We start from the raw sequence: 57,671 nt of genomic DNA, 5'->3' as shown, positions 1-57,671 counted from the left end.
GAAGTCCTATGATAATTTAATCCGGGCGACAGAGACCGCGTCCCACACGACGCTTGCACGGATGGTTTACGGCCTTGGAATCTCCGGGATTGGTCTGGCCAATGCGAAGATGCTGTGCCGGAAGTTTAAGTTCGATTTTGACCGCATGCGTCATGCCACAGCGGAAGAACTGATCGAGGTCGATGGAATCGGGGGAGTCTTAGCCGATGCATGGATCCGCTACTTTGACGATGAGAAGAATCAGGAGATTGTGGACCATCTGCTCTCAGAACTCACATTTGAGCAGGAGGAGGAATCCACGGAGGAGGCCATCTTTGAGGGCATGACCTTCGTGATCACCGGAAGCGTGGAACATTTCGCCAACCGAAAGGAACTGCAGGAGGCCATCGAAGTGCGGGGAGGTAAGGCCACAGGCTCTGTAACTTCGAAGACAACGTATCTGATTAACAATGACGTGGCGTCCAATTCTTCCAAGAATAAGAAGGCCAAGGATTTAGGCGTGCCGATCATATCCGAGGAAGAGTTTATCAAGATGCTGGGGGAGTAAAATATGCCGATTAAAGTACAAAAAGATCTGCCTGCGAAGGCGATACTGGAAAAAGAGAATATCTTCATCATGGCGGAGGACCGGGCGATGAGCCAGGACATCCGCCCTCTGGAGATTCTTATTTTAAATCTGATGCCGGTAAAGGAGGACACGGAGACGCAGCTTCTGCGGGCGCTCTCTAATACGCCTCTTCAGGTGGACTGCACGTTTCTGATGCTGGCCACCCATACGTCGAAGAATACGTCGGCCAGCCATTTGAACAAGTTTTATGTTTACTTTGACGAGATTAAGAATAAGAAGTATGACGGTATGATTATCACCGGCGCGCCTGTGGAGAACCTGGAGTATGAGGAGGTCAATTACTGGGAAGAGCTTCAGGCGATTATGGAATGGGGCAAGAGTCACGTGACAAGCACCTTACATATCTGCTGGGGAGCCCAGGCCGGACTCTACTACCATTATGGGATACCGAAATACAAACGGGAAAAGAAGCTTTCCGGCATTTACCGCCATAAGGTTCTGGACCGCAAGGTGCCGCTGGTGCGCAGCATGGACGACTTTATCATGGCCCCGCATTCCCGCTATACAGAGGTGCGCAGAAAGGACATTGAGAAGGTGTCTGATCTGGTGATTCTTGCAGTGTCGGAGGAGGCGGGCGTCTATCTGGTGATGAAGCGCGACGGAAGCCAGGTGTTTGTCCAGGGCCATCCGGAGTACGACCGCATGACTTTGAACAATGAGTATCACAGGGATTTGACAAAGGGAATCAATCCGGAGCTCCCATGCAATTACTATGAGGACAACGATCCCTTCGCAGTACCGGTGCTCTCCTGGAGGAATGCGGCGAATACGCTGTATGGTAACTGGCTGAATTTCTACGTTTACCAGACAACGCCTTACGAGTGGGACGAAGAAGCCTGAAAATGCTTGATTTTACAGGGATTCCAGCGTTTTAGGAAAAATCATGAAGGTATCATAAATCATCATAAAATACCGTAATTTATTAAAAAAATGGCGTAAAAATGGCGTAAATCAAGAGGCAAAATGGCGTAAATAAAAATAGGAAATTTGTTACTATTAATAAAGAAAAATGCGTACGAAAGGTGTTATAAGTCAAACCCGGCTTATAATGCCTTTTTTAATTTCATTCTCATGAACGAGGGGATTTTCAATTCAATATATGAATGGAGGCAGTCATGGGAAAATCAGGAATTATTACAAAGAAAGATACAGGTAAGGACAACGAGGCCTATCACGACATTATTACACTGCTGAAAATCTACCGCTCTGTCAACTGGCGTATGCAGGTCAAAATCGGGCAGGTAAAGAGAAGATTCCAGGCTGAATACGGTTCCGACGTGGACGAATTTCTAAACCAGATATATGAAGCCGGTATGGATCTGAACGAAGACGCGGCTAATATCCGGGGGCGGGTGGAAGTAATCAGCAGCTCTAATAAGTTCCTGCGTCTGATTGACGAGTCGGTGGAACTGATGAGGCGCTATCATCCCCAGGGGGAGAAATTCTACTGGGTTATTTACTATACGTATTTATCGGCCTATAAGCCGGAGAATGTTTCAGAGATTTTAGACAACTTAGAGCCGCATTTCCCTAAGATACCGAGAATTAACCGGGCGACCTATTTTAGATGGCGTAACGAGGCGCTGAAGGCCTTACGCGGCATTTTATGGGGTTACGAGGATGAGAGCAGGGAGCTTCTTCAGCATTTTCAGGAGGCCTGGACAGAAGATGAAAAATAATTTATTTATTTTTAAAATACGGTTCACACAGAGCCGGCGAATTTATTAAAGTAGAGTTGTAACCGGACGTATTGTATACGTTTAAGAAAAACAATAGGAATAGCAGAGAGGAGAACTTATATGGTTATATCTGTGGATACAGGCAATAAGCAAATCAAGACGGAGCATTTTGTATTTCAGTCCGGGTTAAATGTAATGGAGGTTATGCCTCCCAAAATAGATACGAAAGTCCTGGAGTATAAGGGGAAATTTTATACTCCGTCCAACAGGCGGATTGCGTATATGAAGGATAAGACGTTTGACGAGCGGTATTATATTCTGACACTCATGGGGGTGGCAAGGGAACTGGAGGACCGTCTGAACAGGGGAATTTACCGCCCGGTGCCGAACCGGCCGGTTGGCGTGGAGCTTCTTGTGGGGCTTCCGCCGGCTGATTTTTCGGGGTTATATGAGAAATTTGAAAACTATTTCAGGAGAGACGAAGAGCCGGTCTCTTTCCGGTATGGTGGCAGAGAGTATCTGATCTGTTACCGTGATGTTGTTTCTTATATTCAGGCATATGCGGCGGCCGTCATGTATTCTAAGGATATGAAGCTGCGGCAGATGGCAAAGGTACTGATTGTTGACATTGGCGGATTTACACTGGATTATTTGCTGCTCCGTTATGGGGAGCCGGATACAGAGATATTTGACTCTTTAGAAAAAGGAGTTATACCGCTGTACAATGAAATACGGAACCGGGTGAGAAAACAGCTTGATATTCTTTTGGAGGACTCAGATATAGACCTGGTAATCCGGGAAAAAAACTCCCCGCTGTCAGCGGAGATAAAAGATTTAATTAGAAGCGTGGTTTACGAATATGTGGTCAATACCCTGGGGATTTTCCGGGAAATCGGAATTGATTTTAATTCCATCACAACCATTTTTGTGGGCGGCGGTTCCATGCTTTTAGCTGATGTAATAAAAGAAGTGTGGATTCGGTATCGTGGTGAGTATCATATCATTGATGATCCGCTGGCGAATGCAAAGGGCTATAAGAAACTGTATCTGGCAGACCATGCGTGTTAGTCTGGGAGGACAGAAATGGGAAAAAAAGATGAGTACAGATTTACAATCCGGTTTGATCCGGACGATGACCGGCACCGGCTGGCTGCCCAAATACTGAACTCCCAGGGGAGGAAGATTGCCAGGTATGTTGCGAGGGCGGTGCTGGCGTATAGTGAGGAAATTCCAGCTTCGGATTCAGATCATGAGGAACGGCCAGGAGGTATCACAAAAGAGGAAATGGTAAAAAGGGATATAAAGAAGGAAAACGGTTCTAAAACAGATAATGAATTAGAAAAGGAATATGAGATGGATGAGGAAGAGATTGCACTTCTGAAAAATACCAATCATATGTTCCGCAGAAAGTAGGGTGGTTGGTTATCAGAACGAAGCGGAGATGTATGGTAGTTATGAATATAGGGCTGGCCGTATTGGCAGCCCTGTGGGTCAGCAATTATTACCGGCTGGCGGCAGTGAGTGGAAGTTCCATGGAACCGGCACTGTCCCAGGGGGATATTGTAGTTGTGAGAATGGGAATCTTACCACAGCGCGGTGATGTTGTGGTTATTGATTCCAAAGTGCTTCATAAGCGGATCATTAAGAGGGTTATCGCGGTGGAGGGGGATACAGTTTTCGTATCTGATGGGGAGATATGGGTAAATGGAGAAGTTTTAGTGGAGGAATATATAAAAGAACCGTATGAGCATGAGAAAGGGGACTGGGTTGTGCCGCCTGAGAGCGTATATGTTTTGGGGGATAACCGGAATCATTCAAGAGATTCAAGAGTGCTTGGTTTTATTCCAATGCAGGAAGTGACAGGAACCGTAATGTACCCGGAAAACAAATTCGGAGGTAAATGATGAATAAGAGAAATATAGATGTTATTTATGATGAAGCAATGCACTGTGGAATATTGAATTTGATTTGTCTGCCGGTAATGGCTGGATTATGGTTTTGGCAGAAAAAGAAGTGTCCTGTGGTTATCCTGCTTATGATTCAGACGGCGCTACAGCTTAAAACAATCTCGAAGATATTTGTAAATTACCGGCCAGATAGGAGGTGCCCCCTTTGTGAGGCGATCATACCGGAAGACAGTAATTTTTGCCCGTCTTGCGGTTATATTGTTCACAAGGATTTATGGGGAGCAGAGGATATGGTTGAATTTAATGAAGCGGAGAAATGGGACGTGAAGGACCATGAAATTGATGCGGTGTTCAGGCGGATTGAGGAGGAAGTCATAGATGGTATTGCCTGAAAGAGATTGAGCGAAAGAAACTTTATTGGTGAGATAAATCCGGGCATTTGATTTCAGAATCATTTGTCCGGATTTTTGACAAAAAAACATGAAAAACGCATGAGAAAAGTCAGAATTTGTAATCCGGCTTTTGATATAATAAAAGTGTTAGAAATCCACATCCAGCATAGTCTGGGTCATGGCGGTAATGACAGTAATTTGCTTATTATTGCACTGTGACAAAAGCCGGTGCAGTTTTTCAGTGCCTTCCGTGCCAGGATACAGAAGCGGGTCTAAAGGAAGCCGTAAGGCCTGAATCAGAGCAATAAAAACTTTTAGGCTGGGAATATCGTTTTTATTTTCGATATCCATTAAATAACGGGTGCTTATATCGGCCCTTTCTGCCAGTTGTGCCTGTGTCAACCCTTCTTCAATTCTTGCCTGTTTAATAATGGAACCAAGTTGTAAAAGAAAACTCTCCATAGTTCACCTCCAGTAACGTGTAATAGTTCACTTTGATTAATACTATATTTATTGGGGGAAAATGAAAACGAGCCATAACCCTCAATTAAAGGTGAAATAATAGTTCACTAAACACGCCAAAACCAGGAATAGTGCTAATAAAAAAAAGCAGCCTATTCTGATGCTTTGGCGTGTTTTTGTGGCTGCAGAAATTGGGGCAGCATGGGGAATGAAAAAGGAATATCAAAAAATAGTCAAAAAAGTGTAGCAACGCTAAAAAAAGGAGTAAAAAATCATACAATATCTATACGGTGCCATATGAACTATTAACCGTATTAGTATATGAAATATTTGTTCATAATTATTCAGATAGCCGTTGGATTATATATCCAGCGGTATTTTTTTGGCGAATTTTGTCATATTATGCGGCGAATGGTCCATTACCGCATTGCCGGTCGCCGCCAGAAACCTCCATTTTCAGATAAAAAATCAAAATGGAGGAAATTAAATGGAAGGCAAAAATAAAGAGTTTTCTACGCAGGATTCGTTTGGGGCATATCTCAAAACAGCAGTGAGGAATACGAAAATTAAATATATTAAAAAGCATGTCAGAATCCAGGAACGGGAAATCCCGATTGAGGATTCCGCCTATATGGAAGCAGAGTTCCGAATGGGAGACTATTATCAGTATTTAGAGGAACAGGTTGGCAGACTATGCGAAGACTTGGGGGATGTGGAGCAGCTTCTCAATTTGATTGAGAATGAACGGTTACTGGCTGCGCTGATGAAACTGGGTGATGAAAGGAAGCGGCTGATTTTCTGGCGTATTATTAACGGAATGAGTTTTGAGGAGATTGCAGGGCGGCTCCATATTCCGGTAAAAAAGGTGGTTGATACATATTACAATACGTTGAAAAAGCTGAGAAAGGAGATGCAGCATGGTTGAATTTGAAGGCTTACTGGAGCTTGCTAAGATGGGCGACAAAGAAGCATTAATGAAACTGATAGAAATGTATCGTCCGCTGCTGATTAATTATTCTATGATTTGCGGCAGATTTGATGAAGATCTCTATTATGAGCAGGTACATACTATGATCCGTTGCGTACATAAGTATACAAAATGACCATATATAGTTATTTGACGGAGTTGACATGCACTATATATTGTGATAATCTGGAGGTGATATTGATTTAACGTTCTTTTGAAGAATGTCTGATGGTTTGTTCCGGCCTGAGCCGGAAGATAAAGAATTGGCGATTGCCTTAATAAGAGGTCCTGTGCAGGGACTATATGAAAGACACTTAAATGTTTCATGACGTTTAGGTGTCTTTTTTTGTTTTGGGAAAGGAGGATCATGATAATAGATAGAGAGAATCAGTTGGAAGGAAAAAGCAGTCGGAAGAGAAGCAAATCACCAGAAGAATGATATCAATATCAAAAATGTTCCAGGAAAGACAAGTTGAGCAACGAGAGGTACAGTCAAAGGCAAGGAGGTATCGTATGAGTCAAATGGTATCAAATCTCTGTGAGAAACGCAGCATACTGATTTCCGGGATGTTGGAATTTCCGCTCCAGGTAGGGAAACCCGCCTTCTATTTCTATAATGGCAGACGAGTAAAAACGGCGAGAGTGAAGCGGATTGTGGAAATCGCATTGGATCATGCCTGTTTTGAGACGGCAAATCTGTGTTATAGAATTGATTATTTTCCTGTTGCAATGACGATGGCGAAAAAGGCAAGCTGATAAGGTGGAAAGCAAAATAAAGTAGAAGATGAGAGGGCCTTAAAGTGTTTCGGCCCTCTTTTTCTCTGTGCAATAACATTGAGACTATTATGAGACACTATTGCACCAGGAACATTATTGACACACAATTTTAAAAGAATTATAATGATAAGGTCAGATTTTGTGCATGAGGACATGATGGGAGGCCATAAGATCTGAAACAACTGAATCGGTGGGGACAGGCAATCATTTTTTCGGAATGGTTGCTTTTTTATTGTCCGAATATTGGAATTGGAGGTGAAAGAAAGTTGCATTCTGGAAAAGTACAAATGCAGTGGAAGAATATGAAGGAAATGGCTGAGGTGGAAGCAGCGGGCATGATGGCAGAGCTGCAGCGGATTCAGCGCAGCCGTATGTTAATCTTTATCCCGCAGATTGCGTTTTTTGCATTTATGGTCGTGACCTGTACGGCCTGCCTGATTATGCCGGTATCGGCAGACGATATTTTTGATATTGCCAAAAGTGCCATGCAGAACGTTTACAAGGACGTTGCCGGGATTGCTACGGTGGCAGCGGTGGTGTGTTCGGCTGTGTGCCTGTTTTTAATGAACTTCTCAAAATCAGGAAAGACGGTAGACGAGTCGCGGGCGTGGCTGAAACGGATTGTGGTCTGCTGGGCTGTATTAATGACGCTTGGGGCTATCGTAACCTACATGGAAAAAATCATACCAAAGAGTGAGTTTAGCGGTTAACAAAGTCTAAAAAAAATTGCCGGTGCTTCCCCGGCGGAAAGGAGGGGTATTTGACTGGAAAATCTATAGGGCTAAGAACATACCATAAAGCATGGGCTGGCTGATACAAATGCTTCTTGAAGCGGTCAGGGAGCAGTGTTCGCAGTTTATCATTGACATGATGGAGATTGTCAATCAGGTCTTTACCGAACTGCTGTCCTGCAATCTGGATTTATTTGAGGAATTGTTCAGCGTGGTAAAGGATTTATACAGGGAGGCAATCGTTCCTTTGGCGATTGCTATTTTACTGCTCATTTTTATTTGGCAGCTTTTAAAGGGCATGTTTGGAAAATACTTAAATTCGGAAGATCCGATGGAACTTGTAATACGGAGCTGTATCTGTCTTTTCATGGTGACCGGGGCAAAAAGCATTGTAAATTATGTTCTTGATGTGGCGGGAACTCCGTATGACTGGGTGACGGGAACTCAAATTACGGTTGTTTCTTTTGCTGATTTTACTTCCGTGGCTGAAGCTGTTACATCAGGACTGGGAATTGACTCATTGAATATACAGTTATTGCTGGTAATTATTCAGTTTATGGTTGCCTGGAATTATTTAAAGCTATTGTTTATTATGGCGGAGCGCTATGTCCTTCTTGGGGTGTTTTCGTATACGGCTCCTCTTGCCTTTGCAACCGGCGGCTCAAAAGCGACAAACAATATTCTGGCCTCCTGGTCGAAGATGTTTGGCGGGCAGGTGGTACTTATTATATTAGATGCGTGGTGCCTGAAAGTCTATTTAAGCGGATATGGAAATATGATGGCAAGCGGATACGGATTTACGAAATTTTTTGCAGCGACTCTGTGTCTGGTTGGATTTGGAAAAATTGTGTTTAAGCTCGATTCATATATGGCGTCACTGGGCGTCAATCTGGGCCGGACAAGCCCTGGCATGGGCGGACTTGGTCTTATGATGATGCTGGGACGTGTCTTTTCTCAGTTTGGAGGTTCTGCAGGAGGGCATGGCTCACCGTCCGGCGGCAGGAAAGGTCCGGCAACGGGTGCGGGTAGTATGGCTTCCGGTGTGGGAAGCCCAATTCCGATGGGCGGCCCAGGTGCAAGCGGCATGGGAGGAAAGCCATCAAATGGTGCAGATTCAGCGGCCATGACAGGTAATGGTCCCGATAAGGGCGTGCCGATGTCAGGGCAGAAGAATGGAGATCCCCAGGAGAAACCTCACGGTATGCCAAAGGATTCCGCTGTGCCGGATAATCAAACATTTGATGGGGATATGAGCGTACCTTCTTATCAGGATAATCCGTCTTCAAAGAGCAATGATTTTGCTGAAGAAGGTAAGCCTGCCGATGGCATGGGATTTGAAACACCACTTTCTGACGAATATACAGAAGGTCCGTTCTCAGGAGATATAGATTCTGGAATGGTGAGTTCTGATATGGACTATGGCGGGAACGCGGCAATTCCGGCTGAAAACTTTGATGGAGCGGTTGAAGCGGACGGAAATTCAGTGGAACCGGGTCCGTTTAATTCTGATGATGCATTTGAAGCTGCCAATATGGGCGGAGCATTTTCAGACTATGACAGCATTGACGCCAATGCGGCAGAAAGCGTGGGTACCGTTGCGGGAGACAATGTGGACACGGGCATGACAGACAGCGTGGGTATTGGCGCAGGAGACAATATGGACACGGGCATGGCAGACAGCGTGGGTATCGTTGCGGGAGACAATATGGACACGGGCATGACAGACAGCGTGGGTATCGGCGCAGGAGACAATATGGACACAGGAATGACAGACGGCATGAGTAGCGGTACAGGCGCCGGTCTGGACACAGGAATACCAGACGGTCTGGGCACGATGAACGCAGACGGTGTATCGTTTGATGACAGCAGTGCAGCAGGCTCCGGTGTTACGTTTGATTCCGGTTATCAGAATGCTGATATAAGCGAGGGAACAGACGGCTCTGTTCAAAGTGGTTCTGTGGCGTCAGGCAGTCAGGAAAGCGGTCATTTGCAGATGGCAGATGCGCAAGGCGTATCAGGTAATCAGTTTGGTTCGGATGCTGGCATGTCTGGTAATAAGTCCGTGGCAGGCCAGAACAGCATGAGTGCAGAAGCGGGAAGCAGTATCATGGCCCAGACAGGGGCGGCAGGTTCCGCTGAACCGGGAAGAACAGGAAACGATACCGGAGGCAGCCAGACGTTCAGCGGTGTATCTGGAGGCGGACAGGGTGTTCCGGATCAGAACACCGGCGTGTCTGTACCGGACAATCGGGGGTATCAGCAGCTTGAGCATGATGGCGTGAAGTATGCCAGATTTGCAGCAGATGAATATGAGAAACCCAATACGCCCCACCAGGTTGTGGAGGCGGATGGAAAACGGTTCTATGAAGTGAAACTGGAACCGGTTCAGTCCGGTATCAAGGCGACCTTGCAAAAGGACGGTAAGGTTCATTATGAAAAGACCTATAAGGAAGTCCTGCCGGAAGTTCCTAAGAGGAAACAGAAGCCAGCTCCTAAAAAGGAGAATCCTTCAGGAAAGCAGGCAAAAGGGAAGAATGGTTCTAAGCAAAACAAGGGGAGGTGAGAAGAATAGGAGGAGACGGACTGGATTCTGATTTCCCTGACCAGGCGGCTGAAAAAGCCGCCCAGGCAGCAAAAGCTGCGAATCAGGTGTACCAGACGGCCCATTCCGTCCAGGCAGCCCAGGCGGCGATTGGCGCGGCTGGGAGCGGCGGAGCTTCTGCCGGAGCAACGGTGGGAGCTGCCGCAGGGGGGCCGCTGGGCGCAGTGATTGCAGCGGTCGTTACCAGTAAGACATTCTGGAAATTTATAGGTGCCCTGCTTGTTATTATGTTTCTTGTCATGTATATTGTGGCGAATTTATTGTCTCTGGTGCTGTCCTATATCGGTTTTGGCAGCCCGGATGATTATGTGAGCCAGGCAAGACAGGCGGAATTGCTGAATTTGCAGACACGTATAGAGACGGTACTGTCACAGCCGGAGGCGAAAAATGAGGTTCTGTCATTGATTGAGGGAAAGCGGGACACAATCCTGGAGGAGATAGAAGCCGACTTCGATGGCTCAGGCTGTGACGAATATGAGATTATCAGGGACGAGTATGAGGCGGTTCTGGTTCCCCAGTTAAGCCGGTACCTGGCAGTTATGTTTGAGCAAAAATGGACCGGTTCCCAGATTAGGAGCTTTGGCGGATATGGCGGATCTGATTCTTTTTCCACGGATTTGACCAGTGAATACGATGCGTATTTTGAACTGGCGGCCGCTACCTATGATGTTTCAGTTTCCCTTCTAAAGGCGATGGCAAAAACGGAGTCTGATTTTAACCCCAACGCAGTGTCACACGCAGGGGCCATTGGCATTATGCAGTTGATGCCGGCTACTGCAAGAGAACTGGGCGTTACGGACCCCTATGATCCCCAGCAGAACATTATGGGAGGTGCAAAGTATATCGCTGCGCAAATTAAGGCATTTTCAGCCTATTCAAACGGTCTGGAGCTTGCCATAGCAGCCTATAACGCAGGCGGAAAGGCGGTGCGGGACGCAGGATACCGGATTCCCCAGAATGGGGAAACACCTGCCTATGTAGCGAAGGTGATGACGCTGCTAGGCGGGGGAGACGATATGCCGGACGGAGGGATTGCGGCAAATCCTTCGGACAGTGTTTCCCTCAACATGATGAAAGCAACCATTGCATCGGAACTGGATACGTTTTTTGGCTGGAATTTAACGAGAATCAGGGAAGTGACAATATCGGAAGGCGAGGGGGAGGAGAAAACAGAGACAACAATATCAATTGCGCAGTATTCTATTTTATTGAAGCTGAACCGTGAACTTTCAGAAACCAGCACAGGCTATGAGTACCGCTATGTGACAAGCCGCTCCCTTTTTAATCTGGTGGTAAAACTATTGCAGGCAATTCAGGATGGGACGCGCAGCATGAAGGATATTTTATTTCAGATGTTTAGCTGGAAGGAATTTATAACGGGTGTGGGCGCTTCTGAAGATGGCATTATGGGGGATATTGATACTGCGGGCGATACCATTTCATATGATACGGTTTCCGGCTGTGTGAAGGAAGTCGTATATTTTAATCAGGTAGAAGAGCCGTGGAATAGTATGAAGTACGGCAGCAGTACCATTGGAAGCGCTGGCTGCGGCCCTACTGCAATGGCGATTGTTATATCTACCTTAACCGGAGAAACGGTAACGCCTAAAATGACGGCGGATTATTCCATTGAACATGGGGAATACGTTTCCGGACTGGGAACCAGCCATTCATTCCCCACGAATGCGGCCCTCCATTGGGGACTGACGGTAAATCGTGTGGGAAAGAACCGGATGTCAGAGGTGGTCCAATCGTTAAAGCAGGGGAAGCTGGTTGTGGTAATCTGCGCCCCCAATACCATATCGGGAAGCAACGGACATTACATCGTACTCACGGGAGTAGACGCGCAGGGATACATAACAATTGCTGATCCGGGAAGCCGGAGCAGAACCGGGAAGGTTTACAGCGTTGATACTATTCAGTCATATGGCAGAGATCTGGACGACGGGGCTTTCTGGATTATTGGAACATAGAGGAGGTCTGTTTATATGAAATACGAGAGCATACGAATGTTTTTGGGACTTTTGACGGCGATTTTTCTTCAGGTGCCTGCCTATGGAGGTCAGTACCGGACGGAAAACCAGGATATTCCGGTCATTGTAAAATGGCGGGAAGGGCATGGTTTTGGGGAGGACGGAAGAATGCTGGAGGGTGGCTGGGCATTTGACCCGGAAAACGGGAGTTATGTAAGATTTGAAGAGGGCAGTGTCATGGTAAAAGCGGACCACATTCTGGAGACGGATGATTATGAGGCATATTTTACGGATACAGAAGCAGCGGCAGGAACCCTGGCGGTTCGGGGAGAAGTCATCAGACATTTTTCCGGCAGTATCCGGGTAGTGGTGGAAAACGTGGAGACGCATTTGGAAAAAACATGCTTTCTGACCTATGAAAATGAGTACCGCTATAATCTGCCGGTGCCGGAGGGGCGTTATCAGGTCAAGGAGGCAGAAGCTGTATGGAACAAAAAATACTATACAGTCAGCACTGGTGGGGATGTTTTGGAGGTAAAGGATAATCATACCTGTCTGATGGAGATACAGGTTTTGCCTGAAGGTGATGGGGCGGATCAAAGAGAGGCATGGGAACAGGTAAATGAAAGTGGCGCTGAAGTTGAAAAAGCGGAACAATTTTCCCGTGTTATTTCTGAAAGCAGCAATGATAAGCAGAGTGAAATAACCTCAATGCACTGGCCGGAGATTTACTTAATGGTTGTGATTTTTATTGCGGGATATGGCCTTTGCCGGTACTGGACGAAGCGCAGATGATGAAGGAGAGGAAAGAGGTGGTTTGGTAAAGTGTCAGAACCAAAAGAGCGAATAGATTTATATTTTATACCGCCCAATTTTGCGGAAGAGGGTACCGTATTGTCAGGGAGATTGCGAACCAGGAATGCTGTTGAGACGGCAATTCTGGTATTTTTTATGCTGAAGCCGCTGACCATGCTAGATACCACCTTGAAGAATAAGATATATATCGGCGTGGCTGTCATTCTTCCGGTTATGATTATTTCCCTGCTTGGAATACAGGGGGAGAGTCTGACTGCGTTTTTGATGAGCTTCTTCCGGTATATCAGACAGCGCAGGGTATTAGCCCCTCCGGATACCGGGTACCGGCTGGAACGGAGCCGGCGGCTGAAAAAGATTGCCAGGGACAGAGAACGCAGAGAGAGGAGGCAGAGGAACGGAGATGGCGGACAAAAGCACGGCAGAGCACAGCCAGAGGCAGATCAACCAGTTGAAAAACATAAAAAGGGCATATCAGAGAGAAAGAAGAAAGAGAACCGGCGGCAGAGATGAAGCCAGGCCGGAAGAGAGGAAGGAGACAAAGGAAAAACGAAGCAGCAGGCCGTTTCGGCCGGAGGGACCGGTTGATGTGGGGCCGGTTCCCAGAACTCTTGCGGCAGGTTGTATTCCCATAACAGGTATCACAGACGGGATTATCGATACGAGTGATGGAAGGCACGTTAAGATTGTGGAGGTGATGCCGGTCAACTTTCTGCTTAGAAGCCCGGCTGAACAGCGGAATATCATCTATGCTTTTGTAGGTTACTTAAAGATTGCACCTGTGAAGATTCAGATAAAAGTGCTGTCTAAAAAGGCGGATATCTCCGGATTCCTTGAAAATATCCGCAGGGATAAAGAGAATGAGGCGGATGAGCGGTGCCGTCTTTTACAGGAGGACTATGCGTCGCTGATCCGGTCTGTCGGTTCCCGTGAGGCAATTTCCCGCCGGTTTTTTCTGATTTTTGAATATGAGACTTACCGGAGCAGCCGCAATCAAAATGAGAACGATATTGTGGCGGTCCTGAATACGGCGGTGCAGACCGCTAAAAAATATTTGTCACAATGCGGAAACGAGGTGATAATCCCGGAACACGACACGCAGGCCTGTGTGGAGGTGCTTTACCACATTTTGAACCGGAGAACCAGCACGATGAAGACGCTGAGCCAGCATATGAATGAGGTGGTCGCGTGGTATATCAGGGAAAACGGCGAGGAGAGCGTGGAAAACATACCGGTTACAGAATTTTTTGCGCCGGAGTCCATTGATTTTAAGCATGGAAATTACATTGTCATGGACGGCGTATACCACACATATCTGTTTATCCCTTCCGCAGGTTACCGGAGCCGTGTTCCGGCTGGTTGGCTGTCGCTTTTAGTAAATGCCGGTGAGGGGATTGATATTGATGTGTTTCTGTATAAACAGGACAAAGCGAAAAGCGTGGAGCGGATTGGGCGCAGAATCCGTCTGAACAGCTCTAAAATCAAGGAGGTGTCAGATACCAACAGTGATTACGATGACCTGGCGGAGTCCATCCGGGCGGGGTATTATCTTAAAAATGGACTGGGAAGCAGCGAGGACCTGTACTATATGAGTATTTTGATTACAGTGACCGGATACAGTGCGGATGAGGTTGAATGGCGGGCAAAGGAGATGAAAAAACTTCTAAATTCCCAGGATATTGATACCATGTCGTGTCTGTTTAAGGAAGAAAGTGCATTTCAGTCTGCGCTTCCGCTGGTTAATCTGGATAAGAACTTATACCAGAGATCGAAGCGGAATCTGCTGACCAGCGGTGTGGCAAGCTGCTATCCATTTACGAGTTATGAAATGTCGGACAGGGACGGAATCCTGATGGGGGTTAACAAGGCGAACAGCTCCTTGGTAATCGTGGATATTTTTAATTCGGAGATATATAAAAATGCCAACATGGCAATCATGGGGACTACGGGGGCGGGAAAAACCTTTACACTTCAGCTCATGGCGCTGCGCATGAGGCGTAAGGGGATTCAGGTATTTATCATTGCCCCGGATAAGGGGCATGAGTTTGCCAGAGCCTGCGAGAACATCGGAGGCTCTTTTATCCAAATCTCCCCGGCTTCCCGAAATTGTATCAATGTGATGGAAATACGCAAGACAGATAAGGCTGCCAGCGATATTTTAGACGGGCCTTTGATCCAACATTCTGAGCTTGCCTCTAAAATACAGGACTTACATATTTTCTTTTCCCTGCTGATTCCTGATATGAGCCATGAGGAAAAACAGCTCCTAGACGAGGCATTGATCATCACCTATAACCGAAAGGGAATTACACATGAAAATCAAAGTCTGATTGACCCGGAACAGCCGGAACGCTATAAGCCGATGCCGATTCTTGGAGACGTTCATGAAGTGCTGATGGAGAAGGCGGAGACAAAAAGGCTGGCGAATATTTTAAACCGTATGGTACATGGTTCCGCCTCCAGCTTCAACCAGCAGACCAATGTGGATTTATCCAACAAATATGTGGTGTTAGATATTTCGGAGCTGTCCGGGGATTTGCTGACCGTTGGTATGTTTGTGGCTCTTGATTTTGTCTGGTCTAAAGCAAAGGAAGACCGGACAGTGGAGAAGGCCATTTTTATTGATGAAGTCTGGAAACTTATCGGGGCGGCTTCTAATGAGATGGCGGCGGAATATGTGCTGGAGATTTTTAAAATTATCCGTGGATATGGAGGTTCCGGCGTATGTGCAACCCAGGATCTGACTGATTTCTTTGCCTTGAAGGACGGGAAATACGGGAGAGGCATTATCAACAACGCGAAGACGAAAATCATTCTGAATATGGAGAATAACGAGGCAGAACAGATTAAAGAAGTTCTGCATTTATCGGAGGCGGAGATGATGTCCATTGTACGGTTTGAACGCGGAAACGGTATGATTTCAACAAATAATAATAATCTGACGGTGGAGTTTCGGGCAAGCCAGCTGGAGAAGGATTTAATCACCACGGACCGGAAGGATTTAAAGGAATTGCGGGAACGGTTGGAGCGGTATGGAAAGGGGGCCATGGGAAAGCGTTTTGATGATGTATAGAAGACGCAGATAATGCGTATAAGCGAAAGCTTGAGTGTTTTGTTGCGGTGCTAATACGTCATCAAAGCGTATTCGTTTTTTATTACGTCATTAAGACGTAACAGACCAGAAACAACAGGAGGGCAGGATGGAGGAAGGGACTTTACAGGATAAAGAGGTTCTGGATTTAATCAAGAAATATAATGTACTCTTAAAGTCACAGGTGTATGCGTATTTCGGCCAGGAGCGCGCGGTGGGCAGGGCACTGAAACGTCTGGAAAAGGACAACCGCATTGGAAGCAGCCCGGTGACGAAGATGGTGTACTTAAATGAAAATTCCTATGCGGCCAGGGACGAGGGGACACTGCAGGCATTCTGGGTGTTAATCAGCCTGATGAAAAAGAGGACGGTATCGGAACATTTTCTGGCGGACCGGGACGAGTATCCGGTCCGTATTATATTTGTCAGCGGTGAGGAGTTATTTGATATCCTTTACATCGGTTTGAACGATGTAAAACTGGTAAACAGCGTTTTCCAAAGAAAGTGCAGGGATTCAAGCAGCCATATCATTGCGGTTCCCGACCTTTCGGTGATTGAGAAGGTGAGTTTGCCGGCGATTGGATATTGTTTGGTGAAAGGAGATGGAGAAGTCGAATATTACACAAAATCATGAAAAGGCCGATGCCCTCTCAAAGATGGGACAGCAGCTTGACGAGGTGCAAAAGACAGCCGGAAAGCTGGACCTGTCAGTGGCAGAGGCCAGGACGCTTTTGTCTGCCCGGACAAAGCAGTATATCAACAGCCAGTATGAGAATTTTAATGACCTGATCTTAGAGGCTGCCAGATTATCGGAGCGGTTGACAGAAAAAATGCGCCGTTTGGTGCTGGAAGTGACCTTTGATACCAGAAAATATGAGGCATATAAGGAGGATTTAATCGGGATTCACGGAATAGAAGTGGCCTGCCAGTACGGTGTTATGACCATTGCCCTTCCGTTTTTAGTTCCACACAGAAAGAGCGATTATACAGATTATATCTATAAGCCGCTCTATTTGGCGTTAAAACACTGGTGCGTAAAACAGGAGGAAAACGAGGGGGAGGTTCCCCAGTATGAGTGCTGCACAGTCTGTTTTCTGCATGTATATGATTCCGGGCTTCCTCTTACCAGAGTGAGGGATCACGATAATCTGGAAGAAAAACATATTCTGGACGTGGTGGGAACCTTTTTTTTAAAGACGGACAGCGGACTTTATCTGAACAGCTATCACACGACCATGCTGGGGAAGGAAGACCGGACTTATCTGGTTATTATGGAGAATGAAAAATTTCCCGGATGGCTGTGGGATACGATGCAAAACCAGGCTATCTGCTCCGGGTAACGGGTATCGAAAAAGTGACTGTGTTTTTTGCTAAAATTTCGATAGGGTACAGTTACGGAAAAAAGTGCGGTATTTCAGGGCATTGGCGGCGGAGTTTCCCCGGATTTTTTACCCTGGGATGGAGTCAGTAGGGTACGGTTTTAGAGTCATACGGAATAAAAAGGCAGACAGGTGAGGTGGTGGATATGGACCGGGAGAGTAAGGCAGTCCGCCTGCTGATGCTGATTGGTGTGAGCGGGGAAATGCCGGCAGATTGGGCGGCATATGCAGTCGGCTCCTGCTCCTATGGAGCGGCATTGATTACCAGGTTAAAGCGGGAAGGTTATATCAGCCTGCGATGGAAAGACGGGCTTAAAGGGTATGTGCTAAAAGCAAAGGCAAAAAGAAAACTGCTGGAGCTATGGCCGGATGATTTCGCCCCGTTTCTTTGCGGCTCCGTGGAGACGAACCATATAAAAAGCGAACCGGATAAACGGCTGAGGCTGTATCGGATGAGTATGGTGTGGATCTATTTGTCTGTAGCTGGTGTTCCAGTTTATAAGAGCAGTAAACCGGACTTTTTCTCCCCTATGTTCCATCCCGTTCCGTCCCGGGAGGGACAGAAGACCATTCGGACGGGTATGGGGGGATATTATGGCACTTTGGAGTTTAAAAGTGGTATGGCGAAGGAGATAGGCGGTTCCAGAGCCTGTGGCGTACTGCTTACTTCCATGAAGCCGTATATTGTGTATAATTCCATGGACAGCCTGATGAAGTGGGCAAAGAAAACAGAGCGTACTATGCGAAGCCGTATGGAGGCGGTTTTTCGGAATAAGGGGTATCGCACGCCGGCTGATGCGGTGATGTTTGGGAACCGGCTGGATATGCTTGTAAGGATCTTAGAAAGTGACGGTGGAATAAAGGGGAACCTGTTTGCATTGGACGATATCTATGAACAGATTTATTTTATACCGCTGATTAAGGAGGCACAGATACAGGTGCGGCTGCTGGTGAATCCGGAGGAGGACAGGAAGCTGCGGGATTTCTTATGCACTGCCTTGTGGAAGGTAAATGGAGCAGACGGAGCATTAGACGATGGTGTGGATTGTAATGGGAACCCGGTGTATTTTTGCTATGATTTGGAGTTATGGAGATTAAAGAGAGTCAAGGGGAAAATAGAACGGGAAGGGAGAGGAATCATTTATTGCTTTGATTATCAGGAGGAGGCGCTGGGGGCATATATGGGAGGCGAAGCTGTTGTGAAAGGGGTTGTGAGGGAGAGGGCTGTCAGATATTTAGAGGATAGATAGAAGAATCTGGAAATAACTTGGAAAGTAGTTTATAATGACTGTATAAGTGATGGATGAAAAAGGAAGAACTAAAAATGGTGACAAAGATAGAGTGAGGAGGAGACGAAGATGGATAAAACAATTCGTGTAACTGGTAGAGGACAGGTTGCGGTTCCGCCTGACAGAATCCGTTTAAAGTTCAGCTTGGAGGAACGGAAGGATACATACCAGGACGCTGTGAAGGCTTCAAAGCAATCAGTTGATGAAATCCGTGATCTGTTTATAAAATTAGGTTTTGACGGAAAAGAGCTGAAAACTGAGTCATTTCAGATTGAGGCGGTTTTTGAAAGAGAGACAAATAAAAAGAAAGAGTGGGTAAGGGTGTTTAAGGGATATGAGTATTCCCATTCTCTGAAAATAGAATTTGATCTCGACCATGAACTGCTGGGAAAGATTTTGGGGAGGATTTCACGATGTGCATTTCATCCGGAGTTTAAAATCCTTTATGCGGTAAATGACAGGGAAGCTGTTAAGAATATATTGCTTGAAAATGCAGTGAAGGATTCCAAAGCAAAAGCAGAGATACTTGCCAAGGCAGCAGGTATGAAACTGGGCGAGATTGCTTCGATTGATTATTCATGGGGGGAGATAGAACTGGTTAATTCTACATATGGAAAGCTTTTGGATTCCATGAGATTATGTGAAGATGAGGCAGACGATTATTATTGTGATGATGAACCTATGCAGTTGGAGCCAGACGATATTACGGCAAGTGATACGGTGACAATTATCTGGAGTCTTATTTAACGACGTAGTATTTAAAATCAATTGAAAGGATGGTTTATTAATTTGCTCACAGACACTAATTTTTGGTTTTCAGTGATTACAGCTTGTGTTGCAATCACTGCATTAATACAGACCCAAGTACAGATAAGATTAAGCAATAAACAACATCTATTTGATAAACGTGTAGAAAGTTATCTTATTGCAATTGGATTGTTACGGTTATATGAAAATAATTATTCATCGTTTGATGGACAGGACGAACCATTTCTTGCAGTTGATGTACAATTTTCATTTTTTACAAATAATATATATTTGGAACAAATAGCTCCTTCGATAAGCAGCCCATTAGGATCGCCAGAACATAAGAAATTTTTAATTAAAATGGAAAATCTAACAGAAACGGCTGCCAAAATAAAATTTTTATTTTCTGGTAATGCATCGGTTTTATTGGGAGATTTTGTTTTGCGTTATCAAGAATTACTGTTTGCAATGTTTCAATATCATATAATTATAGTTAAGATGCAAGAGGAAAATGAAAAGAACTCTATAACGCTTGAAGAAGCCGAACGCAGAGTCGGAGAGAAACAGCAACGAATCAACATGCAAAAAGCTTTTGATAATTTGAAACAAGCTTATATATGTATTGAAAAAGAAAATGTAAAGGAGATAATAGAAAAGCAAATTAAATTATAATGCTATATTATTTAAAGTGATTTTATCTTTATAGATATTAGTTGTATCCTATACGGTTGGTTGACACCAGCCGTTTTTTCATGCAAAAAAGTGAGGGAGGCTATTATGGACAGTGATTTCACAACCGGTAATCGAACCGTCGACCGGATGAGCCGAATCAACATCACAGGTAATATCATACCAGCAGCCTGGTATAAGACCATACGCAAATCAACCGGAAAGCCGTATTTAAACGCAATCGTAATCCTCTCTGATATCGTGTACTGGTACCGGGCGGCGGAAATCAGGGACGAGGGGAGCGGACAGCTCATCGGTTTTCGGAAACGCTTCCACTCGGACTTATTACAGAGAAGTTACCAGCAGCTGGCAGATCAGTTTGGGATTTCCAAGAGGGATGCCAACAATGCTGTTGTGGAGCTGGAAAAACTAGGGGTGATTAGACGGGTGTTCAGGACTCTCTGTATCAATGGGCAGCAGGTGCCCAATGTCCTGTTCCTTGATTTAGATGTGGAAGTTCTTCTTGCATTGACGTATCCGGCAGAGGAACTATGCGAGGAAACGACAGCAGAACAGAAGTCCGGGGGATATCCCACTAAAATAAGTGATACCCCTGGAGTATGTGCAGCGTATCACGGGAATAAGTTAAATATCCCCCTGGAATCAGGGGGAGGTGTCACTGGAATCAGTGGGAGGGTACCACCAGAATACGGGAGACCTCCAACTGAAACCGGTGGGACAAATACAGAGACTACTCCAGAAGATTACAACAGAGATTATCCCATCTTATCTTATCAGGAGGTGGAAGAACGGTTTAAGGAGCAGATTGAGTATGGAACACTAAAGCATGATGACCCGGATGATGAACGTCTTGATGAAATCGTCCGGATTGCAGTCGATGTCCTGACATCAAAGACGGAGACTATCAGGGTCAACAAGGAAGATAGGAGCGTGGAACTGGTTAAGGCGCAATTTTATAAGCTGAATCTGTTTCACATCCAGTATGTGCTGAACTCTTTGGGCCAGAATGAGAGGAAGGCCCATAATATCCGGGCGGTAATCATTACAAGCCTGTACAATGCGGTCAATACCCTGGGCAATTATTATGGGAATCTGGTTCAGTATCACACCGCGAACAGTGAAGGGAAGGGTGGTGGACGGTCGGTCAATGTGGGATAAAATAAAACAGATGGACAGGAAAACAGTGAAGCGGATTCTGTTTGGCCTGTCTTTTTTCGTGCTGGCTTTTTATGTGGGAGGTCTGCTGACACAGGTTTTTAAAGATGCAGGTTCCATGCGGTTTCAACCGTTTATATGCCTGTATTATGGCATGTTTACTGTGACTGGGTTAAAGAATACCGTCTTATCCCTGTTTCTTTTTCTGATAATCGGAGGGGTAGTCATCTACCGGGGAAATGCCGCAGAAGATCAGTTGGACGAGGAACGCAATTTTGAGTATTCCAAAAAGGGGACTTATGGAACTGCCGGCTACATGACAAAAGAGGAGCGGGCAAAGGTGTTGGCGGTTGACAAGGATTTAAAGAATGTGGACGGAATCCTTCTAGGACTGGATATCGACAATGAGCAGGTAATCAGCCTGCCGAAAAATTCCATGCTCAACCGAAATTTTGCTGTGTGCGGCTCCCAGGGAAGCATGAAATCCAGAGCTGTTTCACGAAACATGATTCTTCAATGCGTAAAACGTGGAGAGAGCATGTTTATTACAGACCCAAAATCCGAACTCTATGAGGATACAGTAGCATATTTAACGGCGAATGATTATATCGTGAAGCAGTGGAATTTAATCAGCCTTGAAAATTCGGACGCCTGGGATTGCCTGGCGGAGATTAATGATGGCGGACTGATTGATATTTTTGTGGATGTGGTAATCCGGAATACGACGGACAAATTCGACCATTTTTATGATAATACAGAGATGGATTTGCTAAAGGCGCTCTGCCTGTACGTTTACCGGGAGTATCATGATGGGGACCGGACGTTCCCGGAGGCTTATAAGCTGCTTTTAAACCAGAGCCTGGAGGCATTGGATGCAACCTTTGACGGTCTTCCGGAAAACCATCCGGCCAAGGGGCCTTATCGGCTGTTTTCCAAAGCGGAGAAGGTAAAGGGAAATGCAATTCTGGGTCTGGGTACCCGGCTGCAGATTATGCAGAATAAGCTGGTGCAGGAAATTACAAGCCATAAGGACATTGACTTAACGTTGCCGGGGCAGAAAAAATGTGCTTATTTTTGCATTACATCGGATCAAGATTCCACGTTTGATGTTCTGGCGACGCTGTTTGTCTCGTTTTTGTGTATAAAGTTGGTACGTTTTGCTGACCGGCAGCCGGATCGGAAGTTACCGGTTCCGGTTTTCTTTATTCTTGATGAATTTCCGGTGCGCTCGTAAGCGGAACCCATTCGTTCCGCGCGGGCTTGTTTGTAATCTATCTTTAGCAAGATAGTAGGTTCAATGTGAGGGCTTCGCAGAAGCCTAATTCCTATCATCAACCGACTTATCCGAAAGGGAAACCGGACGGGGAGTATAGCATGTCGGTAACGGTGCTATTCAGTCAGCTATCAGACTGTGAACGGGCATCAAGATGAAACGTCATGTATGAGGTTAAACAGCTATACTGCTTAAATGACAGCCAGAGGGGCTTTATCGTCAGCACTGACGGAAGATAGCTATTATACGTCAGGCAGTGCAGGGTGTACGCAGAGTTGTGCGAACTGCGTCTACACATCACATTCCGCACTGACCAGCCGCAATAAGCGGAAAATGGCGAACGTCGTAACCGACAACATGACACGCTTGTACAGACAAGCCTAAACGAGGATAGTCTAAACAGGAACGCTTATCATTTTAAGCTATGGCAGTAAGTGTCTGAATATCCTGCAAGGCTACGGAGTCTCCATAGTAGTCTGAGGCGGTAATACCGTACACATGGCGAAGGGAGACAGCTATACGACTGAAATAATTTAGGAAAGGTGTGTGAGACACTATGAGAAGTCCAAAGATTATTTTGGAAAATCTACAGAAACACTCGAAAGAGGAAAACTACAAGTATGAGAGACTGTATAGGAATCTTTACAACGAAGATTTTTATTTGCAGGCTCTCCAAAACATCTATGCCAACAAGGGAGCGATGACACCCGGCATAGATGGGCTGACACTCGACGGATATGGTAAAGAAAGAGTGGAGCGGATTATCAATGCAGTAAAAGACCACAGCTATCAGCCGAATCCAGTCCGCAGGCAGTATATCAAAAAGAAGAACGGGAAAATGAGACCGCTCGGAATCTCATCATCTGATGACAAGCTGGTGGAGGAAATCGTAAAAATGATACTGGAAAGTATCTATGATCCGACGTTCTCCAACTATTCCCACGGTTTCAGACCGGGCAGAAGCTGCCACACAGCACTTTTACAGTTACAGCAGAACTTTACTGGTGTGAAATGGTTTGTGGAGGGAGATATAAAATCGTATTTTGATACGATAGACCACCATAATCTCATCAATATCCTGCGCAGGAGGATAAAGGACGAAGCATTTATAGAGCTTATCTGGAAATTTCTGGGAGCAGGATATATGGAGAACTGGGAATACAACGCTACTTTCAGTGGAATAGCCCAGGGTTCCGGTATCAGCCCTATCCTTGCGAACATCTATCTGAATGAATTTGACAGATTCATGGAGGATTATAAAAAGAAGTTCGACAGGGGAACGGGCAGGAAAAGGAATAATGAATACACCAGAAAACAGTCGCACCGCCAACGATGCAAGAATAAAATCCGAAAAGAATGGGACGGATACTCGGACGCAGAAAAACAGGAGGCATTACGCCGCCTGTCAGAGCTAAAAAGAGAGTTCCAGAAAATCCCTATGGGAGACCCGATGGACAAAAACTATAAGCGGATTCAATATGTGCGGTATGCCGATGATTTTCTTATTGGTGTAATCGGCAGTAAAGAGGACGCAGAAAAGATTAAAGCAGACATCGGGAAATTCTTTGAGGAAACGCTGAAACTGGAATTGTCTGCGGAAAAGACGCTCATTACAAACAGTGACGACAAAGCGAGGTTCCTCGGCTATGACGTTACGGTATGTAACGACAGTGCAGTGAAGAAAGCCAGAGGAAAAGGTACAACTAAAGCCTATACTGGCAAAATCAAGCTGTACCTGCCGAAAGAAAAATGGGTAGGTAAGCTGTTAAGCTATGGCGTGCTGAAAATCGTGTCAAAGGCGGGAGAAAAAGAAGTCTGGAAGCCATTACAGCGGAATGACTATATATTTCTGCCAGTGCATGAAATGGTGCGGAAATACAATGCGCAGATTCGGGGGATTTATAACTATTACCGCCTTGCGAGTAATGTTTCCGTACTGAATAAGTTCCATTATGTTATGGAATACAGCCTGTACAAGACAGTTGCGGCAAAATACCGTATTACGATGACAAAAGCAAAGCTCAAATATACCAAAAACAAAGAGTTCAGAGTACCGTACAAAACCCAGAGAGGCGTGAAGTATGCAGTATTTTACAACGATGGTTTCCGAAAAGTGAAATATGCTCTCGGAGGTTATGTTGATGTAATACCCGAATATGAGCAGATGAACAAGCCGAAAGAACTGTTTTTCAGATACAAGGCGAACGTCTGTGAGATGTGCGGTGCATATGTGCCTGCGGTTAAGGTATATCAGGTTAAAAGTATGAGCGACCTTGATGTGAACACAGACTGGGGAGCGATTATGAATAAGAAAAAAAGAAAAACGCTTGTAGTATGCGGAGACTGTTACAACAGAATCCATAAATAATGTAGAGAATGTATAGTGGGGAGCCGTATACATCGAGAGGTGTACGTGCGGTTCCGGGGCGAGGACTCGGAAACCTGCTGTTGTGAAGCAGTAAGGCGCCGGATTCTTAGCCTACAACATAGGAGTAGTGCCGGATTTCAAGAAAAAACTCGCTACGGCCAGAAGCAGACAGATTGGAATGTGTATTCTATACCAAAACATACCCCAGCTCCAGAATCGGTATCCAGACGGGCAGTGGGAGGAGATTTTGGGCGGATGTGATACTTCGTTATTCTTAGGCTGTAATGATATGACGACCGCAACCTATTTCAGCGGCCGTTCCGGAGAGGTTACGGTAGGGGTATCATCTATCCGCAAAAGTTTCCAGACCATGAGAATGACAGATTATGTTCCGGATTATTCGGAGTCCTCCTCTGTGGGAAAGCGGATGCTGCTGCTTCCCGATGAGGTGCTGCGGTTCCCGCTTGACCAGGCACTATTAATCATCCGGGGCCAGAAAGTATTGCGGGTAAAAAAACTTGATTATACCAGACACCCGGAGGCAAAGTTTCTGGAACCGGAAAAGACAGATGTACATACTCCGGAATGGCGGAAAGAGGGAAATGTGGAAGAATCGGAGGATGAGTGTGTGAAAGATGTGGAGAAAGAGGATCACCCCACTGACGGCTTTGAACAGAAAGAGGAGACATTGACTATTCATACACATATGCGTTCAGGAAAACAGGCCAGGTCAGGTGCGGGGAGGAAGGCAGCAGAAGAGGAATCTCCCTATCAGAAGGAACAGGGGCGGATAGAGAGGGTAGAGGATTTATTTCATTAACGAGTTTGAGAATCCATCAAATTTTGGAGAAGATTAAGGCGTTCCGGCACAGGGGGCCTTTTTCTTTTATTCCATCTGCATTTGCTCCAGGATTGCCGCGGAGTGGTGTAAAGAACATATCTGGATGCTTTACCAGATGACAGTAGGGCGGTACTGCTCTCCGCAATAAAGAAAAGAGGTGGTGCAGATGTGATTTTATAGGGGAATGATACAAATTAACGATATTATTTATGAAGGAGGTCTTTGCAAGGGGGACAAGTGTAAGTATAGTACGAGGCTGGATACTTATGGCTGCGGCTGTCAGCATAACTGTGATTACTGTTATGCCCGCTCCCTGCTAAGTTTCCGGGGATTTTGGGACGCTGCGAATCCGCGGGTCGCAGATATTAGAAAGGTAAAAAGAAAAATTAATCACCTCCAGCCGGGGAATGTCATTCGGTTGGGTGGGATGACAGATTGTTTTCAGCCGTGTGAATTGAAACACAGAGTCACCTATGAGACGATACTTGAAATGAACCGCTGCAGGGTAGGATATCTCATTGTGACGAAATCAGCACTGATTGCGGAACCGGAGTATATGGATATATTGGATAAAGAACTGTCACATATTCAAATCACAGTTACCTGTCTTGATGATGCAAAGGCAATACTGTATGAGAAATGCAGTCCTCCGTCCCAACGGTTAGAGGCCATTCTGCGATTGCAGGAAGCCGGGTTTGATGTATCTATCCGGTTAAGCCCGATTATAGAATCATTTATGGATTTTGAAAAATTGAATCAAATCGGAATTGCGAAGTGCATCATTGAGTTTTTAAGAATCAATCCTTGGATTAAGCAGTGGTTAAAAGGCGTAGATTTCAGCAAATATACTGTACCACAGGGAGGTTACCGTCATCTGCCATTATCGGAAAAGATTAGAGTGGTTGATAAGATCCGGATACCGGAAAAAACTGTATGCGAGGATGTCACAGAGCACTATTTATATTGGAGGGAACATGTAAATCCCAATGAAGAGGATTGCTGTAATCTTAGGATTTACAAAGGTTCTGGCGTTTAGAGGAGGAAGTTACTATGCAGGGATTGATGATATATGAAACCCCGGTAATTCGTCTGGGCTTTGCCACAATTTTGAAAACAGAATTTGGTGTGGATATTGATTATACAGACAGGAATGCAGTGTTGCGGGCAGCCAATGCACTGATTCCTTACGAGAGCGTAGAAACGTTTCTATTGGATACAGAATGGGATAAGGATAACCCGGAGTGTGGCAGTGAACAGTACCTGGTCGAGCACCGAATTTGCAGATGGATTGATGGGAAGTTTGTTTATTTTAGTAAATTGTTGTGGGAGGGAATTTCTTGATAAGCTTTAAAGGCCAGTGTATGTATAGTTTTTAGGTATGTTATAATGAGGCTGGCAGGTTGTTAAACGGAAAACAGTGCCCTAGAAGGGGGAGATATTTGACAAAACAGAATACTGCCAGCCTTGATACTGTGCCCTTGTTTCACATGGGAGGGTGCGCCGCACCCGTTTCCTTGCGAATTTGGTGCAGGTCTCCCTTGCAGCTGCAGAGTGCAGAACTGAGTTTAAGACGGCCCGGACTTGTTTGCCGGTTAGCTTCGACGCTCTATCAAGGAGGTTTTCCGGAATAGCGCCCCGATCAATCAGCCGGTGTGTCCTGGCTCTGCGCTCCTCGTTGCTGATATGCATATACTTTCTTCAGATGGAAATGAAAAAGCAGCCGCGGTCAAACGGTTGCTTCGTTCATTCAGTATTTAGTTTTTGTTTCCTGGTTTCCGCTCAATATCTGTGATAATTGGAAGCCGTCCTTCATACCCTGGAAATAGGCGATACGTCCATACTCTACGGCCAGATTGTTTTTTGAGCTGTCAACCTGATCAAGCCGATGGCGTTGTTTCTTTGTCAGTCCTGTTTTTAACAGTTTTTTTATTTTCTTAGCAGAGTCCTGTTCGGCCTCTTTATATTCCGGGTCTTTTAAAACCCGTTGGTTTATTTCACCGTCCATCCGTTTCTCACAAATGATAGTTACAATATTTTCTGAGTCCATCTGCCGGCCCTCCCTTATGGTGTAGTACATTCGTCCTGCATGTCTTCCCCTTTGGAAAAGACTTCACACATGATACGCGCGCCTAGCTTGAAGCCGTCCATAAATACCTGGGACATTTCCAATGGCATAAGGAGCGCGTGTTCGTCCATCAGAGCGTCAAATTCTTCTTCCTGCTGTTTGGTTAGCCGTTCTGTAAACACCAATTCCGCTTTGCTTATTTTATTCCATTTTTCCTTGTATTCCTCAAGATAGGGCTTGAATTGTTCTCCCGGTACGATTTCTCCGTCATATAGTTGCTGTAAGATACTTTTCATGGCTGTTTTCCCTCCTCCTTTGTAATGATGATTTTATCCGGCTGGTAATTCACATTTAGTATGGTTCCGCTTGGTAAGCCTGTTTCTTCCAGCCATTTATCTGTCAGCACAATCTTAGGTATCGGTGTGCGTGCCCCGGTTTCCTCATAAAATTTCAATTTCCGTTTTCCCATAGGCATTAACCCCGGCATTCCCGAAATTCGATTTCAAACGTGTTGCCGCCTACCGTCTTGACGATGAACGTATTTTCCTGTTCCATTGTTTCAATGTCTGCAATCAGTGAGCCGTCACTATCATTGAGAAAGTCAAAAATCAGCTCTTTCAAATCGTCCAGTTCCATTGTCTCCCCCCCCCCTTGAGAACATATGTTTCTTATACTTGTTATCTAATACTTCTTGCAAATTACATTCTTACTATAACAACTATACAATAATAATGCAAGTACAAATATTTCAGATACAGAAGGAGAGAATAAAAATGGAAGAGGATTACGGCAGATTACAAATCCATTTAGCGGAATTGATGGAAAAAGCCGGCTACAACAAAAATAATCTTTCCCACAAAGCGGTTATGAACTGGAAGCAAATCGACAATTATTATAACAACACGATAACCCGGTTGGATACGTTCGTGCTTTGCAAATTGTGTAAGGCATTGGATTGTGGAATTGAGGACTTGTTGGAGTACATTCCGCCGGAAAAAACAGAGTAGGCTAATGGTCTGGGCCATCATTGGAGGTAAGAAATGAGTGAAGATTACGGAACGATTAAAATCCACTTAGAGGAACTTATGGCAAATGCCGGTTTCAACAAATATAAGCTGTCGCATAAGGCAGCAATGAACTGGAATCAGATCGACAACTATTGCACCAATACGATAACCCGGTTAGACACGTTTGTATTGTGCAAATTGTGTAAAGCGCTGGACTGTAAAATTGAGGATTTATTGGAATATATTCCACCGGAAAATAAAAATTAAGTTCTTGTTTCCGGTTACTATCGGGAATGCTCCGTCCTGCATCGTTTCGAGACGGGACTAATTGGAATTCGCTATATTGGAAACAGAACGATAAAATAACAATTCCTGTTTTGGGGCTTTGTAAAAAATGCGACCCTAATGCGACTACATTGCGTCGCCAGACATATTGACATAGGATTCGGTCTATTTTATAATGATATCATGAAATTTATATACTTATCCGTGAAAAGCAGCTTCTAAATATGGAGGCTGCTTTTTTTACGTTCCTGTGTTTAGGACAGGGGGATAATTCCTTCTGTTTCTATAAATATAATGAGGAAAGGAAGGTCTGTAGTGTCAAATCAAAAAGTGGAAGAGGTGAGAACATCGAAGGAAACAGTAAAAGAAATGCAGATGGCTGCCAACATGGGAATCCTGACGGTTGATACCGACGGACAGCCAAGACCCCCGCGTGAGCAGGAGGATGTAAACTGGCATGAGCTGACCAATGCATTTCGCACCAGAAAGGTGTTATCCGGTATGCTCGGTGGTATTGAAAAACTGGAGGGCGGCTGGGTCGTGGCCGTCATTCAGTACAAAGGGTACCGGATTATCATACCAATGGAAGAAATGATGATCAACCTGGAGGGGGATGGCAGGGAGAATGCGGATATCGTAAACCGGCAGACGCGTCTGGCAAACAACATGCTGGGTGCGGAGCTGGATTTTATTGTCCGGGATATGGATCAGAAGACACGGAGCATTGTAGCGTCCAGAAAAGAAGCCATGTTAAGGAAAAGGCAGCTTTTTTACTTTACAGAAGGCGCGGACGGGTATCCTATGGTGCGCCCTGGAAGGATTGTGGAGGCCAGAGTGATAGCCGTGGCGCCCAAAGCAGTCCGGCTGGAGATTTTCGGCGTGGAGTGTTCCCTGAAAGCCAGAGACATGGCCTGGGAGTGGATGGTCGATGCCAATGACAAATTCTCCAATGGGGATATTGTTCTGGTTAAGGTTTTAAAGATGGACGCAGAATCGCTGGAACGCATACAGATTGAAGTCAGCGCAAAGGAGGCGAAGGCAAATATCAATAAGGAAAATCTCATGCGGCTGCATAAGCAGGGCAAGTATGTTGGGAAAATTACGGATGTCTATAAGGGAACCTACTTTATCCATTTAAACAATGGGGTGAATGCGGTCGCCCATTCCTGCAACACTGCAAGCCTGCCAGGGCGCAAGGATGAAGTTGGATTCCTTGTTACCAGAATCAACGATGAGACAGAAGTGGCTGAGGGGATTATCACCAGAGTCATCAAGAGATGCATGTAAGTAAACATTGCCGGGAACCGGTGTCAGACAGCAGGCAGAGAACGCCTGCTTTTTCTATATTAAAAATTGAAAGGTGCCGGAAGGCACCGGAATAGGAGTGAACAATATGCCAGAAATATTATCAGGAACAACCAAGTGGTTTGACGCAAAAAGGGGATTCGGATTTATCACGGATCAGGACGGGATTGACTACTATGTCCACTTCTCCGAGATTCAGATGGACGGATTTCGGAAGCTGAGGAGCGGACAGGAGGTAAGCTTTGAAGCGGGGGAAGATGAGGAACACCGCTGCGTTGCGAAAAATGTAGTTTTAAAGGAATAGGCAAAGAGCGATGAAAAAGCAAAATAACATCAGGGCGGCGGGAGTCATGGCCGCCCTTTTTCTTATGTGTACCTTTCCTTCCTTTGGAAGTGAAACAGCGACCCCATCCAATGCCGGTAGTCCGGTATCGGGTGGGCATGGGCATGAGCTGGTGATGGAGGAGACAGAACCCACATGCTTAATGAATGGGAGCCGGATTGTGACGTGCCGGCTGTGCCAGGATTACAGGGAAGAAATCGTTCTTCCCATGCTGGGACACTGCGATGGGGACGGGGATTTTTTATGTGACCGATGTGGAGAGGTCCTGGAGTTATTGCAAAAAGGAGAAAAACAGACCGTGAAAACAGACCTGCCAGGTGAGTGGGGAGAAATGACATTTACCTGTATTGATGAAGACTACAAGGGCGGTCAGCTTCTTTTGTCGGACAAGGTGATTCCTTACTCTATCAGCTCCGGCTTTGGTGCAGATATGGGATATGATACCTCTGGAATCCGGAATTGGCTGAACCTGCAGTTTGCTGATGGTTTATCTGTATCGGATCACCTTCTTCCGGTCAGGCTGTCCGAGGGGAATGACAGTATCAGTGACCGGGTGTTCTGCCTCTCCCTGGCTGAAGTCAGAAGTGAACCGTATAAATCCTATACCTTACAGCCCTGGATGCCCGATACAGGAAGTTGGTTTTACTGGACAAGAACCATGTCTTCTGAAAATCATGCGTATCTGGTCCAGTATAACGGACACATTGCAGCAGAACAAACTACCACGATGGAGGCTGGAATCCGTCCGGCCTATGTGCTGAAAAAGCCAGGAGAAAATAACACACAAGACCGTCTATGGTATACCGGAGACGTACAGGAACGGACCATTGCCGGCACCACCTATACGTTCCGCTGCATTGACCCGGATTATATGGACGCGGCCAAAAGGCGTGGGGCTTTGTTTTTGTGTGATGAGATAATAGGCGGTGACCGAGCTGTCTATGATATGACAGACAGCAGTTGGAGCGGTTCCAATCTGAGGATGTGGCTGAACACCAGTATGGAGAATGGGGAGAATATTATGGATACCACGACAACTGTGCGCTATTCCTATACCGGAGCAACGTCAGGCTATGAAACGGCTCTGAACCGTTTTACGAAAGTAGCGGTGCGGTCGGGGGATTCTGTAGATAAACTGTTCTGCTTATCCCTGGAGGAGGCGGTCCGGTATAAAGCCTCTTTGTGGAAGATTCACGGGGCCGATGGTAATAACTATGTAAATGCAGGAACCTATACGATGGGATACTGGCTCAGAACACCGGTGACCGGAGGAAAACGGGCCTATCAGGTGTCCTGGGACGGCCGTGTTTCGGCAGGAGAGGTAAGTAGTCAGAGTATTGGATTCCGGCCAGCGTTTGTTGCGTATCAATCAGAATAAAATATGGAGGAGAACATGGATAAGAGAATAAAGAAGGGGTCAGCCGTTCTGACTGCCTGGACGCTGATTGCAGTCATGGGAATTTCACCTGCAGGGGCTGCTTTCCCATCCTATGCGTCAGTCATGGAACGCTCTGACCAGGAAATAAATATTGCAAGCAGCTCAGAGGCTCGAAGGAATTCGGAAATCACAGAGGCAGAGCACAGGAAAAACGAACTCAGAGAGTTGGGAGAAGAACAGCCGGAGGAGGGGACAGCCAAAGACGAAAAGCCCGAACCGGAGGAGTCAGCCAAAGATGAGAAACCCAAAACGGAGGAAACAGAGGAAGAACGGAAAGAAGAGGAAGAAAACGGGGAAGAGGAGGCTGAGCTGCCGGAGGATAAAAGAACGGCAACCCCATCGGAAGCGGTTCCTGTGGAGGAAGATGTTGCAAAATGGGAAGAACTACAGGAAGCCACTCCCTCCAATGCCCTGATGATGACGGGAGATTTGTGGGGCGGCATAGAGATGTCAGATCATTTTGACGGGGAGGGAACGGAAGAATCCCCCTATCTGCTTCAGAATAATAAAGACTTGAAGTTGCTGGCCTATCAGGTGGCAAACGGGGAGGTTGACGGTTATGATGGCTGCTATTTTGAGCTGACTAAGGATATCTCTTTAAATGACAGCGCCTCCTGGCTTCCGATTGGGTACTACCGGAGCCTGTCTGACTCAGAACCATATCCGTTTAAAGGAAACTTAGATGGAAACGGTTACCGGGTGTATAACTTGAAAATCAGTGATACAAGCCAGAATTATGCGGGTCTGTTTGGGTATACATACGGCGCCTCAATCCATAATCTTACAGTGGACGGACAGGTAAATGCGGCAAATAAGGCTGCAATCCTCGTGGGGGAAGCCAATGACACCGTAATCACAGATTGTAATTCTTCCGGACAGGTACGGGCCTCCGGCGTTCTGGGCGGTATCGCTGGCGAGGCGTATGACAGCATGATTTCTGATTGTAAAAATACAGGAAGTATTCTGGGGGGAACGGATATTTCTGGCAGCCTGGAGGCATATGCGGGAGGAATCTGCGGCTCCGCACATTCCACTTTTATTGGGGACTGCGTAAACGATACCAATGACAGCTACAGCGCCCTTTACTCGGAAGGCAGTGTCGGTGGAATCTGTGGAAATATCTATGACAGCCAGGTATACAACTGCTATGTGGAAGGAAAAGTGGGAAGTACGTCCGCGGATTATATCGGCGGGCTTGTGGGCCGTATGCAGAGCGGAAGGGTAAAGAATGGGCGGTTCGCAGGAACCATCGGCGCTTCCACCACCTCGGCACTCAAAACAGCAGGTTTGTTTATCGGCTATATTGAGGGTGGAAATGTGGAGCTGGGAGACCATCTGGAATACCTTTTTGCTAATTCAGAGGACAAATACGCTTTAAATCCATTTGGAAATAAACTGACCCCGCAAATCCGGCTGGAACACCATATCGGGGCTTATTATTCCAACAACCGGGATTTTTCCCTCTATCAGATGGGCAGCTTTGTAAAGCAGACCAGCCGGTTCTTCTATGAGGAGTTGGAAGAAGGAGTTTTAACGGTTGGGAACAGCAATATCCATCACTTTGCTGCCAGTAAGACGGGAGATCCGGTAAGGGGGTATCTGGTGACGGTTCCATCCATTGACTATGGAACTCTGTCTGTTATGGAGTCTCAGAATAACTATGCAAAGGAAATCAACTGGGCAAATCCCGGAGCGATTGCGGCAGGAACCAAGGTCCTGGTCTACACAAGCCCGGTAAATGATACAGAGAGTGACCCACCGGTGTACTATGAACTGGAGCCGGGGTCTTTAACCTGGGTATCCGATGATGGCGGGAAACATGAGGAAATCAACGCAGAGGCATCGGATATCTTTTTCACTATGCCGTATGAGAACATCACGGTCTCAGCTAAATACCGGGCTATGACAAACGGAGTCATATTAAGTCAGGACAAGCTGGTATTTGGTGTGGAACAAATCAGAAGCGGCTCGCGCTGGAATCCCCAGATTGCATGGAAGATAACAGATCCGGTACAACTGACAGCCACTGTCATCCCGGATTCCGCTGCCAATAAAAATGTGGTTTGGAATGTAAAAGATACCGATGGCTCATCAACCGACGTGATTTCCGTGGATGATAAGGGAACGGTTACCGTAAACCAGGAGGCTAAATGGATTCAGGATTTAATTAAGGCCGGTGTGACAAACCAGGAATTATATCCGTCAAAACCGATTATGACGGAGGGAAAAAATTACGCCTCGGTTACTGTGACAACAGAGGCAGGGCAGAAACGTGCAAGCTGCCTGGTGACAGTGGATTTTAATATAACGGACGAAACCACGGTGCCTGTGTCCAATATTACGCTGAACCAGTCGGAAATCGGATTTGATGTTGTCCGGGTGCTGGAAGGAAACCGCCTTCAGCCGCAGGTGACTTACCGGGTTACACCGTCGCAGAGGCTTTATGAGACTATCACGCCGGAGTATGCGGATAATAAAGCCGTAAATTGGAAAGCCGGCGATGATAACATGGTCACCGTGGACCGTGACGGGCTTGTGAGCGTGAATAACCAGGCCAGGTGGATTGAAGACTTGGTGAATGTGGACACGGAAAACTTAAAACTGAACCCCTATGCTTCTTCCATAGCCGCAGGGAACCGCTCCACCTATGTAACGGCTGCGACTGTGGACGGCGGGAAGCAGGCGGTCTGTGCGGTAAACATCAATTTTTCTACAGAGGATCATACGGTTGTCCGTGTGGAAGGCGTGCAGCTGGATAAAAAGAATCTGACATTTTCTGTAGAGAAAATCATGGAGGGGAACCGATTAAACCCGTCTGTCCGGTATGTGGTGACGCCACCGCAAAAGCTGAATGCAGTCATTGCACCGGACCAGGCAGACAATAAAAAGCTTGTCTGGGAGACGAATGACGGTTCCGTGCTGACCGCGGACCAGGGAGGAAGCGTGGAGGTGAATCAGGATTCCGCATGGATTCAGGCGCTGATTGCAACGGATGAGGCCAGACTGAAAGATAATAAATATGCACTTTCCACCGCCGCCGGCAGCAAGAAGGGCTTTGTAACCGTGACAACAGAGGACGGGCAGCATAAGGATACGTGTGAGGCAGATATCACATTTACCACCACGGACCTTACGGTGGTACATCCGGAAAAAGTGCAGCTGGATAAGGCGGAACTGGTATTTGAGATGGAACTGGTGAAGGAGGGAAGGAGAAGCAGTCCGACCCTGACCTGGAATATCACGCCCCCGCAGCAGCTTGGCGCATTGGTACTGCCGGAGGCCGCAGATAACAGAAATTACACATGGAGTGTCAGCGACCAAAGCCTGCTGACTGTAAAAGACGGGCTGGTTACGGTGAACCAGGAAGCCCAATGGATTCAGGATTTAAACGGTGCGTCAGGAAGCGCGGAGGCAGCCGTTGTGGCGACAGCGGAGGACGGAGGGATTCAGGGAAGCTGTAAGGTGATTCTCCGATATAAAACAACAGACCGGACCTATTCCGGTTCCGGTTCTTCTGGAGGCGGAGGTGGCGGAGGCAGCAGTTCTTCCGGCTCCGGCAGGCCAAAAGCAGTCACAGAGGCGGGGCCGGCGGGCACCTGGCTTCAGGATAACACAGGCTGGTGGTTCCGGTACGCGGATGGCAGCTATCCGAAGAATGCCTGGGTGCAGCTTGGCTATAATGGCGGATTGGAATGGTACCATTTTGACGAGGCCGGTTACATGCAGACGGGGTGGTTTACCGATCAGGATGGGAACCGGTACTTTCTGCACAATGTCAGTGACGGGACCCAGGGACACATGGTAACGGGCTGGTATATGATTGAAGGGAAATGGTTTTATTTCAATCCGGTATCGGACGGTACGCGCGGTTCTCTGTATGTAAACAGGAATACACCGGACGGATATACAGTGGGTGCGGATGGCATTTGGCAGCCTTAAATCCTCCAACCGTGATTTTTGTTGTATTGATAACTGGTTTAGGATATAATTAGATTAGAAGATACTGGTTGAAATACAGCAAAAGGAGGTGCAATCCATGGAAGTATTAAGAGAAATCATAAACAGTGACAGACTGAAGACCCTGTTTGCAGTGCCAAAGTCAATGGAAAATATGGACGTGGAGGTGATTGTGTTGCCACTTGCAGATAAAAGAAAACAGCAGAGAGATGTTGATGTGGAAGCTGCCTTAAAGAACATAACAGGGATTATCCAGGACGAAGGAATGTCTTTGGACGACTACCGGAATGAGAGGCTTGGGAAATATGCAGGTATTGATTGATACGAATGTGATATTGGACGTTTTGATGCAGCGGCCAGGGATGGAAGTATCCGGGCGGATTCTGCAGATGTCAGGGAGAGGAACCATCAGAGGTTTTCTGTCTGCGTCAGCGGTAACGGATATTTACTATATTTTAAACCGTCAGATAAAAGACCGCGCCAGAACGGTGGAGAGCATTAAGACAATATTAAGCCTGATTGAGGTGGCTGATGTGACGGGCGCTGACATAAAGGCGGCGCTGGACAGCGGCTGGAAAGATTTTGAGGATTGTGTCCAACACCAGGTAGCGGCACATAATCATGCCCGCTATATCATTACAAGGAATGTCAGGGATTACGAGGGCCAAGAGCCGCAACCGGTAACGCCGGAGGACTTTTTAAAGGATATGAATGAGTAGAAAATATGCAGGATACCTGTTTGTGAGAGCAGGTATCCTGTTTTTTCTGACATTGTTAGCTCTTGAAAAATACTCCGGGAAGGAGGCAAATCCTGGAAACATTGCGGCGCCTGACCGGATAGAGGTGCAGGAAACGGAAGAATTGACAAAAGACAGCGGGAATTATCACTCCCCAGTTCCCTTTGAGCGGTTTTGGAAGGTAAATCCAGATATTATCGGCTGGATCTCTATCGACGGGACCAATATAGATTATCCGGTTGTGCAGGCGGAAGATAATACAAAGTATTTGACGGCCAGTTATGATGGAACGGAAAATCCTGCCGGGGCTGTGTTTCTCGATTATGATTGTGAGCATGATTTTTTGGGAAAGCACAACATTATTTACGGACATAATATGAAAGATGGAAGCATGTTCCACGATCTTGTCAACTTTAAGAAGGAATCCTATTATAGGAACCATCAGATTATTACTGTCTACACTCCGGGTAAGGAAATCCACTTGCGCCCCGTCGCAGTGGTCTGCACAGAGGCGGACGGAATCAGGAGGAGAACCGATTTTTTTAATATGACAGCTTTTGATGAGTATGTGGAAACGATGTTGGAAGGAGGGCTGTATAGAGAAGAACAGGAAAGTGACATTACAAGGCTCTGGTCCTTTGTAACCTGCAGCTATGAATTTGATAATGCCAGGACTATTCTCTATGCCAGAGAATGTGGTCCATAAAAAAGTCATGCAAAAGTCTTGTTTTTTTCTAATACAGTGGACGCAGGGAAGTGCGGTTTGATATGATGAGAGTGAGATGGTGGACAAACGTTTCAAAAATCAAGCTGGAGGTGGATAAAGTGAAAAAATCAATGCGTATTACCACAGTAGCACTCATTCTGTCATGTGTGATGGCAGTTCCCGCATTTGCAGGAAAATGGGCAGGTGATGATGGCGGCTGGAGATATGTGCGGGATGACGGAAGTTACCAGGGAGACGGCTGGCTGGAGGATAAAGGGAAAATGTATTATATTTCCAACGGATATATGACATTTGGCTGGATAAAGGACAGTGGAAAGGACTATTTCATGGGGGTGACCGGAGCTATGTTAAAGGATGCAGTCACGCCTGACGGGTTTAAAGTGGGAAGTGATGGGGCATGGCTTGGCCCGGAGTCCGTTGTGGATGAGCGGAGATTTACCACCCCATATGATAATCACAGTTATTTCCTGGATGAGAATTCCCTCTCGCTGATCTATGATGCAGAAACAGATTACGCAGAAGAGCTTGGCAGATGGGATATGTCGGATATTTACATATTGGCGGCAGTCAGAGGCGTTTATCCGGTGAGCGCGCTGAATGAAAAAGAGACGGCTGTATATCAGAAAACAGCAGAGTTTCTGTCGGGATTTAACTACGGGCTGAGCGACAGGGAAAAAGCGGAACGTGTATACGAATATATCCAGGAGCGGGCTGTTTATGATACAGGAGAATTCAAACCGGATTCAGATACCATTTATGGGGTGCTGGTTCTGGGAAAATCGGAGTGTGTGGGATTTGCCAGGACGTACAAGCTGCTGAGCAATGCGGTTGGGCTGCGGTGCGGCATCAGTGATAACGCCGCCCATGCGTGGAATAGTGTGATGATTGATGGGGAATGGAAAGGAATCGATGTTTCTACAATAGGAACCTCTCCTTCATTCTATTTAGACCGGAGAAAATTTTCCTGCCCGGTTTGCGGTACCAGTTATACGTTTGGGGCGAGAGAATCGGCGTGGACCTGTCCGGTCTGTGGCATTGAGTACGATAATCCCAGTTTTTAAGTGAGCCGTAATTCTCTAATTCAGCGTCTGTAAACAATAGAATAGTGATGGAAAAACACATCCAGACAGAGGATAGCTGCCGGATGTGTTTTTTTGTGCGGAAATAAAGGAGGAGTATACATTTGAAAACAGGATATTTTCCTACAGGCAGGCGGTTGACGGCATTTCTGCTTGCGGTTGTGCTTTCATTGCTGCCAATTCTGTCGGTGGAGTTTGGCGCTTTTACAGCTTGGGCGGATGGAGAGGGAAGAGGAGAGACCTACACGTATTATGGAACGCAAAATCTTTTGAAGGAGGGAGCCAGTTTCCCGTTTTACGGCAAAGACCATAACCGGGTTGGATTATGGCCATATGGAATCACGAATGCCGGTGATTCGGGTAACAGTGCGCCGGGCTATTGTCTGGAACCGAATAAATCCATGAGAACCAGAACACAGGGGACCTTCCATTCCTATGATCTGGACAAAGATGGGGACAATCTTCCCCTGGGCCTGACCCGTGAAACCGCAGAGATTTTGTGGTATGCGCTTTCTTCCTCCGGTAATTTTGAAGGGTATCAGGAACGGGCTGGAAAGGTCAGCCAGGGCCATTACATTCTTGGACAGGCAGCCACCTGGGCCATCATGAGCGGAAACTGGAACGGGCTTGAAGATTTTAACAGTCAGATGGAGGTACTGATTGCCAATATCAAAGACCCTTCGGTGGCGGCACAGACCAGAGGGGCATTGACTCAGTTTTTCAACCAGACAAACGGAGCGGTAGAGGAAGGAGCAATCCCCGGTTTTACCTCAAAGTACCAAAGCAACGCGCCTGTCCACAAAATGGAGAAACAGGATGACGGGACTTACAGCATTACATTTGAGATTGACGGCAGCGATTGGCGCCAGACGGAACTGGAGTATGAGTTGCCCCTGACCTGGAGTTACAAAATTTCAGAAAATCAGATTACGTTCACCTGTACCGACGGGAATCCAGATATCGGATTGGTAAAAGGGCATTTCAAGGAAGGTTCCCTGGCGGCACAGTATTGGATCAAGCCCAATACATTTAAGATATGGTATCCGGACGGCTGGACAGAAGCCAGCGCCACGGAAGGAAAACAGGCCATGATTACCATGGCGGGCGAGGAGGAATCCTGGGAGGTGTGGCTTCAGTTTGGCAAAGGAGATACTACCATCACTTCCGGCCGGTATGAAATACCTTATGAAAGGCATGAGCATGAGGAGACATTTAAGCGAAACTATAAGATAGAACTGATTAAGTATGATTCGGAGACCGGAAAACCTTTGGAGAACTCGGACTTTGAAATCTTAGAGCAATTTGACTTTGGGCAGCTTGACGGGACAAACCTGGAGGAGAATCAGTTTTGGGAGGACACCCCTTTATCGGAAGGCGGGTTTGACTCTCTTTCCGTATGTGCGGACCGAATTACCACGGACCGGCAGGGGCATTTGGAGCATACAGATTTAAAAAAATATAACTATTACAAGACGTATTGTAATGGACATCCCGACCCTGTCATTGAGTATTACGAGGCAGACGGCGATGCGGATGAAGATGAGCAGGAGGAAGTTGACGCAAAGAATGAGGAACTAGAGCGGGAAGCCTGGGAGGCCTGGCAGCAGTGTGTGGACTGGTGCGAGGAGAACTGCGACTTCCATTCCCTGGATGAGGGTGTGGCCCGTGACGCTCTGGAGGAAGACCGTGATGAAGCATGGGAGACCTGGATTCATTTAGAGCGGGTCTATACGGCCAGGGAGATTAAGGCCAGGCTGGGATATATTCTCCATGATCTTCACAATGATGATATACCGGTTGAGATCGTCACCTTTTCTTCATCGGAGGCAGGCGGAACGGGGACTGTTGTAGGAACTTATCCAGGGAATAAAAAGGGAACCGAGACGGAAACATCGCTGTTGTCTACGGGTGCAAATCCGGCAACGCCGTCCGAAGTGATGGAAAAGGAAGATGCAGAGGAACCGGGAATATCCCGGCATGAGGTTCCGGTAGTGCAGGCCACGGCAACGCCATCCGAGGCAGAGAAGCCTGAAAAAGAGGAAAACGGAAAAGAGACAGAGGAAGAAACAGAAAAGGAGGCAGAAAAGGAGACAGAAGAAACCCGGGATAAGGAGGAAGCAGAAGAGGAGGTTGATTTAGAAGATACACTGGAGGAGGATATCGGGGAGGCGACACCCAGTAATGCCCGGAAAATCAAGCTGGAGTTGCTGCGCGGCGGGACATATGCGGAGGAAGATGGAGAAGGCGGAACCTGGACCTGGGACGGGGTGATGCATGATAGTGAGGTGCCGCCTGCTAACCAGGGCGATTATCCTCACTCCGACACAGGGTATCTGTTTGAGATATATGACCATCGGACAGAGGGGCAGATTCATATTAATAAAAGAGATCTGGAGCTTTATCACAAGTATCTGCCTCAAAGCATTGGAGATGATGCGGGACTGATGGGAAGCAGCCAGGAAAATACCTGGGACAGCTACGGAAAAACCCAGGGAGACGGAACACTGCAGGGCGCTGTCTATGGTCTGTATGCTTATGATGATATCGTCCATCCGGATGGCTATACCGGAACCGTGTTTGCCGCCGGCGAGCTGGTGGCCGTGGCTGCCACTGATGAGAACGGAGACGCTTCTTTTGTTGCAATTACGGAAGAATCGGATACCAGCAGGCAGGCGTCCAATCTTTATGAGGAGAATGTCACAAATAATGGAAACCAGTGGATTGGCCGTCCTCTGCTTTTGGGCAGCTATTATATAGAGGAGATTTCAAGAAGTGAGGGGTATGAGCTGTCTCGGGTGGGAATTAACCTGTCGGAGTCCAACCGTACCGGGACAACCTTTCCAATCTCTAAATCAGGCTCCGTCAGTACCACGGACTTAAACCACCGGATTAATGAGTACGATGGAAGCTGGAATGATTTCACAGTGACCTATTTTGATACGTCCGGGTATGAAATCAAGGTGTCCGGCTATCCGGAAGATACAAAATTCTACCGGGTAACGGGAGAGGAAAAACAATCGGAAGAAAAGGTGATAACCGGAACGCAGCGGATTGAAAAGCGGGATTCCAATGGTAATATCATCTATAAAACGGCTGAAGGAGGAGAGTACAAATACAATCCGGATGGAACTGTAAAGTTAAAGTTTGACGAAGAGGGAGAACCGGTCTATGAGGCGGAACCCATGGAATTTACCTACTCTGCCGTGAACCGTCTGAATCGCGGTGTAACCGCTATTGAGCGGGAAGAGGAGGGCGACCCGGATATAGAGGAGTCGGAGGAGATTGATAAGGCATATGTAAAAAAACAGTCCAATGAGGCGCTATCCTATTCCGGTTATAAGGACAGCCTGGACGGGTATCCATGGGAGATCCTAGAACTGGAGGGGGAAACCAATGAGCTGCTGATTGGTGAAATTCTGGAATACTGTGCGTCCAATCCGTTCTGGGATGCCTACCGGGTAGACCGGGTGTATGAGGAGGACGGCGTTTGGAAAGCGCTGATCCGTTATGGTTATAAGGCGCTGAGTGATACGGCAATTTATGACAGGGCGGCGGACCGTCTGGTTGTAAAAGGAAGCTGTGACTCAGGCTTTTTTTATGCCATCTATGAGGCGGACGAATTTATCCGGAACGGGTACCGGTTTACAGTGGGAAAGAAGACGGTAAAAGAGCCGGTTAAACAGGGCGAACCGTTGGTTGTGGAGTATGTATATCCCCAGACGGCCGACACGTATGAGCCAGGGGAAACCATCCTGGATACAGAAGGAAACCCGATACCGGAAATGGAAACCGTTCCTGTGTATGAGACGGTTCCTGCATTCCAGTATGAGGAGAAGCTGGAGGAGGTTGAGGCGGAGTATGACCGCTACAGTGGGCTTTACACGATATTTATTGACACTTCAGATGTGGACTGGGAGGTTCAGGGTGGCTCCCTTTCCGCTGCATACCGGGCGCAGGCTCCCGAACAGAGTATCACGGTTGAGGGCGTCCAGATGGATTACGGTGATTATGTGCGTCAGTATGAGAATGCTTCCGTCAGTGTATTTACAGAGAAGGATATGCTTTCAGAAGGCTCTTATAGAAAAGAAGCCGTTCTTTTGTATCCTGGCCAGTATCAGGTGGCTCAGGACGCGGGTACCAGGGATGACCCGGTGATTGTCACCCAGAGAGTAATCAAGCAGGCCATCAAAGTGACAAAGGATATTGCAGAGGATTCCTACAAGGATACCAATACCTATAAAATCCACAGAGATCCGTTCACCGTACTCTTTGGTGGATTTAACAACCGCCCGGAGGCCAAAACCGTACCGGGCTTTTCCTTTAAACTGTATCTTCGGTCAGATTTGCTGAAAACAGGCTTTTTAAACGAGACAGGGAACGGAATCTATGATTACGAAACTTTTTTCAAAGAGAATCCGGAACTGGGGGAGCAGCTTGCTGTGGAGTGGGATGATCCCCGCTACGATGTGGACCATGACCCTAAAACATTACATGCCAGCCGGGGCGGCGGGAAGGACGATTACTGGGGCCAGAGTATCATGCTGCCCTATGGCGTGTATGTGCTGGTGGAGCAGCAGCCCACGGAGATTCCCGGCAAGCACTATGAGATTGACAAGCCAAAGGAAGTGGAGCTGCCATTTGTCCCGGAGATGGATGGTGACGGGACTGTCCACGATAAAAACCCATCCCCGGAATATTTTTATGACGCGGAAATGACGCTGGAAGAACTGATGGAACAATACTTCATACGCTTTAATGAGGAGACACATACCATTAAGGCGCATAACAATGATGGAGATTTCCTGGTGTTTAAATACGGTTTGGAACCGGACAGCGTAAGGGATTGCGGGAATGAGACGGTAGCCGGGTATTACCGCTATAAGAGTATCAGTGAGGATCACGGACAGCAGGACGGTGTTTATTACGATGTTTACCTGGACAGGGACGGAAATGTGGCGGATTACGGAGTGACCCTTGACGGTGTGGACACCATGACCGGAATCTCCACTGCCATAGACCGGAAGTATGCCAAGGCACTGGTTCCCTGGAGTGTGTTAGACCCCAGGTACGGGGAAATCATTAATGACGACGGGGATATTGGAAACCGGGAGCCGGGACTGGAGCATGACGGTTCCTTTAATTTTGTCAGTTTTGCCAACATGGATTTTGAAAATGAGTTTTACGGTTCCCGAATCCGCATTGAAAAACTGGACGGTGAAACGGGCGAAAACATCCTGCACGACGGCGCGCTGTTTAAAATCTATGCCGCAAAGCGTGATGTGAGCGGTACTGGAACCAGCGGAGTGGAAGGAACCGGGGATGTCATGTTTGATGAAACCGGGATGCCGCTTTATGATGAGTCGGAGCAGATTATCATGCGCGATGAAACCGGGGCGGAGGTTGGGATATTTAAAGCATACAGCACGGTCCGGGATGGGGAGGCAGAGCAGGAGGACGGCAGCCTGATGAATAAGAAGCAGTGTGTCGGTTATATTGAGCTGCCCCAAATGCTGGGCGCCGGATGTTATGTCCTGGTGGAACAAAATCCCCCGGAGGGCTATGTGCGCTCCAAACCCATTGCGATTGAGGTCTATTCCAATCAGGTAGAGTATTATGAGGACGGGGACCAAGGGAAAAGAGTACCTGCGGTCAAGTACCAGTATGTGAAAGCCATTGGAAAAGACGGGAAACCGGTGATGGAGGATATGCACCAGATGGTGGTGAAGGACCAGCCAATCCATGTGGAAATCCATAAGGTAGAGCAGGGGTCTGATACTATTACCTACCGGGTTCAGGGCGATGAGGAGCAGTTGAAGAAGAGAGGTGATGTTCTTCTCTATTATTGGCCGAATGGTGAGTATGCCGGGTATGGCTACGCCACGAAGACCTATGATGAGTGGTCGGCTGTCACGGTATCCGGGACAGAGGAAGAGCTAAAGCAGATGGACGATGTACGGCTTTTTTATCAGGAGGATGGCACCTTTACAGGGAAGGGAATCCGATACAGCACATACGTTGGAAATGCAACACTTACGATGTACCAGGGACTCCAGGTAGAAAAGACCAGGGAACATGAGTACAAAGGGGTTACGGTAAAGCGCAATATGTTTGATTCGGTCCTTGGGATTTCGGCAAGCGAAACCGGAACTGACACCGATATCCGGATTACCGGGCAGGACGTCCAGACAAACGACATCTGGGATATTACAGAGGAAAAGAACCCAGATGTATCACTATGGTATTTTGATTTGGAGTATGACCTCACCGAGTATGATGAGGCAAGCGGCACCCTGTATGGGCTGGATGACTGGGGGAACCGAATCTGTATGCTGGATTCCGAGACCGGTATGGCGTATGTGGAAGATGAGAAAGGGAATATCATCGTGTGGCCCCTTGATAAAAACGGAAATAAAATCATTTCCCAGTCAGTGGAGGTCCACAGGGACGAAGATGGAAAGGAGACGATAAATTCAGACCTGGAATCGGTTGTTGATGAGAACGGCCTGCCCATCTATTATAAAAATGGCGGGGTGACCATGGCAGACAATGAATGGGTAACATCGGCGGAGAAACAGGCCCATGAGATTGCCAGGGTGCCGGCGGGGGCATATATACTGGAGGAAACCGTGGTGCCGTCTTCAGTAGGCTATGTCCAGACACTGCCTATTGGTATGCTGGTAAACGAAACGTCAGAAACACAGTCGTTCTATCTGGAGAATGACTTTACAAAAATCGAGATATCCAAACTGGATATGACAACGAGGAAAGAGGTGGAAGGAGCGGAACTGACGCTCTATGTGGCCCATAAGGTTTATGATGATACTGATAAAGGCTGGCATTTGGAAATCACCAGAGATTTGGAGGGAAATGCCAGAATCCAGAAGCAGTGGATATCCGGTTATGAATATGACGACTGCGGAAATCTAAAGCTGGATGGGAATAACAACCCATCAAAGACGACGAAGCCCCACTGGATTGATCATATTGAGCCTGGCGATTATATCTTGAGGGAGACGAGGACGCCTACGGAGGCGGGATATGTGACTTCCAGTGATGTGGAGGTCACCATTCTGGAAACAGGGGAGGTGCAGGGGGCGGTCATGGAAGATGACCATACCGCAGTTGAGATCCTTAAAACAGATTCCAGAACCGGGAAGGCTCTCGGCAATGAGAACCCGGCGGTGCTCGCACTTTATCCGGCGGTGCTGGGTGAAAAGGGGGAGCCGGAATATGATGAGAACGGGCAAATCCGCTACAATCCGGAGAAACCGTTTTATAGGTGGACCACCGATGACGGAAGCGAGGTCCGAAAGACAGCGCATCTGGTGGAGACAGAGGGAGGGCATAGTTATATTGCTTATGACTATGACATAAAACCGGTTCCCGGAAGTGTCCAGACCGTGTGCTATGTGACGGAGACCGGGGCCATGCATTTTGACTATATGCCGGTGGGCAAATACGTGCTGGCAGAGGACAGCGTACCGTCCGGCATGAAAAAAGCCGACCCTGTTTATATTCCTGTTTTAGACGTTGGTTCGGAAACCAGGACCCAGAATTTTACCATGATAAATGAACCGATTACGGTTCTTTTTTTAAAGACCAGTGTTCCGGGAGGAAAAGTTATCGCAGGAGCCAGGCTGGCTGTTTACCGGGCGGCAGAGGATGGGAGCCTGACAAAGCATAACCGTTATGATGAGGAGGGAAATCAGCTTTTCATCACAGATACTGACGGGAATTTCATTTATGATAAGGATGGAAATCTGATTCCTTCTGTGGACTATGAGGAAAGCGATCTCGTGGAGACCTGGATATCCGGTTCTGATGGAGTATATACGGAACAGGAGCAAAAAGAAGGTCAGATACCGGACGGATTTGCAGCAGGTGATTTGAAGCCGCACAAGATAGAGGCCCTGCCCCAGGGGACTTATTATCTGGTAGAGCAGCAGACCCCATTCGGCTATGTCAGGGCGGAGGAGATAAGGTTTGAATCCGTGGAGAGCAGGAAAGTCATTGAGATTGAGATGGTTGATAAGAGTATCAGGGGACGGCTGGAAATTACAAAGACCGATGCGGAAAAGCCGGACAAACCACTGGCGGGTGCGGCGTTTAAGGTCACAAATGTAGATAAGAATACAGCCACAATCCTGATTACGGATAAAAATGGGTATGTGGGAAGCAGTGATATGCCAATCGGTGAGGTTAGCGCAGACGGCTCTGTGAGCTTATATACATTTAAGGTGCAGGAGGTAAGCGCACCGGACGGATATTTGATAGATCCGTCTGTCCACACATTCCAGTTCAATGTAAAAACGGACCGGTTGGAGGTTATCACGTACCGGTATGGGGTGACGGACCAGGCTAATTCTGTTGAGATATCCAAAAAGGACTTAACCTCAAAGGAAGAAGTCCCGGGCGCGCTGCTGGAAATCCGACCGGTCCGTATCACCGCGGACGAATCAGGAAATGAGATAAAAGAGGAAGGAGAAGTATTTGAAAGCTGGAGGTCTTCCACGATTCCGCATGTAATCAAGAACATACCGGCAGGACATTATGTGCTCATTGAGAGGGAAGTGCCAGACGGATATCTGCAGGCCGAGAAAGTCTATTTTGAAATCAAGGAGAATATGACGGCGCCGGGACATGTGGAGATGTTTGATGAACATATCACGGTGGATATTGAGAAGCTGGATCAGGATACGGAGGACTTCCTTCCTGGGGCCAGACTGCAGATGATTGAAAAGAAGAGCGGTCATGTGGTGAGGGCGTGGACGTCTGGTGAAAAGCCGGAACGTTTTACCGCTCTGCCTGCCGGGATATATGAAATCCGGGAATTGGAAAGTCCGGAAGGTTACCAGGTGATGGAGCCGGTGGAAATTACAGTTTTACCCACCGCAGAGGTGCAGACCTTTACTGTCCGGAACTATCCGATTCAGGTAGTGATTGAAAAGGTGGACAAGGAGACCAGGGAGTATGTAAGCGGGGTAAGACTGGAACTGCTCAATGAGGCAAAAGAGGTGGTGAGCAAGTGGGTAACAGGAAGTGAACCAATGGTATTTACCGGTCTGCGTGCGGGGGTCTATTACATAAGAGAAGCGGAGGCCGCAGATGGATACCAGCTTTTACAGGAACTAATAAAGATTGTAGTTACGGATACCGCCGGGGTACAGACATTCCAGATTGAGAACCAGAAGATAGAGGTGGAGATTGAGAAGGTGGACGGAGAAAACGGCCAGCCCCTTTCTGGGGCGAAGCTGGAGCTTGTGTGTCTGCCGGAGGGGGAAGTAATCAGGCAGTGGGTGTCCGCCGGCACACCGGAGGTGTTTCAAGGAATCTCCGCCGGACGCTATCTGATCCGCGAAGTGGAATCTCCGGACGCCTATTTAAACATGCCGCCTATGGAAATACAGGTTACGGACCAGGAGGGCATACAGAAATTCACGTTTCAAAATTTCCCGATTCAGGCAGAGATTGAGAAGGTGGACGGAGAAAGCCATGAGCCGGTTGTGGGAGTGGTGTTAAAGCTTGTGAAAGAGGACGGCGCCGTAATCCGTGAGTGGACGACAGACGGGAAACCGGAACAATTCTCGAAACTGGAAGCAGGGGACTATCTGATTTATGAGACCAGTGAAGTGGAGGGCTACCAACAGCTTAAGGAGCCGGTGAGGATTACGGTGACAAAGGATTATAAAGTCCAGGTATTTACGGTTGAAAACCATAAGATTGAGGTCAACATAGAGAAACTGGAACAAGAAACAAAAGAACCGGTGGTTGGAGCGGTGCTGCAGTTAATCAGGAACCGGGATGATGTGCTGATGAGGGAATGGGTATCCGGAATGGAACCAGAGCATTTCACCGGCCTGGAAAAGGGCTTTTATACCATAAAGGAAGTCCGGGCGGCAGAGGGGTACCTGCTTTTGCCGGAGCCTGTTATCATTGAAGTTACAAGTGACGCCGGGGTGCAGAACTTTAAAGTCCTCAACCGGAAATTGGAGGTGGACATCCAGAAGACAGACGGGGAAAAACCGCTTCCAGGCACGAAGCTGCGGCTGATACGCGCAGATAATCAGGAAATCATACGGGACTGGACATCAGGGGAACTGGCGGAGGTCTTTAAGGGGCTGCTTCCTGGGTTATATGAAATCCATGAGTTGGAGCCGCTGCCGGGGTACCAGTCAGCGCCGCCAATTACGATTGAGGTAAAGGCAGGGCTGGAGAAACAGTATTTTGAGATGGAGAACCAACGGATTGAAGTACATGTGGAAAAGGTGGATTCAGAAACGAAAGAGCCTGTGGCCGGAGCCGTGCTGCAGCTTTATTCCAATCCGGGGAAGTCTGAGAAGCTGGTTGAGGAGTGGCTGACGGATGGAACGGTAAAAACATTTACAGGGCTTCTGGCGGGCAGCTATGAAATCCGTGAAAAGAGCAGCCCTGACGGGTATGCCACAATGAAGCCGATAAAGTTTCAGGTGACAAATCAGCCGGGTATCCAGTTGATTACCGCTGAAAACCAGAAAATCCAGGTGGAAGTCAGCAAGCAGAATGGAAAAGATCATAGGCCGGTGGCTGGTGCAAAGCTGCAGATGGTGCGGGAGGCTGACGGTCAGATTATCCGGGAGTGGGTTTCAGATAAGAAGCCGGAAGCCTTTAAGGGGCTGGCGCCGGGCCGCTATGTAATCCGGGAGGTAGAGGCTCCCGCAGGATACAAGAAAATGGAGCCTGCCACCATCGAGGTGAAAGACCAGATGGGGATACAGGACATTGTGGTCTACAACTATGAAATCAAACATACGCCGGACCATCCGGGCGGAGGCGATGAAAAACCCCATGATGAGTACGGCAGTATTTCCAAAGTCGATGCGACCACCGGGGAGAGAATTGCCGGCGCTGCCATTACCATCTATCAGCAGGACGGCAGCGTTTACTTTACCGGCGTGTCCGACCGGAACGGAAATGTGCGCTTTAAGAAGCCAAAGCCGGGAGTCTATACTTTTAAAGAGACAGCGGGGCCGGAGAATTACTATGTGAATACGACGGTCTTCCAGTTCACGGTGGAGGAGGATGGCAGGATTGTCGGGGACAACACAGTGAAGGATTATAAGAAAATGCCGGTTGTGATACAGAAGGTGGATATGGAAACAGGAGCCGGGCTTGCCGGGGCGGTAATCCGGATTCTGGATCATGCCGGGAATGTGGTAATAGAAGGGACAACGGACCGTGAAGGAAAGATTTCCTTCCTGCCGGAAGAACCCGGAAAATACCAGTACCAGGAAGTGATTCCGCCGGAAACCTACGAGCGTAACCCGGCGGTATTTACATTCCAGGTATTCGAGGACGGCAGCGTGATTGGGGACTGTGTATTAAAGAACAGCAGACATTACGGAACCATAACGGCAGAGTACCAGTCAAAGCTGGGAGGAAAGGGGGAAGTTGTGTTGAAAGGACTGGAAGACCTTCCGAAAACCGGTTACGGGGAGGAAGAATCCCATCATGAGGCAGAGATAGCTCTGCTTTTACTTGCTGTCGCTATGATGGCGCTGGCACTGAGGAAACGCCGCCTGATGAAGACGGGCTGTATGGCGTTGCTGGTGGTGCTTTTGCTGGCAGGAAACAGCCGGGAGGCATATGCGGCGGAGGAGGTGTACCGGGAAGAACAGTATGTCACGACTGACAGGGACGAGAAGCGGAATGATTTTGTCCAGGATATCACAGTGGATGGGGTTTCTTACCGTTTAAAGGAGGTACATCATGAAATTCTTGGGCAGCGCCCGGCAGAACCTTCCGGCAAGGAACGGATCACCGTTTACAGCGATGCTTTTTTAGAGGATACGGACGAAAAACTGATTCCCGCACAGGAGATTGTGCGGGACGGCCGCATCTATGAACTGCAGGGATATACGAAAGAGAAAACCGTGATACCGGCCCATGAGGAACTGGCGGAGGACACGGTGTTTTATGAGGCAGTGGAAGCAATGGATACCGTACCGGAGAATGTGCCAATCACGGTGACGGACGAAAGAACCGGACAGCAGACAGAACGAAGGGTTCCTCTTTCCGGGTATACGTTTTCAGACCGCAGGTGGGAGGACGGATTTGAATTCCGTGTAGTGTTCCATGAATATGGGACACCGGGGTATCATTTGGGGGACATGATTGTCCCCCACAACGATGAGACGCCGGAACTGGCAGGCCATGAGGAAGAATTGCTGCAGCTGTTGGGGCTTGATAAAAAGAATTATGAAATCCAAAAGATGGAGTGGGCTGGCGATGCCTATCAGGACACGGAAGGAATCACCTGCCGGGACGCCCTTATTTCGGGCCGTAAAATGATTGCTGACTGCAGCGCTGTCTATGGCGGCAGTGTCGTGTTTGAGGAGGAAGACGGATTCCGGTATGAGGCAGAATATCTGGCAAGAGACTTCCTGAAAAAGCAGGAGGTCGAGTATCAGGTAAAAGCAACCGCCATCTATACGCCCCAGGAGACGTCTAAGGTGCCGGTGGCTCTTATTGGCGCTGGAACCGCATTTGCGGCCTCGGCGGGTGCCGGTGGTATATATCAGGTTAAGAGAAGAAAGAAAGTCAGGAGCAAAAAAGAAGTTAAAAAAAGTTAGAAATACGGTTCACCTGGGCATGTCTGTTTTATTACACTTAATTCATAGCCAATATGGAATGGAAGGAGTCAGGATATGAAATTGATGTGTAATAAAAAGAATGGGAGAAGCAAGAAACGGCAGCCGGACGTGATCTGTCCGTACTGCGGCCGGCGTGCCGTGCTTCGTCCTGCGGAATATGTATATGGCAGCCACACCATCGTGCATGGGAGCCGGCTGTATGTATGCAGCAATTATCCGGACCGGTGTGATGCCTATGTCAGTGTCCATGAAGGGAGCAGCATCCCCAAAGGGATACTGGCTGATGGAAATCTGAGAAACAAACGGATACGGGCTCACAGAGCGTTTGACCGGCTATGGAAAAGCCGTCTGATGACGCGAAGCGAGGCGTATGACTGGCTGGCTTTTAAACTGGAGATTGAGCCGGAGGAGGCTCATATTGGTAACTTTTCAGACTATTATTGTGAGCAGACCATAGCAGAGTGTGAGAAGTTCTGGAATGGCTGCTGTAAGAAGACAGCGGCATAGAGATTAGAGAGAGGAGGCGAATGGGTGCGTTTAGAAGCAGATGAGGAGGAGATGTATACGAGGATGGACCGGCGTGATCTGTACCGCCGGTTTTCTGCAATTCTTGCGGCGGCAGGGGTGGTATTCCTGATTCTGATTGCAGCAGGATACCGGAGCTGGCAGATGATTTATTTTGCGCTGGTATCCATAGCCGGAGGATTGGCGCTGTTTGCCTGTTACAGGAATAAGGATCAGTATGTGATGGATATGTCGGGCTGCTTTTTGGAAATTAGAGAGGGGATTCTTACGGTTTGCCAGCCCTTGAGGGCGCAGGAATATGAGACTGCAAAGATAGACAGTACCGAGGTGGGAGGGCTTGCGGAGGAAAAGAAGAGCGGGCGCCCACGGTTTTATGTAATGCTGCAAGAGAATAGCAGAAACAGCAGGATTACAGCGGGCGGAAACTCTTACATGACCATACGGGTTGAGTCTTTTGGGTATGACGGTGAGAAATTCCGGACCTTGTTTTTAAACTTCCGCGATGAAGTTTCCAAAGGTCTTGAGGTTTCACCTTTAAAAATCCCGGTGGATAAAAAATGGAGAAAGCGGATGCAGTTTCCTTTTCCGGTTTTGTATTTGCTTCTCTATTTTGTACCTGTGGCAGTTTTGCTTTTATCTTATTATTAGGAGGAAAAATATGCAGATTTTCAGTGCGGTTGGAAAGAAAACATTGGGTAAAAAGGGAAGATTTGTAGTGGAGGCTGCCGGTGAGGAGTATTACCTGGTGAATATGGAGGTATATGTCTGGTCGGCGCTGCTTTGGAATTTTGTTGAAAAAGAAAATCTCGACCGCTATGTATTAAGCCTGATGGGACAGGTGAAAGGCCATGAGGAGACGGATCAGCTGCAAAGAACCGTGAAAAGCAGTGAGATACAATACTGCGTCAGCCGTCTGTTAAGGCGGGGGCTGTTGGTATGCGGTGAGGGAGACAGCCCGGAAGCCGCTGTGGTGGATTTATTGTTAAAAGTATTCGTTACCCCTAACCGCCTGACATTTTCACTGCGTTTCCGGGCATTCTGTATGGGGCTGTCTCATGGATTTTCTGTTAAAGGAGCGTTTTCAGGAATTTATATGAATGAAAACGAACGGCTTCTGCTGGGAAAACTGTCACAGTCGGGCAATCTGTCCTTGCAGTTGGAGGATCTGTACCGGGTTCTGGAGGATAACGCAAAGTGGACCTTCCGTCTGTTGCCTGAATACCAGGAACTTAGGGAAACAATTAAGCTGGATTTTCTCCTGTCCGTTGTGCAGCTCTATAAGAAAAAGCGGCTGACTATCCAGAGTATTCAGGAAAGCGTGATGAGAGGGGCTGTTTGTTTATGAGGAAAGTCAGAACGTGGATACAGGGACATCTGACAGCGCTTTTTAATGAATGGTCCGGCGCACCGGAGATTTTAAGGAATAGGGTCTGCTGCCTGGCCGGACTGGCACTTGTTATTTTTAGTGTTGGCGTCTATGCAGGAATTCGGTATCATGCAAGGGATTTCTTTGTGCTGTCGGGCTGCCTGTCCCTGGCTGTTATATGGAAACTGTACGGTCTGGTCATTGTGGTGTTAAAAAGAAATTACTGTGCGGTTGAAGGAACTGTCCTGAAAGCGCAAAGCCGATATAAACCGGGCAGATTTTATCGCGTGACGCTATTGAGGGAAAATCAGACCACTGAGATAATGCTGCTGGATAAAAACTGGCGCGTTGAGGAAGGCGGGACATATCGGTTCTTTTTTCAGCCAGGAATAGGAAAACTGGGAGCATACTTGAATACAGATAGTTTTCTGGGGGTGGAGAAAACCGACAAAAAATATGACAACAATATGTAGACTAAAATATTTGACACAAACTATATATTGTGGTAATGTATAACTGATAGTGATTTTATATGTTTCCCAAACATATCAAAGATTTTGTCCCGGTAAGAACCGGGAGCATGATGATTGAGGCAGTTGCCTGATGCGAAAGCCGGACCAGAAATGGTTCGTTTAGAAAGACCCAAAAAGACGAGTAGATTATCTTTTTGGGTCTTTTTTTGTGCTTTAAGAAGAACGAAAGGAGAGAAAGAGATGGTTGGTACACAGATTTTATGGAAAAATGCAGATTTATTGAGTATTGACGAATTGGTTGAGTTAGCCGGATATGGTCTGGAATGGATTATTGAAGACGGCCATGTCACAGCTGCAGTGTTGCTGGAAGAAGCCAGCTAGAAAGGAGAAGGAATGAATTATCAGGATGATTTTTCGATTAATTTCACAAAGGAGGATCAGCTGCATGGGTTTCTGGAGGAACTGGAGGAACGGGCTGGCTGGGACGTCAGGCCCAGCAGTTCCATACGTGTATTACCCGCAGAAGAAAATGAGTGTTTGTGCCAGAGGATTACAGAAGAACTGGAGGAAAAGGGGATTATTCCGGATACCTGCCGGAATACAGGACTTTTGCTCAAGATGGGAAGATCCGTTTATCCGCTGGGAAGGTCCAGCCTGGCTACCTTAAAGAGCAGGGCAAGAGTGAATGGAAATGCACTGTCAGATTTGGAGAAACCGAAGCTTGCCAGGATTTTAAATGACTGTCTGAAGGTCACGAAAGGCGATGCCCTTATCCGGATTCAGGAAGGCAAAGTGAGGGCTGTCCATGGCGGGGACGAGAGCGACTACTGTATCCTGCCGATGACCGAGATTTTTGGCACTGCGTCGTCCTATATTAACGGGAAATATGATGAGGCAACGTTTAAGGCCGGATACTACGATCATACCATGACCACAGCCACCTGGGAGATTGAGGACGATGAACTGGTATCCTCTTACCGGAAAGCGTTAAAGAATTACCGGGAGGATTTAAACGACCAGCTGTCAGCCGCAGTTAGAATTTCAACATCAGACGTGGGAGCCAGTGGCGCAAATATCTATTATTCTCTGCTGGTTGGTGAAGATAAGCGCCCGCTGGTGCTTGGAAAGGCATTGAAGCTGGCGCATGAGAAGAAGGCGTCCATGGCAGAATTTGATGCTAATATGTCCATGGCATTTGCCAGGTATGAGGAAGCGCTTGCTGGGGTTGAGCGGTTATTCCATATTTATCTGAATCACCCGGTTAATGTGATTTCCGGGCTGATGGAGCGGGTAAAATAGGAAAAAAATTGATTACGGAAACTGTGGAGCAGTTGGAACCTATATGGGCGGAGCCTGCAGCAGCTATGATGTGTACTGTGCTATTTGTACCAGTATCTTTTGTCGGAGGTTAATGGCGTTCAGGGAAAGGCTTTGGCAGATTTGGAAGAGTCTGTTTCCAGGTGTTTGACGCTGCGGTGGAGCGATTACGATATTCCGGGAGATTTAAAATAGGAACCAGCGAGGAGGTGAAAATACTTGCTGAATTTAAACTATGAACCAGAGGTTTTCGTGGAAGACATCACAAAAATTTCAGAGGAACAATGACTGGGGTACCGCAGGTGCGGAATCGGGGGCAGTGACGTAGCCAGTATTTACCGGGTTTCGCCGTGGAAGACAGCCAATGAACTGTATCATGAGAAGCTGGGACACCAGCCGGTTGTGGAGGAAGAACGCAACTGGGTCAGCCTGGAAATCGGACATCGGCTGGAGGAACTGGTGGTTCAGATTTTTATGAAGAAAACCGGGCTGAAACCGTATGCGGTAAGAAAAATGTTCCGCCATCCGTTGTATCCGTTTATGGTAAGCGATGTGGATTTCTTTGTGGAGAAGGATGGGAAGATATGGATTGTCGAGTGCAAAACCTCTTTCGGCTTCAAGAAAGATGAGTGGGACAATGATTCCATCCCTTATCATTACATGCTGCAGGGGATGCATTATATGAGCGTCACCAATGTGGCGGGGGTGATATTCCTTTGCCTTTTCGGCAATTCCGAGAACACATTTTTCATCAGAACCTTAACCAGGGATTTGGAATTAGAAGAGGAAATGATTGAACTGGAACGGGATTTCTGGGTAAATTACGTTAAGGCCGGCCGGGAACCGGAGTTCTATGAAGAACCTGATCTGGTATTGGCGGCCATTAAAAAATACCGGAGGATTGAACCTGGCAAAACGATTGTGCTTCCTGGGGAGCTGGAAGATGTGATGAAAAAATATGTACAGCTTGACGCAAAACGGGCAGAACTGGAGAGCCAGGCAAGGGAGGTAAAGGAACAGATTAAGGAGATTTATGTTCCGGTGCAGAGAGCGCTTGGACAGGCAGAAGGAGGGGAACTGAATACCGGTAATATTATTTACCGTGTGGGTTATACGAAAAGAATGACAACGTCAATTAACAAAGCGGAGTTGGAGAAGTTGAAGCTTACATATCCTGATGTTTATCAGGAATATGCAAAGACAAACGTTTCCAGCATTTTTTTTATTAAGAAGGAAGAAAAGCCGGCATGAAAAAACAGTGGGATAAAGAGTTTATTGCGTTGTTTAACCGTTTAATCGGTAAACGTTCTAACTGGGAGGTATGGAATGATTTTCTTACCATGGCCGCGATTGCCTTTGCAAATGTGATGCCGACGTATGAACGGGATGAAAGGGAACAGCGGTATCTGTCTGTGATATGCTCTTATGATAAAGAGGAGCAGGAAATTTTTCCCCAGCTTTTAAGCGTGCTAACTTTGGCATTGGAGGAGAATCCGAAGCAGGACTTCCTGGGAAATCTTTATATATCACTGAACTTAAACCAACATCAGAAGGGGCAGTTCTTTACACCATATCATATCTGTGAGTTTATGGCAGAGGTTCAGATTGGTGAAGACCTACAGGCAGAAGTGGAGAAAAAAGGATTTATATCAGTTAGTGATCCGGCCTGTGGTGCAGGAGCTCTGCTAATTGCATTTGCCAATTCTGCCAGGGAACATGGATTTAATTATCAGGAAAAAGTGCTGTTCGTAGCACAGGATATTGATGCAACAGCGGCAAAGATGTGCTATATCCAATTATCCCTTTTGGGCTGTTCGGCCTGTGTCATAATTGGGGATTCGTTAGTAAAGCCCGGATTTCATCCGGATAATGAGGTCTATTATACGCCAATGTACTACATGAATGCCTGGCGATTTTGCGAAAAGAGCGAGGACAAAGAGATATCCGCTGATGAGACAATCACGGAAACGGTCGATGAAAACGTCAGTGATGCCGTTATTGAGGCAGCCGTCAGTAATCCAACAGTAGATGTAGAAGAAATCCGTGAGGCTTTCCAGGAAGATGTGAACGGTCAGTTCAGTTTTGGCTTCCTAAGTGCCTCATAAGCAAACAAATGAAGGAGGATTGGCATGACATTGCAAGAAAAGTTTGTGGGAATACGCAAAGCGATTCCTGCATTAGTAAAACGCAGGTACAATGAGAATGTTGACTATGACTTTCTCAAAATAGATGATATCTACCGCTTTTTGACTCCGGCCATGAATGAGCTTGGGGTCAATTTTGATATTGTGGAAGAAACGGCTACCAATACCGACGAAAATGGAAATCAGGTCTTTGTCCGTTATATTTCGGGGGTAAATTATTGGCTGTACGAGGAGGATTTAACGTTACGCTGGACCAATGTGGAGGACCCGCAGGATTTTGAGGAAGTAAAAATCCATGCGATTGGGACCAATGATATGCCGGACAAAGCAAAAGGAAGTGCCCTCACGTACTCACTCAAGTATTATTTTTTTAATAAATTTACAATTGACCAGGGCGGTGATGATCCTGATATGCAGGCCGCTGGTGATGATGAGCAGAACGGGGCTGACGGAAATCACGAGGCGGAAAGTGAACCTTCCACAGCGCAGGAGACACAGACGCCGGCGCCT

Annotated in this window: 52 protein-coding genes and 1 pseudogene (1 of these 53 cut by a window edge); 47 read left to right on the top strand and 6 right to left on the bottom strand. The window is 47.1% G+C overall.

What is annotated here, in order from left to right; all coding sequences use genetic code 11:
- The 7 genes from ligA to ACLTD4_RS01970 all read left to right on the top strand — a co-directional run.
- A protein-coding gene (ligA, locus tag ACLTD4_RS02000) for an NAD-dependent DNA ligase LigA (protein ID WP_333490863.1) crosses the window boundary here: on the top strand, positions 1-547 show its 3' portion. 1,391 nt of this gene lie to the left of the window's left edge; only the last 547 of its 1,938 coding nucleotides appear in the window; its start codon lies beyond the left edge, outside the window; it ends in the stop codon at positions 545-547.
- Between the two features lie 3 nt (positions 548-550).
- Entirely contained in the window at positions 551-1,468 is a 918-nt protein-coding gene (gene metA, locus ACLTD4_RS01995) for a homoserine O-acetyltransferase MetA (RefSeq protein WP_412331088.1), read from the top strand.
- Between the two features lie 275 nt (positions 1,469-1,743).
- Positions 1,744-2,307, top strand: coding sequence for a hypothetical protein (locus tag ACLTD4_RS01990; RefSeq protein ID WP_278836705.1), 564 nt, complete (start codon positions 1,744-1,746; stop codon positions 2,305-2,307).
- Positions 2,308-2,427: 120 nt separating this feature from the next.
- Positions 2,428-3,375: a ParM/StbA family protein gene (locus ACLTD4_RS01985; protein WP_278836703.1), complete on the top strand. Its 948-nt coding sequence runs from the start codon at positions 2,428-2,430 to the stop codon at positions 3,373-3,375.
- Positions 3,376-3,390: 15 nt separating this feature from the next.
- Positions 3,391-3,720, top strand: coding sequence for a hypothetical protein (locus ACLTD4_RS01980; RefSeq protein WP_278836701.1), 330 nt, complete (start codon positions 3,391-3,393; stop codon positions 3,718-3,720).
- A 32-nt stretch (positions 3,721-3,752) separates the two neighbouring features.
- A complete protein-coding gene (gene lepB, locus ACLTD4_RS01975; protein WP_278836700.1) occupies positions 3,753-4,211 on the top strand; it encodes a signal peptidase I in 459 nt (152 codons plus the stop codon).
- Entirely contained in the window at positions 4,208-4,606 is a 399-nt protein-coding gene (locus ACLTD4_RS01970) for a zinc ribbon domain-containing protein (protein WP_278836698.1), read from the top strand. Before lepB ends, ACLTD4_RS01970 begins: the two co-directional genes overlap by 4 nt.
- 147 nt (positions 4,607-4,753) lie before the next feature.
- On the opposite strand, the gene ACLTD4_RS01965 is transcribed toward ACLTD4_RS01970, so the two are convergent.
- A complete protein-coding gene (locus ACLTD4_RS01965; RefSeq protein ID WP_278836696.1) occupies positions 4,754-5,068 on the bottom strand; it encodes a helix-turn-helix domain-containing protein in 315 nt (104 codons plus the stop codon).
- A 487-nt stretch (positions 5,069-5,555) separates the two neighbouring features.
- Here ACLTD4_RS01965 and ACLTD4_RS01960 point away from each other — a divergent pair, with 487 nt between their 5' ends.
- The 20 genes and pseudogenes from ACLTD4_RS01960 (at position 5,556) to ACLTD4_RS01865 (ending at position 27,105) form a co-directional block, all read left to right on the top strand.
- On the top strand, positions 5,556-5,993 hold the full coding sequence (locus ACLTD4_RS01960) for a sigma-70 family RNA polymerase sigma factor (protein WP_278836694.1): 438 nt from the start codon (positions 5,556-5,558) through the stop codon (positions 5,991-5,993).
- A complete protein-coding gene (locus tag ACLTD4_RS01955; protein ID WP_278836692.1) occupies positions 5,986-6,171 on the top strand; it encodes a helix-turn-helix domain-containing protein in 186 nt (61 codons plus the stop codon). The genes ACLTD4_RS01960 and ACLTD4_RS01955 overlap by 8 nt, the downstream gene beginning before the upstream one ends.
- A 377-nt stretch (positions 6,172-6,548) precedes the next feature.
- Positions 6,549-6,791, top strand: a complete 243-nt coding sequence (locus ACLTD4_RS01950; protein WP_278836691.1) for a hypothetical protein — start codon at positions 6,549-6,551, stop codon at positions 6,789-6,791.
- Positions 6,792-7,099: 308 nt separating this feature from the next.
- Positions 7,100-7,522 carry a hypothetical protein gene (locus ACLTD4_RS01945; RefSeq protein ID WP_278836689.1) on the top strand — a complete coding sequence of 141 codons (423 nt, stop codon included), beginning with the start codon at positions 7,100-7,102 and terminating at the stop codon, positions 7,520-7,522.
- A 109-nt stretch (positions 7,523-7,631) separates the two neighbouring features.
- Entirely contained in the window at positions 7,632-10,106 is a 2,475-nt protein-coding gene (locus ACLTD4_RS01940) for a hypothetical protein (protein ID WP_278836687.1), read from the top strand.
- The gene (locus tag ACLTD4_RS01935) at positions 10,103-12,118 is read left to right on the top strand and encodes a transglycosylase SLT domain-containing protein (RefSeq protein ID WP_278836685.1); all 2,016 of its coding nucleotides are present in this window, start codon (positions 10,103-10,105) and stop codon (positions 12,116-12,118) included. The genes ACLTD4_RS01940 and ACLTD4_RS01935 overlap by 4 nt, the downstream gene beginning before the upstream one ends.
- Before the next feature lie 15 nt (positions 12,119-12,133).
- Positions 12,134-12,913 carry a hypothetical protein gene (locus ACLTD4_RS01930; protein WP_278836683.1) on the top strand — a complete coding sequence of 260 codons (780 nt, stop codon included), beginning with the start codon at positions 12,134-12,136 and terminating at the stop codon, positions 12,911-12,913.
- Between the two features lie 99 nt (positions 12,914-13,012).
- A complete protein-coding gene (locus tag ACLTD4_RS01925; RefSeq protein WP_412330003.1) occupies positions 13,013-13,444 on the top strand; it encodes a hypothetical protein in 432 nt (143 codons plus the stop codon).
- The gene (locus ACLTD4_RS01920; RefSeq protein WP_278836680.1) at positions 13,335-16,004 is read left to right on the top strand and encodes a VirB4 family type IV secretion system protein; all 2,670 of its coding nucleotides are present in this window, start codon (positions 13,335-13,337) and stop codon (positions 16,002-16,004) included. Before ACLTD4_RS01925 ends, ACLTD4_RS01920 begins: the two co-directional genes overlap by 110 nt.
- A 127-nt stretch (positions 16,005-16,131) precedes the next feature.
- Positions 16,132-16,656 carry a DUF5697 family protein gene (locus ACLTD4_RS01915; RefSeq protein WP_278836678.1) on the top strand — a complete coding sequence of 175 codons (525 nt, stop codon included), beginning with the start codon at positions 16,132-16,134 and terminating at the stop codon, positions 16,654-16,656.
- Entirely contained in the window at positions 16,625-17,362 is a 738-nt protein-coding gene (locus tag ACLTD4_RS01910) for a DUF6100 family protein (protein ID WP_278836677.1), read from the top strand. The genes ACLTD4_RS01915 and ACLTD4_RS01910 overlap by 32 nt, the downstream gene beginning before the upstream one ends.
- Positions 17,363-17,547: 185 nt before the next feature.
- Entirely contained in the window at positions 17,548-18,651 is a 1,104-nt protein-coding gene (locus tag ACLTD4_RS01905; RefSeq protein ID WP_278836675.1) for a hypothetical protein, read from the top strand.
- 108 nt (positions 18,652-18,759) lie between these two features.
- The gene (locus ACLTD4_RS01900) at positions 18,760-19,437 is read left to right on the top strand and encodes an SIMPL domain-containing protein (protein ID WP_278836673.1); all 678 of its coding nucleotides are present in this window, start codon (positions 18,760-18,762) and stop codon (positions 19,435-19,437) included.
- A gap of 42 nt (positions 19,438-19,479) precedes the next feature.
- Positions 19,480-20,109 (top strand): hypothetical protein, encoded by a 630-nt coding sequence (locus ACLTD4_RS01895; RefSeq protein ID WP_278836671.1) that lies wholly within the window; start codon positions 19,480-19,482, stop codon positions 20,107-20,109.
- A 105-nt stretch (positions 20,110-20,214) separates the two neighbouring features.
- A complete protein-coding gene (locus tag ACLTD4_RS01890) occupies positions 20,215-21,285 on the top strand; it encodes a DUF6017 domain-containing protein (protein ID WP_278836669.1) in 1,071 nt (356 codons plus the stop codon).
- The gene (locus tag ACLTD4_RS01885) at positions 21,275-22,516 is read left to right on the top strand and encodes a type IV secretory system conjugative DNA transfer family protein (protein WP_412331087.1); all 1,242 of its coding nucleotides are present in this window, start codon (positions 21,275-21,277) and stop codon (positions 22,514-22,516) included. Before ACLTD4_RS01890 ends, ACLTD4_RS01885 begins: the two co-directional genes overlap by 11 nt.
- Before the next feature lie 595 nt (positions 22,517-23,111).
- Positions 23,112-24,923 (top strand): reverse transcriptase domain-containing protein, encoded by a 1,812-nt coding sequence (locus ACLTD4_RS01880; protein WP_025491730.1) that lies wholly within the window; start codon positions 23,112-23,114, stop codon positions 24,921-24,923.
- A gap of 115 nt (positions 24,924-25,038) precedes the next feature.
- Positions 25,039-25,522: pseudogene (locus ACLTD4_RS01875) on the top strand (type IV secretory system conjugative DNA transfer family protein); the annotation flags it as partial.
- Between the two features lie 426 nt (positions 25,523-25,948).
- Positions 25,949-26,800, top strand: coding sequence for a radical SAM protein (locus ACLTD4_RS01870; protein WP_341461002.1), 852 nt, complete (start codon positions 25,949-25,951; stop codon positions 26,798-26,800).
- 14 nt (positions 26,801-26,814) lie between these two features.
- Entirely contained in the window at positions 26,815-27,105 is a 291-nt protein-coding gene (locus ACLTD4_RS01865) for a hypothetical protein (protein ID WP_278836664.1), read from the top strand.
- Positions 27,106-27,186: 81 nt separating this feature from the next.
- Here ACLTD4_RS01865 and ACLTD4_RS01860 read toward each other — a convergent pair whose 3' ends face one another.
- The 5 genes from ACLTD4_RS01860 to ACLTD4_RS01840 are packed head-to-tail and all read right to left on the bottom strand — an operon-like array spanning position 27,187 to position 28,465.
- On the bottom strand, positions 27,187-27,453 hold the full coding sequence (locus ACLTD4_RS01860) for a DUF3847 domain-containing protein (RefSeq protein ID WP_412330001.1): 267 nt from the start codon (positions 27,451-27,453) through the stop codon (positions 27,187-27,189).
- Between the two features lie 58 nt (positions 27,454-27,511).
- Positions 27,512-27,811 (bottom strand): hypothetical protein, encoded by a 300-nt coding sequence (locus tag ACLTD4_RS01855; protein ID WP_278836662.1) that lies wholly within the window; start codon positions 27,809-27,811, stop codon positions 27,512-27,514.
- 14 nt (positions 27,812-27,825) lie between these two features.
- The gene (locus ACLTD4_RS01850) at positions 27,826-28,125 is read right to left on the bottom strand and encodes a DUF6809 family protein (RefSeq protein WP_278836661.1); all 300 of its coding nucleotides are present in this window, start codon (positions 28,123-28,125) and stop codon (positions 27,826-27,828) included.
- Positions 28,122-28,298, bottom strand: coding sequence for a SymE family type I addiction module toxin (locus tag ACLTD4_RS01845; RefSeq protein ID WP_278836660.1), 177 nt, complete (start codon positions 28,296-28,298; stop codon positions 28,122-28,124). The genes ACLTD4_RS01850 and ACLTD4_RS01845 overlap by 4 nt, the downstream gene beginning before the upstream one ends.
- 5 nt (positions 28,299-28,303) lie before the next feature.
- Complete coding sequence (locus ACLTD4_RS01840; protein WP_278836658.1) at positions 28,304-28,465, bottom strand: hypothetical protein; 162 nt, start codon at positions 28,463-28,465, stop codon at positions 28,304-28,306.
- 137 nt (positions 28,466-28,602) lie between these two features.
- Here ACLTD4_RS01840 and ACLTD4_RS01835 point away from each other — a divergent pair, with 137 nt between their 5' ends.
- The 20 genes from ACLTD4_RS01835 to ACLTD4_RS01740 all read left to right on the top strand — a co-directional run.
- Positions 28,603-28,836: a helix-turn-helix domain-containing protein gene (locus tag ACLTD4_RS01835; protein ID WP_278836657.1), complete on the top strand. Its 234-nt coding sequence runs from the start codon at positions 28,603-28,605 to the stop codon at positions 28,834-28,836.
- Positions 28,837-28,869: 33 nt separating this feature from the next.
- Positions 28,870-29,103 (top strand): helix-turn-helix domain-containing protein, encoded by a 234-nt coding sequence (locus tag ACLTD4_RS01830; RefSeq protein WP_278836655.1) that lies wholly within the window; start codon positions 28,870-28,872, stop codon positions 29,101-29,103.
- Positions 29,104-29,436: 333 nt separating this feature from the next.
- Positions 29,437-30,408 (top strand): S1 RNA-binding domain-containing protein, encoded by a 972-nt coding sequence (locus ACLTD4_RS01825; RefSeq protein ID WP_341461001.1) that lies wholly within the window; start codon positions 29,437-29,439, stop codon positions 30,406-30,408.
- 106 nt (positions 30,409-30,514) lie between these two features.
- The gene (locus ACLTD4_RS01820) at positions 30,515-30,730 is read left to right on the top strand and encodes a cold-shock protein (protein WP_110323846.1); all 216 of its coding nucleotides are present in this window, start codon (positions 30,515-30,517) and stop codon (positions 30,728-30,730) included.
- A 10-nt stretch (positions 30,731-30,740) separates the two neighbouring features.
- Positions 30,741-32,147, top strand: coding sequence for a DUF6273 domain-containing protein (locus tag ACLTD4_RS01815; RefSeq protein WP_278836653.1), 1,407 nt, complete (start codon positions 30,741-30,743; stop codon positions 32,145-32,147).
- A 15-nt stretch (positions 32,148-32,162) separates the two neighbouring features.
- Positions 32,163-36,146, top strand: a complete 3,984-nt coding sequence (locus ACLTD4_RS01810) for an Ig-like domain-containing protein (protein WP_278836652.1) — start codon at positions 32,163-32,165, stop codon at positions 36,144-36,146.
- 97 nt (positions 36,147-36,243) lie between these two features.
- A complete protein-coding gene (locus ACLTD4_RS01805) occupies positions 36,244-36,486 on the top strand; it encodes a hypothetical protein (protein WP_278836650.1) in 243 nt (80 codons plus the stop codon).
- Entirely contained in the window at positions 36,470-36,883 is a 414-nt protein-coding gene (locus ACLTD4_RS01800; protein ID WP_278836649.1) for a PIN domain-containing protein, read from the top strand. Before ACLTD4_RS01805 ends, ACLTD4_RS01800 begins: the two co-directional genes overlap by 17 nt.
- Entirely contained in the window at positions 36,876-37,607 is a 732-nt protein-coding gene (gene srtB, locus ACLTD4_RS01795) for a class B sortase (RefSeq protein ID WP_278836647.1), read from the top strand. The genes ACLTD4_RS01800 and srtB overlap by 8 nt, the downstream gene beginning before the upstream one ends.
- A 62-nt stretch (positions 37,608-37,669) precedes the next feature.
- Positions 37,670-38,689 (top strand): transglutaminase domain-containing protein, encoded by a 1,020-nt coding sequence (locus ACLTD4_RS01790; protein WP_278836645.1) that lies wholly within the window; start codon positions 37,670-37,672, stop codon positions 38,687-38,689.
- Between the two features lie 122 nt (positions 38,690-38,811).
- Entirely contained in the window at positions 38,812-51,315 is a 12,504-nt protein-coding gene (locus ACLTD4_RS01785; RefSeq protein WP_412331086.1) for a collagen binding domain-containing protein, read from the top strand.
- Between the two features lie 75 nt (positions 51,316-51,390).
- Positions 51,391-51,843 (top strand): zinc-finger-containing protein, encoded by a 453-nt coding sequence (locus ACLTD4_RS01780; protein WP_278836642.1) that lies wholly within the window; start codon positions 51,391-51,393, stop codon positions 51,841-51,843.
- A gap of 24 nt (positions 51,844-51,867) precedes the next feature.
- A complete protein-coding gene (locus ACLTD4_RS01775) occupies positions 51,868-52,509 on the top strand; it encodes a hypothetical protein (protein WP_278836641.1) in 642 nt (213 codons plus the stop codon).
- A gap of 10 nt (positions 52,510-52,519) precedes the next feature.
- Positions 52,520-53,206: a hypothetical protein gene (locus tag ACLTD4_RS01770; protein ID WP_278836639.1), complete on the top strand. Its 687-nt coding sequence runs from the start codon at positions 52,520-52,522 to the stop codon at positions 53,204-53,206.
- Positions 53,203-53,700 (top strand): hypothetical protein, encoded by a 498-nt coding sequence (locus ACLTD4_RS01765; protein ID WP_278836638.1) that lies wholly within the window; start codon positions 53,203-53,205, stop codon positions 53,698-53,700. Before ACLTD4_RS01770 ends, ACLTD4_RS01765 begins: the two co-directional genes overlap by 4 nt.
- Before the next feature lie 114 nt (positions 53,701-53,814).
- Positions 53,815-54,081, top strand: coding sequence for a hypothetical protein (locus tag ACLTD4_RS01760; protein WP_412331085.1), 267 nt, complete (start codon positions 53,815-53,817; stop codon positions 54,079-54,081).
- A gap of 12 nt (positions 54,082-54,093) precedes the next feature.
- On the top strand, positions 54,094-54,999 hold the full coding sequence (locus ACLTD4_RS01755) for an endonuclease III (RefSeq protein WP_412331084.1): 906 nt from the start codon (positions 54,094-54,096) through the stop codon (positions 54,997-54,999).
- 306 nt (positions 55,000-55,305) lie between these two features.
- Positions 55,306-56,268 carry a YqaJ viral recombinase family protein gene (locus tag ACLTD4_RS01750; RefSeq protein ID WP_278836711.1) on the top strand — a complete coding sequence of 321 codons (963 nt, stop codon included), beginning with the start codon at positions 55,306-55,308 and terminating at the stop codon, positions 56,266-56,268.
- Entirely contained in the window at positions 56,265-57,122 is an 858-nt protein-coding gene (locus ACLTD4_RS01745) for an N-6 DNA methylase (RefSeq protein WP_278836634.1), read from the top strand. The genes ACLTD4_RS01750 and ACLTD4_RS01745 overlap by 4 nt, the downstream gene beginning before the upstream one ends.
- Positions 57,123-57,146: 24 nt before the next feature.
- A partial coding sequence (locus ACLTD4_RS01740; protein WP_412331083.1) for an ERF family protein occupies positions 57,147-57,671 on the top strand: 525 nt, incomplete at its 3' end.

This window comes from Hungatella sp., from assembly GCF_046966825.1.
Note: the sequence above shows the minus strand (reverse complement) of the source record. Positions and strands in the feature narration are given on the sequence as shown.

Bases quoted from the DNA above. Each gene is read 5' to 3' on its own strand.
- ACLTD4_RS01910 (WP_278836677.1), top strand. From the start codon at position 16,625: ATGGAGAAGTCGAATATTACACAAAATCATGAAAAGGCCGATGCCCTC.
- ACLTD4_RS01905 (WP_278836675.1), top strand. From the start codon at position 17,548: ATGGACCGGGAGAGTAAGGCAGTCCGCCTGCTGATGCTGATTGGTGTG.
- srtB (WP_278836647.1), top strand. From the start codon at position 36,876: ATGAGTAGAAAATATGCAGGATACCTGTTTGTGAGAGCAGGTATCCTG.
- ACLTD4_RS01815 (WP_278836653.1), top strand. From the start codon at position 30,741: ATGAAAAAGCAAAATAACATCAGGGCGGCGGGAGTCATGGCCGCCCTT.
- lepB (WP_278836700.1), top strand. From the start codon at position 3,753: ATGGTAGTTATGAATATAGGGCTGGCCGTATTGGCAGCCCTGTGGGTC.
- ACLTD4_RS01965 (WP_278836696.1), bottom strand. From the start codon at position 5,068: ATGGAGAGTTTTCTTTTACAACTTGGTTCCATTATTAAACAGGCAAGA.
- ACLTD4_RS01845 (WP_278836660.1), bottom strand. From the start codon at position 28,298: ATGGGAAAACGGAAATTGAAATTTTATGAGGAAACCGGGGCACGCACA.
- ACLTD4_RS01830 (WP_278836655.1), top strand. From the start codon at position 28,870: ATGAGTGAAGATTACGGAACGATTAAAATCCACTTAGAGGAACTTATG.
- ACLTD4_RS01940 (WP_278836687.1), top strand. From the start codon at position 7,632: ATGCTTCTTGAAGCGGTCAGGGAGCAGTGTTCGCAGTTTATCATTGAC.
- ACLTD4_RS01920 (WP_278836680.1), top strand. From the start codon at position 13,335: ATGGCGGACAAAAGCACGGCAGAGCACAGCCAGAGGCAGATCAACCAG.
- ACLTD4_RS01835 (WP_278836657.1), top strand. From the start codon at position 28,603: ATGGAAGAGGATTACGGCAGATTACAAATCCATTTAGCGGAATTGATG.
- ACLTD4_RS01985 (WP_278836703.1), top strand. From the start codon at position 2,428: ATGGTTATATCTGTGGATACAGGCAATAAGCAAATCAAGACGGAGCAT.
- ACLTD4_RS01890 (WP_278836669.1), top strand. From the start codon at position 20,215: ATGGACAGTGATTTCACAACCGGTAATCGAACCGTCGACCGGATGAGC.
- ACLTD4_RS01840 (WP_278836658.1), bottom strand. From the start codon at position 28,465: ATGGAACTGGACGATTTGAAAGAGCTGATTTTTGACTTTCTCAATGAT.
- ACLTD4_RS01805 (WP_278836650.1), top strand. From the start codon at position 36,244: ATGGAAGTATTAAGAGAAATCATAAACAGTGACAGACTGAAGACCCTG.
- ACLTD4_RS01955 (WP_278836692.1), top strand. From the start codon at position 5,986: ATGGTTGAATTTGAAGGCTTACTGGAGCTTGCTAAGATGGGCGACAAA.
- ACLTD4_RS01800 (WP_278836649.1), top strand. From the start codon at position 36,470: ATGCAGGTATTGATTGATACGAATGTGATATTGGACGTTTTGATGCAG.
- ACLTD4_RS01765 (WP_278836638.1), top strand. From the start codon at position 53,203: ATGAGGAAAGTCAGAACGTGGATACAGGGACATCTGACAGCGCTTTTT.
- ACLTD4_RS01980 (WP_278836701.1), top strand. From the start codon at position 3,391: ATGGGAAAAAAAGATGAGTACAGATTTACAATCCGGTTTGATCCGGAC.
- ACLTD4_RS01945 (WP_278836689.1), top strand. From the start codon at position 7,100: ATGCAGTGGAAGAATATGAAGGAAATGGCTGAGGTGGAAGCAGCGGGC.
- ACLTD4_RS01850 (WP_278836661.1), bottom strand. From the start codon at position 28,125: ATGAAAAGTATCTTACAGCAACTATATGACGGAGAAATCGTACCGGGA.
- ACLTD4_RS01930 (WP_278836683.1), top strand. From the start codon at position 12,134: ATGAAATACGAGAGCATACGAATGTTTTTGGGACTTTTGACGGCGATT.
- ACLTD4_RS01900 (WP_278836673.1), top strand. From the start codon at position 18,760: ATGGATAAAACAATTCGTGTAACTGGTAGAGGACAGGTTGCGGTTCCG.
- ACLTD4_RS01885 (WP_412331087.1), top strand. From the start codon at position 21,275: ATGTGGGATAAAATAAAACAGATGGACAGGAAAACAGTGAAGCGGATT.
- ACLTD4_RS01960 (WP_278836694.1), top strand. From the start codon at position 5,556: ATGGAAGGCAAAAATAAAGAGTTTTCTACGCAGGATTCGTTTGGGGCA.
- ACLTD4_RS01915 (WP_278836678.1), top strand. From the start codon at position 16,132: ATGGAGGAAGGGACTTTACAGGATAAAGAGGTTCTGGATTTAATCAAG.
- ACLTD4_RS01755 (WP_412331084.1), top strand. From the start codon at position 54,094: ATGAATTATCAGGATGATTTTTCGATTAATTTCACAAAGGAGGATCAG.
- ACLTD4_RS01880 (WP_025491730.1), top strand. From the start codon at position 23,112: ATGAGAAGTCCAAAGATTATTTTGGAAAATCTACAGAAACACTCGAAA.
- ACLTD4_RS01855 (WP_278836662.1), bottom strand. From the start codon at position 27,811: ATGGACTCAGAAAATATTGTAACTATCATTTGTGAGAAACGGATGGAC.
- ACLTD4_RS01780 (WP_278836642.1), top strand. From the start codon at position 51,391: ATGAAATTGATGTGTAATAAAAAGAATGGGAGAAGCAAGAAACGGCAG.
- ACLTD4_RS01770 (WP_278836639.1), top strand. From the start codon at position 52,520: ATGCAGATTTTCAGTGCGGTTGGAAAGAAAACATTGGGTAAAAAGGGA.
- ACLTD4_RS01860 (WP_412330001.1), bottom strand. From the start codon at position 27,453: ATGCATATCAGCAACGAGGAGCGCAGAGCCAGGACACACCGGCTGATT.
- ACLTD4_RS01820 (WP_110323846.1), top strand. From the start codon at position 30,515: ATGCCAGAAATATTATCAGGAACAACCAAGTGGTTTGACGCAAAAAGG.
- ACLTD4_RS01970 (WP_278836698.1), top strand. From the start codon at position 4,208: ATGATGAATAAGAGAAATATAGATGTTATTTATGATGAAGCAATGCAC.
- ACLTD4_RS01990 (WP_278836705.1), top strand. From the start codon at position 1,744: ATGGGAAAATCAGGAATTATTACAAAGAAAGATACAGGTAAGGACAAC.
- ACLTD4_RS01790 (WP_278836645.1), top strand. From the start codon at position 37,670: ATGATGAGAGTGAGATGGTGGACAAACGTTTCAAAAATCAAGCTGGAG.
- ACLTD4_RS01745 (WP_278836634.1), top strand. From the start codon at position 56,265: ATGAAAAAACAGTGGGATAAAGAGTTTATTGCGTTGTTTAACCGTTTA.
- ACLTD4_RS01865 (WP_278836664.1), top strand. From the start codon at position 26,815: ATGCAGGGATTGATGATATATGAAACCCCGGTAATTCGTCTGGGCTTT.
- metA (WP_412331088.1), top strand. From the start codon at position 551: ATGCCGATTAAAGTACAAAAAGATCTGCCTGCGAAGGCGATACTGGAA.
- ACLTD4_RS01870 (WP_341461002.1), top strand. From the start codon at position 25,949: ATGATACAAATTAACGATATTATTTATGAAGGAGGTCTTTGCAAGGGG.
- ACLTD4_RS01950 (WP_278836691.1), top strand. From the start codon at position 6,549: ATGAGTCAAATGGTATCAAATCTCTGTGAGAAACGCAGCATACTGATT.
- ACLTD4_RS01810 (WP_278836652.1), top strand. From the start codon at position 32,163: ATGGATAAGAGAATAAAGAAGGGGTCAGCCGTTCTGACTGCCTGGACG.